This window comes from Streptomyces sp. WG5 (genome assembly GCF_049974565.1).
Lineage (GTDB): Bacteria > Actinomycetota > Actinomycetes > Streptomycetales > Streptomycetaceae > Streptomyces.
This window is the reverse complement of the sequence record NZ_JBNGGC010000022.1, coordinates 56,360-114,030: the sequence shown is the minus strand read 5'-3', so window position 1 is coordinate 114,030 and position 57,671 is coordinate 56,360. Positions and strand designations below refer to the sequence as shown.

The 57,671-nt window shown below is 71.9% G+C and carries 44 protein-coding genes and 2 pseudogenes (2 of these 46 running past the window's edge); 24 read left to right on the top strand and 22 right to left on the bottom strand.

The features are described 5' to 3' along the window. The 10 genes from ACP4IX_RS23410 to ACP4IX_RS23365 form a co-directional block, all read right to left on the bottom strand. Positions 1-3,043: the beginning of an SDR family NAD(P)-dependent oxidoreductase gene (locus ACP4IX_RS23410; protein WP_426556534.1), read on the bottom strand. The gene continues 3,188 nt to the left of window position 1, outside the view; only the first 3,043 of its 6,231 coding nucleotides appear in the window; its start codon is at positions 3,041-3,043; its stop codon lies beyond the left edge, outside the window. Further along, the gene (locus tag ACP4IX_RS23405; protein WP_426556533.1) at positions 3,036-4,361 is read right to left on the bottom strand and encodes an FAD-dependent monooxygenase; all 1,326 of its coding nucleotides are present in this window, start codon (positions 4,359-4,361) and stop codon (positions 3,036-3,038) included. The genes ACP4IX_RS23410 and ACP4IX_RS23405 overlap by 8 nt, the downstream gene beginning before the upstream one ends. Beyond that, a complete protein-coding gene (locus tag ACP4IX_RS23400) occupies positions 4,358-5,122 on the bottom strand; it encodes a 2-oxo acid dehydrogenase subunit E2 (protein WP_426526394.1) in 765 nt (254 codons plus the stop codon). Before ACP4IX_RS23400 ends, ACP4IX_RS23405 begins: the two co-directional genes overlap by 4 nt. Continuing rightward, on the bottom strand, positions 5,119-5,391 hold the full coding sequence (locus ACP4IX_RS23395) for an acyl carrier protein (protein ID WP_426556532.1): 273 nt from the start codon (positions 5,389-5,391) through the stop codon (positions 5,119-5,121). The genes ACP4IX_RS23400 and ACP4IX_RS23395 overlap by 4 nt, the downstream gene beginning before the upstream one ends. Next, positions 5,381-7,276 (bottom strand): HAD-IIIC family phosphatase, encoded by a 1,896-nt coding sequence (locus ACP4IX_RS23390; RefSeq protein ID WP_426556531.1) that lies wholly within the window; start codon positions 7,274-7,276, stop codon positions 5,381-5,383. The genes ACP4IX_RS23395 and ACP4IX_RS23390 overlap by 11 nt, the downstream gene beginning before the upstream one ends. Beyond that, the gene (locus ACP4IX_RS23385) at positions 7,273-8,328 is read right to left on the bottom strand and encodes a 3-oxoacyl-ACP synthase III family protein (RefSeq protein WP_426556530.1); all 1,056 of its coding nucleotides are present in this window, start codon (positions 8,326-8,328) and stop codon (positions 7,273-7,275) included. The genes ACP4IX_RS23390 and ACP4IX_RS23385 overlap by 4 nt, the downstream gene beginning before the upstream one ends. Next, positions 8,325-8,585: an acyl carrier protein gene (locus ACP4IX_RS23380; RefSeq protein WP_398135827.1), complete on the bottom strand. Its 261-nt coding sequence runs from the start codon at positions 8,583-8,585 to the stop codon at positions 8,325-8,327. The genes ACP4IX_RS23385 and ACP4IX_RS23380 overlap by 4 nt, the downstream gene beginning before the upstream one ends. Positions 8,586-9,290: 705 nt before the next feature. Beyond that, positions 9,291-10,187, bottom strand: coding sequence for a 4'-phosphopantetheinyl transferase family protein (locus ACP4IX_RS23375; RefSeq protein ID WP_426523722.1), 897 nt, complete (start codon positions 10,185-10,187; stop codon positions 9,291-9,293). Further along, entirely contained in the window at positions 10,184-11,959 is a 1,776-nt protein-coding gene (locus ACP4IX_RS23370) for an acyl-CoA dehydrogenase (RefSeq protein WP_426556529.1), read from the bottom strand. Before ACP4IX_RS23370 ends, ACP4IX_RS23375 begins: the two co-directional genes overlap by 4 nt. 345 nt (positions 11,960-12,304) lie before the next feature. Beyond that, positions 12,305-12,934, bottom strand: a complete 630-nt coding sequence (locus ACP4IX_RS23365) for an alpha/beta fold hydrolase (protein WP_426523724.1) — start codon at positions 12,932-12,934, stop codon at positions 12,305-12,307. Positions 12,935-13,235: 301 nt separating this feature from the next. On the opposite strand from ACP4IX_RS23365, the gene ACP4IX_RS23360 reads away from it, so the two are divergent. After that, complete coding sequence (locus ACP4IX_RS23360) at positions 13,236-13,682, top strand: DUF6059 family protein (RefSeq protein ID WP_426556528.1); 447 nt, start codon at positions 13,236-13,238, stop codon at positions 13,680-13,682. Between the two features lie 10 nt (positions 13,683-13,692). Here the strand turns inward: ACP4IX_RS23360 and ACP4IX_RS23355 are convergent, their stop codons facing one another. After that, positions 13,693-14,946 (bottom strand): sensor histidine kinase, encoded by a 1,254-nt coding sequence (locus tag ACP4IX_RS23355; protein ID WP_426523726.1) that lies wholly within the window; start codon positions 14,944-14,946, stop codon positions 13,693-13,695. A 583-nt stretch (positions 14,947-15,529) separates the two neighbouring features. On the opposite strand from ACP4IX_RS23355, the gene ACP4IX_RS23350 reads away from it, so the two are divergent. The 6 genes from ACP4IX_RS23350 to ACP4IX_RS23325 all read left to right on the top strand — a co-directional run bounded on the left by ACP4IX_RS23350 (position 15,530) and on the right by ACP4IX_RS23325 (position 22,369). Next, positions 15,530-15,859, top strand: a complete 330-nt coding sequence (locus tag ACP4IX_RS23350) for a hypothetical protein (protein ID WP_426523727.1) — start codon at positions 15,530-15,532, stop codon at positions 15,857-15,859. A 42-nt stretch (positions 15,860-15,901) separates the two neighbouring features. After that, positions 15,902-18,349, top strand: a complete 2,448-nt coding sequence (locus ACP4IX_RS23345; RefSeq protein WP_426556527.1) for a TOMM precursor leader peptide-binding protein — start codon at positions 15,902-15,904, stop codon at positions 18,347-18,349. Positions 18,350-18,522: 173 nt separating this feature from the next. Beyond that, positions 18,523-19,128: a response regulator transcription factor gene (locus ACP4IX_RS23340; protein WP_426523729.1), complete on the top strand. Its 606-nt coding sequence runs from the start codon at positions 18,523-18,525 to the stop codon at positions 19,126-19,128. A 267-nt stretch (positions 19,129-19,395) separates the two neighbouring features. Beyond that, on the top strand, positions 19,396-20,178 hold the full coding sequence (locus ACP4IX_RS23335; RefSeq protein WP_426556526.1) for an AfsR/SARP family transcriptional regulator: 783 nt from the start codon (positions 19,396-19,398) through the stop codon (positions 20,176-20,178). 209 nt (positions 20,179-20,387) lie between these two features. Continuing rightward, positions 20,388-22,073 (top strand): acyl-CoA carboxylase subunit beta, encoded by a 1,686-nt coding sequence (locus tag ACP4IX_RS23330; protein WP_426556525.1) that lies wholly within the window; start codon positions 20,388-20,390, stop codon positions 22,071-22,073. Further along, positions 22,070-22,369: an acyl-CoA carboxylase epsilon subunit gene (locus tag ACP4IX_RS23325; RefSeq protein ID WP_426556524.1), complete on the top strand. Its 300-nt coding sequence runs from the start codon at positions 22,070-22,072 to the stop codon at positions 22,367-22,369. The genes ACP4IX_RS23330 and ACP4IX_RS23325 overlap by 4 nt, the downstream gene beginning before the upstream one ends. Before the next feature lie 282 nt (positions 22,370-22,651). Here the strand turns inward: ACP4IX_RS23325 and ACP4IX_RS23320 are convergent, their stop codons facing one another. After that, entirely contained in the window at positions 22,652-23,716 is a 1,065-nt protein-coding gene (locus tag ACP4IX_RS23320) for an acyltransferase domain-containing protein (protein WP_426523733.1), read from the bottom strand. Positions 23,717-24,224: 508 nt separating this feature from the next. On the opposite strand from ACP4IX_RS23320, the gene ACP4IX_RS23315 reads away from it, so the two are divergent. The 6 genes and pseudogenes from ACP4IX_RS23315 (at position 24,225) to ACP4IX_RS23290 (ending at position 30,902) form a co-directional block, all read left to right on the top strand. Then, positions 24,225-25,454, top strand: a complete 1,230-nt coding sequence (locus tag ACP4IX_RS23315) for a DUF4190 domain-containing protein (RefSeq protein WP_426556523.1) — start codon at positions 24,225-24,227, stop codon at positions 25,452-25,454. A 146-nt stretch (positions 25,455-25,600) separates the two neighbouring features. Next, a complete protein-coding gene (locus tag ACP4IX_RS23310) occupies positions 25,601-26,353 on the top strand; it encodes a GntR family transcriptional regulator (protein ID WP_426523735.1) in 753 nt (250 codons plus the stop codon). Between the two features lie 373 nt (positions 26,354-26,726). Continuing rightward, a complete protein-coding gene (locus ACP4IX_RS23305; RefSeq protein WP_426523736.1) occupies positions 26,727-26,918 on the top strand; it encodes an SPOR domain-containing protein in 192 nt (63 codons plus the stop codon). A gap of 45 nt (positions 26,919-26,963) precedes the next feature. After that, entirely contained in the window at positions 26,964-27,386 is a 423-nt protein-coding gene (locus ACP4IX_RS23300; protein ID WP_426523737.1) for a (deoxy)nucleoside triphosphate pyrophosphohydrolase, read from the top strand. Positions 27,387-27,499: 113 nt separating this feature from the next. Then, a pseudogene (locus ACP4IX_RS23295) lies at positions 27,500-27,978 on the top strand (ATP-binding protein). Between the two features lie 272 nt (positions 27,979-28,250). Beyond that, the gene (locus ACP4IX_RS23290; protein WP_426523739.1) at positions 28,251-30,902 is read left to right on the top strand and encodes a SpoIIE family protein phosphatase; all 2,652 of its coding nucleotides are present in this window, start codon (positions 28,251-28,253) and stop codon (positions 30,900-30,902) included. Positions 30,903-30,915: 13 nt separating this feature from the next. Here ACP4IX_RS23290 and ACP4IX_RS23285 read toward each other — a convergent pair whose 3' ends face one another. After that, entirely contained in the window at positions 30,916-31,131 is a 216-nt protein-coding gene (locus tag ACP4IX_RS23285) for a hypothetical protein (protein WP_426556522.1), read from the bottom strand. Positions 31,132-31,204: 73 nt separating this feature from the next. Here ACP4IX_RS23285 and ACP4IX_RS23280 point away from each other — a divergent pair, with 73 nt between their 5' ends. Further along, positions 31,205-32,503, top strand: coding sequence for a hypothetical protein (locus ACP4IX_RS23280; RefSeq protein WP_426556521.1), 1,299 nt, complete (start codon positions 31,205-31,207; stop codon positions 32,501-32,503). On the opposite strand, the gene ACP4IX_RS23275 is transcribed toward ACP4IX_RS23280, so the two are convergent. Further along, a complete protein-coding gene (locus ACP4IX_RS23275) occupies positions 32,500-33,267 on the bottom strand; it encodes a succinate dehydrogenase/fumarate reductase iron-sulfur subunit (RefSeq protein ID WP_426556520.1) in 768 nt (255 codons plus the stop codon). The genes ACP4IX_RS23280 and ACP4IX_RS23275 overlap by 4 nt on opposite strands. A 155-nt stretch (positions 33,268-33,422) precedes the next feature. Here ACP4IX_RS23275 and ACP4IX_RS23270 point away from each other — a divergent pair. Beyond that, positions 33,423-33,845, top strand: a pseudogene (locus ACP4IX_RS23270) (RNA-guided endonuclease InsQ/TnpB family protein); the annotation flags it as partial. A 40-nt stretch (positions 33,846-33,885) separates the two neighbouring features. Here the strand turns inward: ACP4IX_RS23270 and ACP4IX_RS23265 are convergent. The 3 genes from ACP4IX_RS23265 to ACP4IX_RS23255 are packed head-to-tail and all read right to left on the bottom strand — an operon-like array spanning position 33,886 to position 37,004. Then, positions 33,886-35,829 (bottom strand): fumarate reductase/succinate dehydrogenase flavoprotein subunit, encoded by a 1,944-nt coding sequence (locus ACP4IX_RS23265; RefSeq protein ID WP_426556519.1) that lies wholly within the window; start codon positions 35,827-35,829, stop codon positions 33,886-33,888. After that, entirely contained in the window at positions 35,829-36,665 is an 837-nt protein-coding gene (locus tag ACP4IX_RS23260) for a hypothetical protein (protein WP_426523744.1), read from the bottom strand. Before ACP4IX_RS23260 ends, ACP4IX_RS23265 begins: the two co-directional genes overlap by 1 nt. A gap of 48 nt (positions 36,666-36,713) precedes the next feature. After that, on the bottom strand, positions 36,714-37,004 hold the full coding sequence (locus ACP4IX_RS23255; protein WP_426523745.1) for a hypothetical protein: 291 nt from the start codon (positions 37,002-37,004) through the stop codon (positions 36,714-36,716). Between the two features lie 325 nt (positions 37,005-37,329). On the opposite strand from ACP4IX_RS23255, the gene ACP4IX_RS23250 reads away from it, so the two are divergent. The 7 genes from ACP4IX_RS23250 to ACP4IX_RS23220 all read left to right on the top strand — a co-directional run bounded on the left by ACP4IX_RS23250 (position 37,330) and on the right by ACP4IX_RS23220 (position 48,941). After that, positions 37,330-39,702: an ABC transporter substrate-binding protein gene (locus ACP4IX_RS23250; protein ID WP_426556518.1), complete on the top strand. Its 2,373-nt coding sequence runs from the start codon at positions 37,330-37,332 to the stop codon at positions 39,700-39,702. 307 nt (positions 39,703-40,009) lie between these two features. Beyond that, positions 40,010-41,926, top strand: coding sequence for a translational GTPase TypA (gene typA / locus ACP4IX_RS23245; protein ID WP_426523747.1), 1,917 nt, complete (start codon positions 40,010-40,012; stop codon positions 41,924-41,926). Between the two features lie 724 nt (positions 41,927-42,650). Further along, complete coding sequence (locus ACP4IX_RS23240) at positions 42,651-43,694, top strand: ABC transporter permease (protein ID WP_426523748.1); 1,044 nt, start codon at positions 42,651-42,653, stop codon at positions 43,692-43,694. Between the two features lie 113 nt (positions 43,695-43,807). Further along, entirely contained in the window at positions 43,808-45,604 is a 1,797-nt protein-coding gene (locus ACP4IX_RS23235; RefSeq protein ID WP_426556517.1) for an ABC transporter substrate-binding protein, read from the top strand. A gap of 99 nt (positions 45,605-45,703) precedes the next feature. Continuing rightward, positions 45,704-46,681, top strand: coding sequence for an ABC transporter permease (locus ACP4IX_RS23230; protein WP_426523750.1), 978 nt, complete (start codon positions 45,704-45,706; stop codon positions 46,679-46,681). Between the two features lie 14 nt (positions 46,682-46,695). Next, positions 46,696-47,757: an ABC transporter ATP-binding protein gene (locus tag ACP4IX_RS23225; RefSeq protein ID WP_426523751.1), complete on the top strand. Its 1,062-nt coding sequence runs from the start codon at positions 46,696-46,698 to the stop codon at positions 47,755-47,757. A 62-nt stretch (positions 47,758-47,819) separates the two neighbouring features. After that, positions 47,820-48,941, top strand: coding sequence for an ABC transporter ATP-binding protein (locus ACP4IX_RS23220; RefSeq protein WP_426556516.1), 1,122 nt, complete (start codon positions 47,820-47,822; stop codon positions 48,939-48,941). A 142-nt stretch (positions 48,942-49,083) separates the two neighbouring features. Here the strand turns inward: ACP4IX_RS23220 and ACP4IX_RS23215 are convergent, their stop codons facing one another. From ACP4IX_RS23215 to ACP4IX_RS23195, 5 genes are all read right to left on the bottom strand, one after another. After that, positions 49,084-50,124, bottom strand: coding sequence for an ABC transporter ATP-binding protein (locus tag ACP4IX_RS23215; RefSeq protein ID WP_426523753.1), 1,041 nt, complete (start codon positions 50,122-50,124; stop codon positions 49,084-49,086). Between the two features lie 26 nt (positions 50,125-50,150). Continuing rightward, positions 50,151-51,188: an ABC transporter ATP-binding protein gene (locus tag ACP4IX_RS23210; protein ID WP_426556515.1), complete on the bottom strand. Its 1,038-nt coding sequence runs from the start codon at positions 51,186-51,188 to the stop codon at positions 50,151-50,153. Between the two features lie 73 nt (positions 51,189-51,261). Next, positions 51,262-52,242 carry an ABC transporter permease gene (locus tag ACP4IX_RS23205; RefSeq protein ID WP_426523755.1) on the bottom strand — a complete coding sequence of 327 codons (981 nt, stop codon included), beginning with the start codon at positions 52,240-52,242 and terminating at the stop codon, positions 51,262-51,264. 108 nt (positions 52,243-52,350) lie between these two features. Beyond that, complete coding sequence (locus ACP4IX_RS23200) at positions 52,351-54,114, bottom strand: ABC transporter substrate-binding protein (protein ID WP_426556514.1); 1,764 nt, start codon at positions 54,112-54,114, stop codon at positions 52,351-52,353. Positions 54,115-54,191: 77 nt separating this feature from the next. Next, positions 54,192-55,220: an ABC transporter permease gene (locus ACP4IX_RS23195; protein WP_426523757.1), complete on the bottom strand. Its 1,029-nt coding sequence runs from the start codon at positions 55,218-55,220 to the stop codon at positions 54,192-54,194. 525 nt (positions 55,221-55,745) lie between these two features. On the opposite strand from ACP4IX_RS23195, the gene ACP4IX_RS23190 reads away from it, so the two are divergent. Then, positions 55,746-57,371 (top strand): peptide ABC transporter substrate-binding protein, encoded by a 1,626-nt coding sequence (locus tag ACP4IX_RS23190; protein ID WP_426523758.1) that lies wholly within the window; start codon positions 55,746-55,748, stop codon positions 57,369-57,371. Positions 57,372-57,380: 9 nt separating this feature from the next. Then, on the top strand, positions 57,381-57,671 hold the 5' portion of the coding sequence (locus ACP4IX_RS23185; protein ID WP_426523759.1) for an ABC transporter permease. 633 nt of this gene lie beyond the right edge of the window; 291 of the gene's 924 nt are visible here — the first part of the coding sequence; its start codon is at positions 57,381-57,383; its stop codon lies beyond the right edge, outside the window.

Genomic DNA, 57,671 nt, shown 5'->3' with positions numbered 1-57,671 from the left:
CCGGCAGGTCCTGGCCGCCGGCGCCCGCGCGGGCGGTGGCGTGCCGGGTCCAGGTGTCCGCGCCCTCGGGCAGCGAGGTGAGGGTGAAGCCCGCCGAGTCGGCGCCGTCCTCGCGCCACAGGGCGCCGACGCGGACCGGCTCGTCGGTGAGCGTCAGATCGCTGCGGAACCGTACGGAGTGCAGGGCCTCGGGGTGCTGCCCGGTGCGGGCCCGGGCGGCGGCCACCGCCAGCGCCAGCATCGCCGCGCCGGGCAGCACCACGGCGTCGTACACCCGGTGGTCGCGCAGCCAGGGCAGGTCGTGAAGGGACAGTTCGGTACGGCCCTCGTGGACGTCCTGCTCGGTGGCGGACGGGGTGAACGCGAAGGCCAGGCCACCGCCCGGCGCCGTGCTGCGCCGGGGCACGTCGGGCAGCCAGAAACGGGACCGCTGCCACGGGTACGGCGGCACGGCCGCCCCCGGCCGGGCGGGCAGCGCGCCGAACGGGGCCAGGCCCTCCGTGTAGGCGCGGCCCAGCGCGCGGGTGAAGTCGGTGAGCGCGCCCTCCTCGCGGCGCAGACTGGGCAGCACCGCCACGGGTGTCTCCCGCGCGGCCGCCAGCTGCTCCACGGCCGGCGTCAGCACCGGGTGCGGGCTGATCTCCACGACGTGGGTGACCCCGGCGTCCAGCAGGGCGGACAGGGCGTCCGCGAACATCACCGGCCGGCGCAGGTTGGCGGCCCAGTAGGCGGCGTCCAGTTCCTCGCCGCCGATCTCCCGGCCGACCACCGTGGACATCATCGGCACGGCGCCGTCGCGGGGCCGTACGGGCGCGAGCACCTCGACCAGCTCGTCGGTGAGCTCGTCCATGTGGTGGCAGTGCGAGGCGTAGTCGACGTTGACCAGGCGGCAGAACGTGCCGTCCGCCTCCAGCAGCTCCCGCAGCATCAGCACCGCGTCCGTGTCGCCCGACAGCACGCAGGAGGACGGGCCGTTGTTCACGGCCAGGGACACGCTGTCCTCGAAGCCCTCCAGGGCCTTCTCGGCCTCCGCCACCCCGAGGTCGACGGCGAGCATCCGCCCCCGGCCCGCGGTGCGCTTGGCGAGCCGACTGCGCAGCGCGATGATCCGCGCCCCGTCCTCGTAGGACAGGTGCCCGGCGATGGTCGCGGCCGTCACCTCGCCCTGGCTGTGCCCGACCACGACGTCCGGTGCGACGCCGGCCGCCCGCCACAGCTCGGCGATGCCCAGGGACATCGCCCACAGGGTCGGCTGGAGCATCTCGACGTGCTCCAGCCAGTCGTCGCCCGCCGTGCCGGAGACGATGGCCTCCAGGTCCCACGGGAAGTGCGGGTCCAGCGCCCGGGCGCAGCGCCGGATCACCTGCGCGAACAGCGGGGACTCGGCGTACAGCCGCCGGCCCATGCCGGCCCACTGCGAGCCCTGCCCGGGCAGCACGAAGGCGACCCGGCCGCGCTCCCTGGCCCGGCCGGTGACCACTCCCGGGATCTCCGCGCCGGGGTCGGCGGCGAACAGGCCCAGCCGGTCCCGCAGCTCGGCGGCGTCGGAGGCGGTGACCGCGGCGCGCGCCGGGAAGTGGTCGCGCTCGTTGCCGAGCGTCCCGGCCAGGCGTACGACACCGTCGGCGTCCTCGGGCAGTGCGGCGAGCACGTCCTCGGCGCGGCGGCGCAGCGCGGCGTCGTTGTGCGCGGTCAGCGGCAGCAGCAGCGCGCCGGGCGCGGGCACCGAGGGGGGCTCGTGCACGGGCGGGGTGCGCAGCACCACGTGGGCGTTGGTGCCGCCCCAGCCGAAGGAGTTGACGCCCGCGTACAGGGTGCCGTCGGCCGGCAGGTCGACCGGCTCGGTGGCGACCTTCAGGTTGTGCTCGGCGAACGGGATCTTCGGGTTGGGCTCCTCGGCGTGCAGGCTGCGCGGGATGTGCCGGTGCCGCAGCGCCAGCACGGTCTTGACCAGCCCGGCCAGTCCGGCCGCCGCCTCCAGGTGACCGATGTTGCTCTTGGCGGAGCCGATGAGCAGCGGCCCGGAGCCGGCGGGGCGGGCCCGGCCCAGGGCGCCGCCCAGCGCCTCGGTCTCGATCGGGTCGCCGCGCAGGGTGCCGGTGCCGTGCGCCTCGACGTAGGCGAGCCGGTCCAGGGGGACGCCCGCCCGCTCGTACACCCGGCGCAGGAGGTCCGCCTGCGCCTCGATGTTGGGGGAGACCAGGCTGTGCCCGCCGCCGTCGTTGTTGACGGCGCTGTCCACGATGACGCCGTGGACGCGGTCGCCGTCGGCGATCGCCCGGTCCAGCCGCTTGAGCCAGACCCCGACCGCCCCCTCGCCGCGCACGAACCCGTTGGCCCGGGCGGAGAACGCCCGGCAGTGGCCGTCGGGCGACAGGCCGCCGAAGTGGGTCAGCCCGATGGAGTTGTCGGGCGCCAGGATCAGGTTGACGCCGCCGACGAAGGCGCCGTCGAGGTCGCCGGAGCGCAGCGCGCCCGCGGCCAGGTCCAGCGCGACCAGGCCGGAGGAGCAGCCCGTCTCCACGACCATGCTGGGGCCCCGCAGCCCGAGGAAGTACGAGATGCGGGCCGCGATGATGTCCAGGGCGCTGCCGACGGCGGTGTGCTGGGTGGTCGGGACCCCCCGCTCCTTGCGGTTGGTCTGGTAGTCGTGCCACAGCGCGCCCACGTACACGCCGGTGCGGCTGCCGCGGACGGCGGCGGCCGGCACGCCGGCGTGCTCCAGGGTCAGCCAGCCGATCTCCAGCATCAGCCGCTGCTGCGGATCGAGGTCCTCCGCCTCGCGCGGCGAGATGCCGAAGAACCCCGGGTCGAACTGGTCGATGTCGTCCAGGAGCGCGGCCACCGAGGGGATCTTCCTGGCCGGGTCGAGCTGCGCGGAGGTGTCCCAGCGCTCCGGCGGCACCGGACGCACCGCCTCCGCGCCGTCGGTCAGCAGCCGCCAGTACGCGTCGATGTCCGGTGCGCCCGGGAAACGGCCCGCCATGCCGATCACCGCGATCGGCACCGGCCGGCCTGCGGCGGACGGGGACTCGTCAGTCATGCGTGCTCACCTCGAAGGGGCTCGGGTCGGCGGCGTCGACCGCGCGCGGCCCGCCGGTGCGGGCGAGGGCCAGGTCGGCGTCGTCGATGGCGTGCTGGGCGTTGATGACCTTGTTGAAGACCCGGTACTTGCCGGGGAACGCGTTGAGCAGGCGGAAGCGGAGCCGGCGCAGCCGCACCCCGCGCGGGTCGCCGACCGCGAGCGCGGCCTCCTGCATCCGCTGGAAGCGGGTGACGTGCGTCTTGTGCGCGCGCCGCGCGGCCACGAAGTCGGCCAGCTCGGCCCGGGTGACGACACGCTCCGGGCCGCCGCGGGCGAGGGCGCGGGACAGGACCGGGACCAGCGTGATCGAGTCCTGCATGGCGAGGTTGACCCCCTGGCCGAGGATCGGCGTCGCGGTGTGCGAGGCGTCCCCGATCAGCAGCAGGCCGTCGCGCGCCCACTGCTCCATCTCCGCGGTGAAGATCTCCAGGAAGCCGGTGTCGTCCCAGGACCGCAGGTGCTCGTCGACGAGCGGCGCGAGCTGCGGGGAGATCCGCATGATGCCCTGCTTGAAGGCGTCGAAGCCGGCGGCGCGCAGCTCGCCCAGCCCCCGCTTGGGCAGGTTGTGGCCGACGCGCAGCGTGTCCGGGAAGGTCGGCAGGATCACCAGGTGCTTGTCCCGCTCGACGACGAGCTGGGCGGCGCTGCCCCACTCCGGCGGCCGGGGCAGCTTGAACGACAGGAAGTCGCGGGCCATCGGCTGGATGTCGGCGGCGAGTCCGGACGCCTTGCGGACCTTGGAGAAGCGTCCGTCGGCGCCGATCACGATCCGGGCGCGCACCGGCACCCGCTCCTCGCGCCCCCGGCCCAGGACCGCGCCGCGTATCTCGCCGCTTTTTTCGATGAGCGAGGAGAAGCTCCAGCCCTTCAGGTAGACGTAGCCCTGGAGGTCCTCCGCGGCCCGGTTGAAGATGCGGATCAGGGAGGGCTGCGGAATGTCGATGGGCAGCGGCTGGTCCTTGAACCGGCGGTAGTCGACGTGCAGCACCGGGCGGCCCTCGGCGACGGTGGTGACCGAGGTGGTCTCCAGGAAGCCGTGCGCGCGCAGGGCCGGGCCGAAGCCCAGCCGGTTCAGGGAGGTCACCGACGGCGCGGCGATGGTCTCCCCGCGGAAGCTGCGCTCCAGGTCGGTCTGCTTCTCCACCAGGACGGTACGGATGCCGCGGCGGGCCAGCAGCGTGGCGAGCAGGGAGCCGGCCGGGCCGCCCCCGATGACGAGGACGTCGGTCTCGGCCGGCGCGCGGCCGGCCACGGACGGGTTGGTGTGATCGGTCATGCCGGCTCCCAGTTCTCCAGCCGGCTCTTCACGCCGGCGAGGATTTCGGCGGCCATCGCGCCGTCGATGACGCGGTGGTCGAAGACGAGCGAGAGGGTCAGGACGGGCGCGACGACCACGCTGCCCGCGCGTACGGTGGCGGCGTCGGCGATGTGGCCGACACCGAACCCGAGCGTCCCGGAGATCAGCGGCAGGATCGCCCCGACCGGCTCGTGGCCGATCGAGGTGACCGCGAAGGTGCCCTGCAGCAGGGCCCGCCGCCCCGGGTCGCGGGACATGACCCGGTACAGCAGCCGGAACGCCGGCAGCGGCAGCCGCTGGAGCCGGCGCACCCGGGCGAACGGCCCGTCCGGGTCCTCCACCCGGGCCTTCTTGTAGACGTCGATGGTGCTCTGCACGCCGTGCACGTCCTTGTCCTGGACGTCCGGCACCGTGCCGGAGACCACGCAGCGCTGCCCGTCGACGGTCTTGTCGAACAGCACCTTGGCGTGCACGGACGGCGACACGCTGAGCCGCGGCGCACGGCCGCCGCGGAACACGGCGCGGGCCTCGGGGTACTTGTCGAGGACGTCGGCGGCGGCCTTCACGACGTAACTGACGTAGGAGGCGGGCCGCTCGGCCGCGGCCCGCGCGGCCCGCAGCGCGGTGGCGTCCACGTCCGCCATGAGGTACACGTGCGCGGTGCGGCGCGCCTCCTCCAGGAAGATGTACGTCCCCCGCCGCGCCGCGGGCAGCGGGACGGTGGCCATCGGGGTGCTCACGGCGCCTGCCCCCCGGCGGCGGCCACCACCGCGCCGATGTCGCCCGCGGTCTCGGCCGCGGCGAACCGCTCGTAGTCGAGCGGGGCGCCGGTCTCGCGCTCCAGGGCGACCAGGACGCGCAGCGCGTTGACGGAGTCCCAGCCCTCGACGGCGGACAGCGGGGTGTCCGGGCCGAGCGCGTCCTCGTCGGCGTCCAGCAGCCGGGCGATGGTCTCGACGACCGTCCGCTCGGCCGTGTCCAGGGCGGATGCTGTTCCCTCAGGGGGCATGGAAGGTCCCTTCGCCGGGGCCGATGCGCACCCATGCGGGCAGCTCGGCGAGTTGGGTGAGGTCGTGCCGGAAGTCGCCGCCCTGGCCGGTGAAGCCGAGCGAGGGGTAGAACTCCGCGAACCGCGCGTTCTTCGCCGTCGGTACGTGCCGCCCGCGCACGGCGGGGGCGCCCGCCTCCCGCGCGGCCCGCAGGACGAGCCCGACGACCGCGTCCTCCACGGACCGGGAGAACACCCGGCAGGAGAGCACGAAGTTCTCGATCAGCCAGGCGCCGTCCGGTTCGCGGACCAGGGTCAGCGCGGCGGCCAGGCCGTTGTCGCCGAACGCGTCGGTGACCCGGACGCCGTAGCAGCCGGCCGAGCCGTCCGCCACCGCCCGGGCCAGCTCGTCCGCGCCGTAGCGGATGCCGGTCAGGTTGAACTGGTTGGTCTTGCCGAAGAGCTGGGCGATCCGCGCCGCGTTGAGCGGGCCGTGGGCCTCCACCGTGATCGCGGTGCCCAGCTCGCGCAGGTAGTCCTCGACGTCGGTGACCGTCTCGCGCAGCCGCTCCCGCTCGGCGCGGGCCCGGTACATCGCCCCGCGGTCGCGGTCCTCCTCGGTCAGCCGCAGCTGGTTGAACCGGCCGGAGGCGGCGAGCGCGGAGGCGTAACCGGCCGGGTCGGCCGGCAGGTCCACCACGGTCACCTCGGGCCGCTGCCGGGCCATCAGGCCGCGCTCGGCCGGATTGTCGTCGACGAAGACCATCGCGTCGGTCCCGATGTTCAGCTCGGCGGCGATGTCCGCGACGTTGCCCGGCTTGGGGTCCCAGTTGGCGCGGAACGCGGCGAAGTCCCCGGCGCGCAGCACCATCTCGGGGTGCGTGTCGATCGCCTCGCGGGCCACGGCCTCGTCGTTCTTGGAGCACACGGCGAGCAGCACGCCCTGCCGCGACAGGTCCTTGGCCAGGCGCTGCAGCTCGCTGTGGGCCGACCCGGGGAACGCCCCGCCGATCTTCAGCGCGCCCACGCCGTCGTCACCGACGACGCCGCCCCACAGGGTGTGGTCCAGGTCGAGCACGAGGCACTTGGCGGCCCGGCCCAGCCGGGCCAGCACCACGCGGGCGACCTCACGGGCGTAGGCGTCCAGGAACTGAGGCCCGTAGGCGTGCGAGGCGATGTGCCGCATGCGGTCGGTGGCCGCCCAGCGGGCGCCGGCCCGTTCGGCGAGCGCGTCCGCGGACAGCACCACGGCGCCCGGGCGTCCGGCGAGGTCGAGCACGGCCGCGTTCATGCGCTGCCAGGCTGCTTCGACGCGCGCCCGGGTGGCGTAGTCGACGAACCGGTCGCGCCGGGCGGCGCTCAACGGCACGGTGTTCAGCACCGCGAGGGTACCGAGATGACGCTCGTACGCCTGGAGCCAGGACGCCAGTTCGGCGGGGAACGCGGCACAGCGCGCCACCACCTCGTCGGCGTCCAGCGGGTCGGTGACCTTCTCGAAGACGGCGGTGTCGTCCAGGAGGCAGGCGGTGACGGCCGGCCGGTGCTCCCGCAGCGTCGGCGCCCCGGCCAGGATCTCCATCCGCCACTGGTTGAAGCCGGTGGCCGCCGTGTCCGGCTGGACGCCCTCGGCCAGCAGCGCGGCCGTCAGCAGGGGCGGTACGGGGTCGGCGGTGGAGGAGCCGAGCAGCGCCAGGGGTACGGGGGTGAACGCGCCGGACTCCGCGAGCGCGGTGCGGGCCGCCCGGCCGTCGAGCAGCGCGCCGGCCGCCTCCCGGTCGAGGGGGTCGCCGAGGGCGGCGAGGACCGCGCGCACCCGGTGGGCCGAGCCGCCGAGGTCCCCGGCGCGCTTCAGGGCCCGCAGCTCCGACAGGTCGCCGGCGGCCGGACGGGCGGGGGCCGTGGTCATCGCACGGCTCCGTTCCGGTGGCGCAGGGCCAGGCCCGACAGGATCCACTTGGAGGACTCGACGTTCGCCACCAGCAGCCGGCCGCCGGACCCGAGGCCGGACCGGATGCGCTGCATGGCCCGGTTGAGCTGGACGAAGGGCACGGCGTTGCCGTTGTTGCCGGTGTCCGCCACGCAGTTGACGGCCTGTTCGGGCCGGACGCCCAGACGCTTGCGGATGCCGTCGGTCATCACCCCGTTGAGCTGGGGCAGCAGCACGTGCTCGACCTCGTCCAGCCGCCAGCCGGTCTCGGCCGCCAGCTCCTTGAAGATGGTCTCGGCGTGCTCCGGCACGTGGTGCTCGATGGCCTTGTAGTCCTCCTCGCCCCACGGTTCGCGCACCGGGCCGTCGGGCCCGTCCGTCACCGGCGCGCCCTCGGTGCCGAACCAGCGGGCGACCTGCGCGGGCGAGCGGCCCATGCCGGTGGTGCGCAGGAAGAGGTGCTCGACCAGCAGCCCCGGCCCGTCCTGGTCGGCGTCGACCACGACCGCGCCGGCACCGTCCCCGAACAGGGCGAAGTTGATCAGCTCGGCCGGTGACATGCCGGCGATCTCGCCGCTGGAGGGGAACAGCTTCAGACAGGTGTCGGCGCCGATGACCAGCCCCCGGCGCAGCCCGGAGGCCAGCAGCGCGCGGGCGGTGTAGAGGCCGGTGAGGGCACCGGCGCAGCCCGACATCAGCTGGAAGGTGGGCACGTCGTTGAGGCCGATGCGGTCGGCGACCAGGTTGACGGTGGCCGGCATCAGGTGGTCGGGGGAGGCGGTGGTCAGTACCAGGAAGTCGAGGGACGCCACGTCGGTGCCGGCGTCGGCGAGCGCGGCGGTGGCCGCGGCCACCGCGAGGTCCGAGGTGCTCTTGGGGACGGAGGGCGGGGAGTCCGCCCGGCAGAAGTACCGGGAGCGGTTCCCGGTCATCATGTCCAGCCACTTCTCGTGCAGGCCGAAGCGCTCGGCCATGTCGCGGTTGGTGACCGGCTCGCCGGGGAGGACCTCGCTGAATCCGCTGAGCCTCATGCCGCCACCTCCGCGAGGACGGTGTTGACGAGGTCGAGCAGGGCGCGCGGTGTGTCCGCGGCGGCGATCCGGTCCCGGTCCAGCTCCACGCCGTACTCCCGCTGGATGCGGCCGGTGGTCTGGAGCAGCATCAACGAGTCGCACTCCAGGTCCTCGAAGACGACGTCGAGGGCCCGGGTGTCGATGACGCTCGCGGACCCGTGGTCCTGGAACTCGAGCATGATCGCGCCGAGTTCCCGGAGGGTGAGTTGTGCCATGGTCGGTTACCCCTTCGCAGGCGGCGGTTCGTCCGTTCGGCGTGGTCGGGTCGTGCCGGCGCGGCCCTGTCGTCCGTACCGCTCCTACGGCGGTCCGGTGGGCCCGGCGGGCCCGGTGGTCCGGTGGCCCGGCGGTCCGGTGGGCCCGGCGGGCCCGGTGGCCCGGTGGCCCGGCGGTCCGGTGGGCCCGGCGGCGCGTGGTGCGGTGCGATCGCCGGGTGCCGGGATGCTTCTCGCGGAGCACCTGCGCGCGCGGTGGGAAGTGACGAGTGCGGTCCGGACACGGTCCAGGGGCCGGGACAGCGGGCTTGTGGCCTCTGTCCCGGCCCGGGCGCCTCCGATGGACGCCGCCCCAGGTCCCGAAGCGGTCTCATCGGCGAGTCCACAGTGGCGCTGAGGGCTTGACACGACCTCGAGCCGGGGTGGAAGGGGCGGGGCCGTCGAGCGGGCCGGCCCGACGGTGCGGCTTCCTGCTGCGGAACGGCGCGCGCGGGAGCCACCGGGGCGGGCGGAAGGGCACGCCGGCGGCGTCCCGGGCGGCCGTTGCCGTACGGGAGGCGGCCCCCGCCGGCCCCGTTGCCGACCCCGCCCGGTTCCGTGCCGGGGCCGACGCCGTACGCCCCGGGCCGCGGCGCAGTGCGCACGGAACCGGCCCCGTGACGCCCGCCAGGGCGTCACGGGGCCGTTCGGGGTGCGTGGTGCGGCTCAGCGGTCCAGGGAGCCGATGGCCGCCAGGATCTGCCGGTTCAGGGCCGTGCCGGCGCGGGTGTCCGGCTGGTCCGAGCGCCGGGTGTCCTGCAGGGCGAGGGCCGCGAGATGGCCCGTGGGCAGGTCGAACGTGGCGAACCGCCAGGTGTCGTCGGCGACGGGCGTTCCGTCGGACCGTTCGAGCAGGATCGTTTCGGCTGCGGCGCTCCCGTCGGTCCCCTCGATCCCCGCCGGCCCCGTCCCCTCGTCCGCGTCCCCGCCCGTGCGGAACCCGAACTCGGTGAACGGGAACCTCAGTCCCTGCCCCAGGGCCTTGCTGTACGCCTCCTTCAGCGTCCACAACGACAGCAGCAGCCCGTTGCGCTCCTCGTCCGCCGTCGCGGCCAGCCGCAGCCGTTCCGGGGCCGTGCACATCAGGGTCTCCACGTCCCGCCCGCTCAACCGCCGCTTGAGCGGCTCGGCGTCGATCCCGATCAACCCCAGCGAGGTGATCCCGCACATCAGCAGGTCGCCGGTGTGGCTCAGGCTCACGTCGATCTGGTCGTGACCGCGCAGGTGCACCCGCCCGTTGAGCCCGTAGCTGAGCTCCAGGGAGGTCGCCTCCGTGCCCAGCGCCACCGCCGCGCTGTGCCGGATCAGCAGCCGGGTCGCCAGGAACCGGTCACGCAGCTGCTCGCCGTTCAGCTTGCTGTAGCGCGCCCAGTCCCGACCGAGCAGGAAGCGGCGTTCGGCCTCCGGCGGCAGCAGCGGGCGCCAGTCGGCGAGCGAGGCGTACACCAGGCCCACGCCCGAGGTGTCCAGGTCGTGCAGGAGCCGGGCCCAGGGCCCGGAGGGCCCGTCGACCCGGCTCGGCGGGGGCAGGGGCGGCCGGCGGCCGCCACGCAGCGGGCTCATCCCGCGCACCCGGAGCGCAGCAGGTCCAGGCTGTGCGGGACACGGACCCGCTCCAGCACCTCGTCGCACAACTGGCCCTCGATCGAGCGGGGCAGCGCCGGCACGGACCTGCCCACCCGGCGCAGCAGCCGGTGCAGGGCGAGCGCCGCCCACGCCGGGTCGGTGAGGAAGGCGTCGCCGCCCGCGCCCGCGTTCAGCCACACGCCGACGCAGGCCGCCGCGGCCAGCACCAGCGCGTACCGCTCGCTGAGCGGGAAGCTGTGCGTGTCCAGCAGTAGACCGCCCGCGGAGCCGGTGAGCCTGCCCGCCTCCTCGCGGATCTCGGCCGCCTCGGCGCACAGCCCGGCGACCAGCTCCCGCAGCAGGTCCGCGTGGTCCTGCCCGGTGAGCGCGTCGGGCAGCCGGAGCGCGGCGTGGGCGAGGTAGTCGAGCAGTCCGTCGCCGCCGCCGAACACGGCGAGCCGCTCGCCGTCCATGGGCGGCAGCGGCACCTCGAGCCGGAACAGATCGGCGGGGGTCGGGGCCGCGGCGGGCGCGCCGGGCGCCAGCGCCGGCAGGTAGGGCGCGATCACCGACTGGCAGATGGCGCTGCTGACGTGCCCGAACGTGATCGTGGACAGGTCCCGCAGGTGCTTGCGGAAGACGGCGTTGTGGCCCTGGTCGGCGTGGAACGCGTCGCCCATCACGGCCGACAGGTCGTACAGGGCCTCGCTGACGATCTTGGGCACGATGTACTTGGTGACCGCGGTGAGCACGTCGCACTGGTCGGGCAGCAGATGCACCGAACGGCTCGCCGTCAGCGAGAGGCAGTCGGCGACCAGCAGGTCGACGAAGGTCCCGGCGATCGCCGAACGGGTCGACGCGTCCCCGGCCGGCCCGCCGAACTCCCGTTCCTGTGCGGCCCGTACGGCGGCCCGCAGCGCGGTGTCGGCGAGCCCGACGGTCATGGACGGGAAGACGGCGTGCACGGCGGGGTAGGCGCGCAGGCTCAGCGCGACGCCGTCGCCCCAGGTGCCGACCAGCGACTCGCCCGGCAACGGGCAGTCGACGAACTCCAGGCCGGCCGCCTGCACGCCCCGTACCCCGGTCGTCCGGTGCCGGCCGAGGGCACGTACGCGCGTGGGCGGCACCATGGCCGGGTCGAACATCAGGATCGAGTAGTCGGTGTCCCCGTCGCCGGTGCGCACGAAGCCGATGACGAGCTCCGCCGTGTGCGCGTTGTTGATGGCGTTCTTGCGGCCGTTGAGCCGCAGCATGCCGTCGTCGCTCCAGGCGGCGGTGTACTCCTGGGAGTGGAACGCGCTCTCGTGCTCGAAGCGCTGGCAGGCCACTCCCACCGTGCCGCCCCGCAGGATCACCGAGGCCATCCGGCCGCACTGGCGCGTGTCGCCGTTCAGCCAGACCATCTGGGCGCCCAGGAACGGGGTGAAGCCGTGGCTGAAGGCCAGGGCCGGGTCGCGGCGGAAGACCGGCCGCATCACCAGGCCGAGCAGGTCGGCGCCGGCCATCCGCCCGCCGAGCGACTCGGGTACCAGCTCGGCGGGCAGACCGAGGCTCTGGAACCGCCGGACGCCGACCGCCGAGGTCTGCCCCGACCGGTCCGCCTCCAGGACCGCGTCGAACCCCGTCGGGTTGTCGGGGTGCCACGGATCGCCCAGGCCGTCCTCGATCTCGTCGAGGCGCGCACGGAGCCGGGTCAGCCGGTCGGGCCGCCATTGTGAGTCGCCGCCGGTGACGGCGGCGATGATGTCGTCGTGTTCCTGCATGGTCACCCCAGGGCGGTCGCGTAGGACAGTCCTTCGCACGGTGACCCCATGGGCTGGAGACACCCTCGACCGGGAGTCGAGGCGGTGTTCCGGGCGGGTTGCCGACGGGCATCGGGGGCATCGAGGGCATCGGGGGCTTGGGGGGCATCGGGTGGGGCCGGGGGACGGGGACGCACGGACCCGGGGAGGAGGGCAGGGCAGGACGGGGCCGGAGGGGCCGTGGTGGGGCGGAGGGGCCGTGGTGGTGGGGCGGAGGACCCGGGGCGGGGCGGAAGGACCGAGGTGGGCCGGAGGGGTGGGGCGGGGCCGGAGGGGCTGGGGGAGCCGGGCGGGCAGGGCTGACCGGGGCGGTCAGCGGCGCCAGGCCCGCCGCCGTGGCGGCGTCACCCCGTCCACCAGCCAGCGCCGTACCGCGCGGTCCGACGGCGCGGTGCCGCCCCCGGCCGGGAAGGCGCGGAACTCGCTGTGCGCCAGGGCGAGTCTCAGCAGGGCCAGGTCCTGCGGCGGGGTGAGGGGGTCATCGGCCGTGTAGGCGACGCGCACCAGCCCCTTCAGTGCGTAGAGCGTCTCCGGGCGCAGCGCCAGAGCACCGAGCGCCTCGGGCAGCAGGTCGCGGCGACCGGCCCCGGTCATCCGTACGAGGGAGTCCAGGTCGTCCTTGGGAAGGGACAGCAGCAGCTCCGGTTCGTCGAACAGCCGGGCCACCGGCGCGCCGACGAGCTGGACGACCCGGACCCGGTCGTCCCGGGCGGCGGTGTCCAGCGCGAGCCGCCCGCCGAGGCCGAAGCCGATCACGTGGACGTGCTCGGTCACCGCGTTCCGGGCGCAGTCGTCGATGAGGCGGGAGAGCGACGCCTCGAAGTGGCCCGGGCGCAACGGCGCCGGGGCCGGCGCGGTGGCGACCACGGCGTGTCCGCGGCGCACCAGCCGGGTCAGCAACGGTACGTACCGGTGCGGTCCGCCGAGGCTTCCCGTGATCACGACGACCAAGGGCCTCGGCCGCCGGCGGTCCAGCCCTGCGCTCCACCACACCGGCCTCTCGCCTGCCATCAGACCCCGGCCACGTGACCGGTAACAGGGCTGGTCATCACTTACTCCTCCCACGGCGGCACGACGGCCCGCGGTTCTCGGAAAAACGGCACGAGTGTCCCCGCAGCGGCTCGAGGGCCGCTGAAGCCGGAGGCAGGGGGAGGGCCGCCTCCGCGTCGAGCCCGGTTCGAGCCGGACGTGAGCGCACCGGGGAACGCTCACGGGAGGGGGCGGCCGGCAGAAGGAGACGGGTGTGGGACGCAGACGAGGCGGTGTGGTGGTGCGCCGAGCGGTGAGCGTCGTGACGGCGGTCTACCGGGCGCTGGTCGTCCACGGAGCGTGCTGGGTGCCGCTCCCGGCACAGGAGTTGCGGCGGTTCCTGGACGGCGGGTACGCGGGTGCCGGGGAGGGCCGCCAGGGCGCGGGTGCCGGGGAGGGCGGCCCGTACGCGGGTGCCGGACACGGCGGCCGGTACGCGGATGGCGGGCAGGGCGACGACGACGGCGTACCGTCCGACGGGCACCCGAACCCGCATCCGCACCCGAACCCGCATCCGCACCCGGACCCGCACCGGGACGGGCGGTCCGCGCGCGGTGTGCGGTTGACGGGACCCGGACCCGGGCATCCGGAACGGTTGCGGCGGGACATCCCGCTCACTGCCCTGGAGCGGCGGCTGCGGCGGGAGCTGGACGCGCGTTGAGCGGGGCCGGTCAGACGGTCAGCCGGGAGGAGGCCTCCCGGGGGTCCGCCGTCTCCGCGACCGGCACCGCGTCCGCCGGCACCTGGACGACCAGCCGGAAGACCCCCGCCTCGTCGTCCCTGCCGGGCCCCACGCGCAGCCCGCCCCCGACGGAGGCGACCCGGGCGGCCAGGTTGCCGAGCCCCGTGCCGCTGGACGCGGTGCTCGCCGGCATCGAACTGCCCGCGCCGACACCGTCGTTGACCATCTCCAGCTCGACGAGCGCCTCCTTCTCGTCCGTCGACGTGGTGATCGAGCAGGTGCTGGACTGGCTGTGCCGCAGCATGTTGGTCACGCCCTCGCGCAGCACCGTCGCCAGGATGGTGTTGGCGGTGGACGACAGACCGGTGACGGACACGTCGATACGGGCGTCTATGCCGGCCGCCTTGAGGACCGAGCGGGCCGACTCCGCCTCCACCAGCAGCGACATGTCCCGGTAGCCGCGCGCCACTTCACGCACGTCGGCCAGTGCCTGCCGGGCGATCGTGAGCACCTCGGCGACCTCGTCCCGGGCCCGCTGCGGGTTGTTGTCGATCAGCCGGGCGATCAGCTCGTTCTTCAGCGTGATGGAGGAGAGGCTGTAGCCGAGCAGGTCGTGCAGGTCGCGGGCGAACCTCAGCCGTTCCCGGGCGACCGCCATGCGGGCCAGCTCGTCACGGGACGCGTGGATGGCGGCCGCCAGTGAGGCGAGCCGGGCCACCGCGAACAGGACCAGCCCGGTGAGCGCCGTCGACACCCCCATGTACGCGACGTTCACGGCGCCGAGCGACTGGAGTGCCGAGATCACCACGACGGCGGCCGTGGTCAGGCCGAACAGGGCCCAGCCGGTGCCCCGCGGCAGCAGGAGCAGCAACGACCCGGCGAGGAAACCGGCCATGCCGCCCCACTGCCAGCCGAAGGCGACGAGCGGGGTGAAGGTCAGCACCGCCTGCAGCACGAGGCTCCACGGCAGCACGCGGGTGCGCAGGGCCGCCATGTGCGGGGCGGAGTGGAGGTACTGCAGGGCCGCGAGCACCGGAGGTACTCCCACGCACGTCATGAGTTCCGCGCCGCCGGGAGCGGAGTCCAGCACGTTCACCAACTGCATGAGCAGGTAGCCCGCGAAGACCACGACGACCAGGACCGAGGCGATGGCCGGACTCGGGGCCGCGGAACTGACCGCGGACAGGTCCGGCGCGGCGGAACCGGTCCGGTTCGGCGGAACCCTGCGTCTGCGTTCGGTCATCTGCGACACCAGACCTCCAGTCGTCCTGGACCCCCGAACCGGCGTCCGAATCATAACGGAGGTGTGCATCCTGTGGAGGCTTCAGACAGGGCTTCCGGGGAGATGCCTGCTTTCCGGTAAAAGGTCCTGATCGCCGGCCCGGTTGACACGGGAATATGGCGACCAGTGAAGAATTCACATCCCCACACATGAGCCGCTAACTGGCTCGGGGCCAGCGGGATTGCGTTAACTCATGCCCAGCACAGAGGCGCAGCACCTTCACCGCACCGATCGCACCGCACCGGTCGCACCGCACCGGTCGCACCGCACGATCGCGCAGCACTGATCGCAGCACCGATCGCAAGGACAGTCCGGCGCCCCGCACGGCCCGGCGCGGAGGCGGCAGTTCCGGCCACCGCGTCCAGGGCCCCGCTCCGCGGCGCCGCCCATGCGGTCGTCGGCACTCCGTACGACGCCCTGGCTCACCGGCCCGCGGGACGACCGCGCCGGCGCGCACCAGCCGGGACACCGCGCACAGCACGTCCCATGCAGCCCTGACGACATCCGGCGCCCGTGCGCGCCGTGCGAACCCAAGGGAGTCACCATGAACCAGTCCGTCTTCGCCGACCGGCAGTTCGACTCGTTCCTCGGCACCCCTGACGACGAGCTCCGCTTCGCCGAGCTGATGACCCACGCGTTCCTCGACCCGGAGACCGCCAGCCGCTACGCCACCGCCCCGTCCTCGGTCCTGGCCGAGTTCGGACTCGTGGTCGGTGCCGACACCCGGACGCCGGCCCTGCCGCGGCCCGCCGGGGAGGGCGTCGTGCGCGAGGACTACTCCGGACTGGGGGACGCGGGCGTGTGCCTGCTGACGCTGTGCATCGCCGACACGGAGTACGGCACGGTCGCCGGAACGGCCGCCGCGACCCGCTGAACCCGCTGAACCACACGACGACAGGGGGAGAGAGCATTGCGAGTGGGGTTCAGAAGACACGTACGCGCCGAGGTCGTCCCGGGCGAGGGGACGTACGTCGTGTCCGAACGGGGCATCGTCGCCTTCGAGGACGATCGGGTGGAGGTGGTCGCTCCGCTGCTGGACGGCACGAGGGACTTCCGCACCCTGGTCGCCGACGCGGCACCCCGGTGTTCCGCGCTGGACGTGGCGATGGCCATCGGCAGGCTGAGCGAGGCCGAACTGATCAGCGGCGTTCCCGGACCACCGACGGGCGGACCGGCCTCCGGACCGGCCTCCGGACCGGCCGGCGGGTCCGGCGGGTCCGGCGGGGAGCCGACCGCGGCGGCCACCGGCCCGAGTTCGGGCCCGAGCGTGAAACCCGGCACGAGCACGAGACCCGGCACGAGCACGAGCACGGGCCTGAGACCCGGCACGGGCCTGAGGCCCGGCACGATCCCGATCCCGAGCCCCAGCACGACCCCATCCCCGCCCCCGCACCCCGCCGCGCCCCGCCGGCCGGACCCCGCCGAGCCGGCCCCGGCCGAGGGTGCCGTCGAGGCCTACTGGGAACTGGCGGGAGCGCCCGGACCGTCGAGCTCTCTCGCGGTACGGGTCGAGGCGCTCGGCGACGCCGACGCGCGGGCCGTCGCCCGGGCCTGCGCCGCCTCCGGCCTGACCGTGACCGACGACGTCGCGGACGCCGCTCTGACCCTGGTCGTCTGCGACGACTACCTCGATCCGGCGCTGCGCGCGCTGGACGAGCGGCAGCGTGCGGCAGGCCACCCCTGGCTGCTGGCCAAGCCGCACGGAACCACCCCCTGGGTCGGCCCCGTCTTCCGGCCCGGCGCGTCGGCCTGCTGGCAGTGCCTGGCCCACCGGATGGCCGGGCACCGGGCCACCGAGGCACATCTGCGGGCCCGCCTCGGCCGCTCCGTGCCGCACCCGCCGGCCGAGACCTCCGCGAGCCTCATGATCGGCCACCAGCTGGCCGTGGCCGAGGGCCTGAAGTGGCTGGCCGGCCACCGCTACCCGGGCCAGGACGGCGTGCTGACCTTCGACACCATCGGCTTCACCAGCCGGCTGCACCCGCTGCGCGCACGACCGCAGTGCCCGGGCTGCGGCGACCCCACGCTGGTGGCCCGCCGGGTGCTCCGCCCGGTGACGCCGGTCTCCCGGCCGAAGGCCGAGCGCACCGGCAACGGGCACCGGGCCGTCACCGCGGAACAGACCCTGCGCACCTACGAGCACCTGATCAGCCCGATCACCGGAGTGGTCAAGGCGGTCGAACGCGACCCGCGCGGTCCCGCCGAGTTCAACTCCTTCCGCGCCGGACACAACCACGCACGCGGCGCCCACGGCCTGACCGGCGCCGCCTCCCGGCTGCGCGGCGAGAGCGGCGGCAAGGGGATGACCGAACTCGACGCCCGGGTCAGCGCGCTGTGCGAGTCCCTGGAGCGGCACTCGGGCACCTTCCAGGGCGGGGAACCCGTCGTACGGGCGAGCTGGCACCAGGTGGCGGACCGCGCCGTGCACCCCGCCGACTGCCTGCTCCACCACTCGCGCCAGGGGGTCGCCCCCTTCGACGAGGACGCCCCCGCGGACTGGACGCCCGTGTGGTCCCTGACCCGCGGCGAGCAGCGCCTGCTGCCCACGGCCCTGCTGTACTACGACGCGCCGCGCACCCCCGGGCTCGGCTGTGTGCGGGCGGACTCCAACGGCAACGCGGGCGGCACCAGCCTGGAGGACGCCGTCGTCCAGGGCTTCCTGGAACTCGTGGAGCGCGACGCGGTCGCCCTGTGGTGGTACAACCGCACCCGGCAGCCCGGTGTCGACCTCGACTCCTTCGAGGAGCCCTGGATCGACCGGATCCGTACCGTGCACGCCGCGCTGGGGCGTGAGGTGTGGGCGCTCGACGTCACCTCCGACTTCGGGATCCCCGCCTTCGCGGCGGTCACCCGGCGCGTCGGCGGTGCCACCGAGGACGTCCTGTTCGGCTTCGGCGCCCACTTCGACCCGTCCGTGGCGCTGTGCCGCGCACTGGCGGAGATGAACCAGATGATGCCGGCCGTCGTCGGCGCCGGGCCCGGGGGAACCGGCTACGGGTGCCCGGACGAGCGGCTGACCGCATGGTGGCGCACCGCGACCGTGGCAGGGCACCCCTACCTGCTGCCGGACCCCGCCACCCCGCCCCGCACCCGGGCCGGCTACCGCTACACGCCCCGCGCCGATCTGCTGGACGACGTCACGGCCATCCGCGCGGCCGTCGCCGAGCGGGGCATGGAACTGCTCGTCCTCGACCAGACGCGGCCGGACATCGGCCTCCCGGTGGTCAAGACGATCGTGCCCGGCATGCGGCACTTCTGGGCCAGGTTCGCGCCCGGCCGGCTGTACGACGTCCCCGTCGCGCTCGGCCGGCTCGCCGAGCCGACACCGTACGAGCGGCTCAATCCGGTGCCGATGTTCTTGTAGACGCCGGGAAAATGGCCCGTGTCGCCTGGTATGTCCCGCCACTTGTTCAAAATCGCGGCAATACCGGGAACCCGACTGTTCACGAGCCCCTCTCGTCGTCGGCTCCGGCACGTACTGTGTCTTCCGGCCAACTCGTGCGGGGGCGCGGGCGGCCGGAGGGGGGTCGCGAACTCGTGATCAGGATCCTGATTGCGGAAGACATGCGCATGCTGCGGCGGGCACTGGTGGAACTCATCTCCATGCAGCCCGACATCGAGGTCGTCGCCGAACTGGAGTCGGGCGCGGACATCGTCCGCGAGGCGGAGGCCCGCAAGCCGGACGTGGCCGTCCTGGACATCGAACTCCCGGTCCTGGACGGCCTGTCCGCGGCCCAGGAGATGCACGAACGCGGCCTGGGCACCCAGGTGCTGATCCTCACCAGTCTCGGCCGGCCCAACCACCTGCGCCGGGCCCTGGACGCGAACGTCCGGGGGTTCATGCTCAAGGACGCCGGACCGGACCGGCTCGCCGACGCCATCCGTGCCGTCGCCAGGGGGGACCGGGTCTTCGACCCGCAGCTGACGCTCGCCGCCCTCGACCACGTGGAGTGCCCGCTCACACCGCGCGAGTCGGACGTGCTGCGGCTCGCCGCGTCCGGCGACGACGTCGGCGACATCGCCAAGAGCCTGCACCTGTCCGTGGGAACGGTGCGCAACTACCTGACGACGGTCGTCTACAAGCTCGGCGCCCGCAACCGCGTCGACGCGATCCGCATCGCCCGCTCGTCGGGCTGGCTTTGAATCCTCCCCTCCCCGAAGTCATCCACAAGGGGAGGGGATTCCTGGCTCAGGCTGCCTCCGGGAGCAGCGTTCCAGGAGGTCTTCCGCCCTCGACGCCAGCCGGGTCGAGACCAGCGCAGGAATCAGGTGAAGTCCTCACGGTGCGGCCGTGACGGATTCACCCGTGATCCGGGTTCCGCTCACTGGCCCGCCGTGCGCGCCGCGTGCGACGGTCGGTACGCCAGGGGACCACCGGTCCACGGGGCGACCGTCCAGGGAGGGACACCCTTGAAGCTCACCGTGCTGGGCCCGTTCTCCGCCGCCATCGACGGTGTTCCGATCGTCCCCACGGCGGCCAAACCGCGCCAGCTACTCGCCCTGCTGGCGGTGCAGGCCGGTCAGGTCGTCACCGTCCCCTCCGTCATCGAGGAGGTCTGGGGCGCCGCGGCCTCCCCGAAGGCCCACGTCAGCGTGCAGACGTACGTCCTGCGGCTGCGTACGTTCATCGGCCGCGCCCTGGGGGATCCGGCCGCGGCCCGGGAGGTGCTGGTGACCCGGCCGGGCGGTTACGCGCTGCTGACCGGGCCCGACACGGTGGACGCGCACGTGTACGACCGGCTGTGCGCCGAGGCGCAGACCGCGGTGGAGCGGGGCGACGACGCCCGCGGGGCGCGGCTGTTCCGGACGGCGCTGGAGCTGTGGCACGGCGAGGCCTTCGACGGTGTCCGCACGGGTGCCCTGCTGGGCCTGGAGGCCATGCGGCTGGAACAGAGCCGGACCGGCGTACTGGAACGCCGCATCGCCGCGGAACTGCGGCTCGGCGCCCACGAACGGCTGCTGCCCGAACTCGCCTCACTCACCACCGGCCACCCGCACCACGAGGCGCTGCAGGCGCTGTACATGACGGCGCTGGACCGCTCCGGCCGCCCGGGGGGCGCCCTCGCCGTCTACGACGTCCTGTGCCACCGCCTCGACGAACGGTTCGGCCTGCTGCCCTCGCTGGAACTGCGCCGCCTGGCGGACGACGTACGCGCCCGGGCGACGGCGTCTGCGACGGCCGCCCGCGTATAGGGCGGCCCCCGGGTCCCCCGGGTCCCCCGGGGTGTGTCTCCAGCCCGCCCCTAACGTCCCTCCAGCGGCCCCCTGTGTGCTGAGTGCCGCCGGTCCCGCGCGGTCGGAGAGCTCGGCCCCGTGCACGCGCCACACCCCACCGGGAGACCGGCCGGTGCAGGACCGCGGACGACCCGCGGAGAACCGCCGACAGGAAGGTGAGCGGGGACATGAGCGTCTACGAGGTGGACCGGCCCACGACCGTTCCGGCCACGGTGCCGGTGTCCACGACCGGCCCGGCCACGGTACCGGCGGCCGCGCACGGTCCGGCCCGGGCGGCGGCCGCCGGCGCCGGGCAGGGACCGCCCGACCTGCGCGAACTGACCGGTCGGCTCGCCGCGTTGAAGGCCCTCGCCGCCGCCGGGCCGGGAGAGGCGGCCACCCAGGCCCAGTACCGGCGCGGCAGACTGACCGTCAGGGAGCGACTGGACCTGCTCTTCGACGAGGGCACGTTCCGCGAGATCGAGGCCCTGCGCCGGCACCGGGCCACGGGGTTCGGACTGGAGGACCGCAGGCCCCACACCGACGGCGTGGTGACCGGCTGGGGCCTGGTGGAGGGACGGCGGGTCTTCGCGTACGCCCATGACTTCCGGATCTTCGGCGGTGCCCTCGGCGAGGCCCACGCGCAGAAGATCCACAAGGTGATGGACCTGGCCGAGACGGCGGGCGCACCCCTGGTCAGCCTCAACGACGGCGCCGGCGCCCGCATCCAGGAGGGCATCTCCGCCCTCGCCGGGTACGGCGGGATCTTCCAGCGCAACGTCCGCTCCTCCGGCGTCGTCCCGCAGATCAGCGTCATGCTCGGCCCGTGCGCCGGCGGAGCCGCCTACTCGCCCTCGCTCACCGACTTCGTGTTCATGGTGCGTTCCACCTCGCAGATGTTCGTGACCGGCCCGGACGTGGTGCGGGCCGTGACCGGGGAGGACGTGACCCACGAGGAACTGGGCGGCGCCGAGGTGCACGCGGCCCGCTCCGGCGTCGCCGCGTTCGTCCACGACGACGAGGAGAGCTGCCTCGCCGAGGTACGCCACCTGCTGTCGCTGCTGCCGTCCAACAACCGCGAACTCCCCCCGGAGACGGAGCCCGACGACCCCGTGGACCGGCGCTGTGAGGCACTGCTGGACCAGGTGCCCGCGGAACCCCGCCGCAGCTACGACATCCGCCCGGTCGTCGCGGAGATCGTCGACGACGGCGACTTCACCGAGGTGCACGAGTTGTGGGCGCCCAACGTGGTCTGCGCACTGGCCCGCCTCGGAGGCCAGACCGTGGGCGTCGTGGCGAACCAGCCGTCGGTGTCGGCCGGCGTGCTCGACATCGACGCCTCCCAGAAGGCCGCCCGGTTCGTGCAGTTCTGCGACGCGTTCAACATCCCGCTGGTGACCCTCGTCGACGTGCCCGGGTTCCTGCCGGGCGTGGGCCAGGAGCACGACGGCATCATCCGGCACGGCGCGAAGCTGCTGTACGCCTACTGCAACGCCACCGTGCCCCGCCTCCAGGTGATCCTCCGCAAGGCGTACGGCGGCGCGTACATCGTGCTCGACTCCCGCTCCATCGGCTGCGACCTGTCCTTCGCCTGGCCCGGCAACGAGATCGCCGTCATGGGCGCCGAAGGTGCCGCGGGCGTGGTCTTCCGCAAGCGGATAGCCGCCGCCGACGATCCGGAGGCGACCCGGGCGCGGCTCATCGAGGAGTACCGCGCCGAACTCATGCACCCCTACTACGCCGCCGAACGCGGCCTCGTGGACGACGTCATCGACCCCGCCGACACCCGCAGGGTGCTCATCGACGCGCTCGCCATGCTGCGCGCGAAGCACCGTGCAGGTCCGGCCCGCAAGCATGGGAACCAGCCGCAATGACCTCACGGACGACCACTTCCACGCCCACGCCGACGTCCCCGCGGACCGCCCCGGCGCCCTTCCCGCTCCCCCCGGCCGTCGAGGCCGCCGACGCCTCGGCCGCCGCGCAGCCCCCGAAGCCGCTGCTGGTCTTCCGGGGGGACCCGACCCCGGACGAGATCGCCGCGGTCACCACCGCCATCCTGGCGGTCCTGCCCCGCCGCGCCCCCACGGCCCCGGGTGCGGCCCCCCGCGCCCGCCGGGCCCGCTGGACCCCGTCCGAGGCACCGACGGCGTCCTGGCAACGGGCGGGCTAGAAGCCGGCCCCGGGCCGTACGCCCCCTCAGAACCCGTGCCCCGGTCGACATCCCCCGCGACCGGGGCACGACTGTGCCGGCGCGAGCCCGCCGTGCCGGTGCCCAGGAGCCCAGGTGTCCGGGCGCCCAGGTGTCCGGGTGTCCGGGTGTCCGGGTGTCCGGGCGCCCAGGTACCCGGGTGCCCGGCTGTCCGGGGCGAGGCGAAGGACCGGGCCGCGCCCCGGAGGCGTCGCGCCCGTGCCGGGCGGACCGCGTTCACGGCGGCATCCGGGCGGGCCCGGGTCAGCTCGCGGCGTGGCCGGCCCCGGCACGGGGGACGGCGGGGACCCGGGCGGGGGCGGCGGCCGGCAGGAGCCGGCGGGCGGCCTCGGCCAGCTGGGCGCGGTCGCGTTCCGCACCGGCCCGCGCCGCGGAGAGCGGCACCACCGCGGCACCGCCCCGGGTGACGGCGGGGTGGCGACGGGCGATCGCCGACAGCCCCTGCCCGGGTCCGGCCTCCACCAGCAGGAACGGTCCGGGCCCCAGCGGGCCGCCCGTACCGAGGAGATGACCGAGCGCCGCACCGAAGTGCACCGGCCGGGAGGGCTGCATGGCCCAGAACCGCGGGTCGCGCACGAGGGGTTCGCCCAGCTCCCGCCCGGTGTACCCGGACACCAGCGGGGTGTGCGGCGGGCGCAGGGAGATCCGCCGGTAGGCCGGTACGGTCGCCGCGCAGGCGTCCGCCACCGAGGGGCTGTGGAACCCGGTGGTGGCCTTGGCCGGCATCCAGGGCGTGCCGTCCTCGGTGAGCCGGGCGGTGACCTCGCCCAGGTCCGGGTCGGGGCCGGCCAGCATGACCTGGGTGGGCGCGTTCACGGCGGCCACCACGACCCGGGGGGTGAGCCGCCCGGCGACCTGGGCCGCGCTCGCCGCCACCGCGACCATGCCGCCGGGCGGCGCCCCGGCCAGGGACTCCACCCGCGCGGCGAGTACGTCCACGGCGTCGTCCAGGCTCATGATCCCGGCGAGCACGGCGGCCGCGTACTCACCGGCGCTGTGCCCCAGGTACGCGGCCGGCCGCACTCCCCACGAGGCGAGCAGCGTGCCCAGCGCCACGTCCAGGCCGAACAGCAGGGGCTGTGCGCGCCGCACGTCGTCCAGGGGGACGGCCGGCGAGTCGCCGAGCCAGTCCGCCCTGACCCGGGCACCCTCCTCGCCGAGCCGCCCGAAGACCTCGTCCAGCACCCGTGTGAACACCGGCTCGGTCCCGTACAGCCCGCGCAGCATGCCCGGGTACTGCGAGCCCTGGCCCGGCAGCAGCACGACCACCGGCGGGCCGGCGGACTCCCGTTCCGTGACGGCGCTCACCGGACCTCGCCCCCGCGGGTCTCCACGGTTGCCGGTGTCGCTGCATCGGTGGCTGTCATCGCCATGGGTCCTCTCTCCCTGCGGAGTGCGCGGTGCGGAGCGCGCCGACGACGGAGCGCTCCGCACCGGAGGGTCGCGGCAGCGGATAGCGCTGGGGTGGAGAAGCCCTGGACCGTCACCGCGGCGGCACCGCCCGCCCGCCCGGCGGGCACGCCCACCGCGTCCGCCGGCTCCGCCCGGGCCGTGCCCGCCGCGCCGTCCGCGAGGAGGGCGAGCGGGGCCACACGGGCACCGCCGAGAACACCGTGCCGCCTCTCGTGGTGGCCGCCCAGCGGGAGGTGAGCCCGTTCACCGCCCGGACCGAAGCGTCCGTCACCCGCATACCGCCCCCGTCCGGAATGCGCTTAGCATGCGCTCTGTGACCGGCCGGCAGCCCGTCGGGCCCGGCCCCGAACCCCCCGTCCCGCGGCGCCTTCGCGTCATCGCCCGAAACAGGAGCACGGTACACGTGTCCATACCGCCGCCGCCCGACCCCCAAGGTCCCTATTCCCAGGGCGGGTTCGCGCCGGGGCAGCACCCGCAGGGGCCGTACCCGCCGCAAGGGCCGTACCAAGGGCCGTACCCGCCACAGGGGCCGTACCCCCCGCACCAGCCCCACCTGGGCGCCTGGGGGCAGCCCTTCGGGACCCACCCCCGGCAGCCACCCGTCAACGGTCTCGCCATAGCCGCCTTCGTGCTGGGCGTGTTCTGCCTCGTGCCGGCGGTCGGGCTCGTGCTGGGGCTGGTCGCGCTGGCCCGGATCAGGAAGCGGGGCGAGCGGGGCAAGGGGTTCGCCGTGGCCGGCTCCGTGCTGTCCTCCGTGGGCCTGGTCCTGTGGGTGGTGTTCCTCTCCACGGGCGCCGCCGGCGACTTCTGGGACGGCTTGCGGGGCGCCGCGAGGGGCGAGGGCACGGCGCACGCGCTCTCGACGGGCCAGTGCTTCACCACCCCCAGCGGCTCCCTGCAGGGGGTGACGTACGACGTCGACGAGGTGCCCTGCGCGGAGGAGCACGACGGCGAGGTGTTCGCCTCCTTCGCGCTGCCGGGCGGAGCCTTCCCCGGCGACGCGGAGATCACGCGCGCCGCCGACGAGCGGTGCTACGCGCTCCAGGACACCTACGCCATGGACCGGTGGGCCCTGCCGGCCGACGTCGACGTGTACCACCTGACACCGACCTCGCAGAGCTGGCGCACGGGCGACCGGGAGATCACCTGCCTGTTCGGGAACACGGACGAGCGGGGCACGCTGACCGGTTCGCTGCGCAACGACGCCACGCGGCTCGACCCGGACCAGCACGCCTACCTGACGGCGGAGCTCCAGCTCAACCTGGCCATGGACGGGATGCCCGTGGCGGAGACCGTCGAGGAGGACCTCGCGGGATACCGGTCCTGGGCGGAGCGGATGTCGACGGCGCTCGGCCGGGAGACCGGGATGCTGCGCGGGCACAGCTGGCCCGCCGCCGCCCAGCGGCCGGTCGCCGTCCTGGTCGCGGATCTGGAGGCGGCACGGCGGGAATGGGACCTGGCGGCCGAGGCCGCCGACGCCGGCACGTACTACGAGCACCTCGACAACGGCTTCGGGCTCGTCGAGGCCGAGTCGACGGTCACCGCCCGCAAGGCCCTGGGGCTGGACACGACCCCGCCGGTGTACGAGGAGGACGGCGGCGACGCCGGGGAGGTGCCCGGCAGGGAGGTGTGACGACGGCTGTGGCGGGGAGAAAACGCCTGCGTAAAGCCTTCCCGAGCATAAGTCATCACATTGAGTGATTCTTTGGCCTTTGCTTGCCTGGCGCAACCTGCGGTTGCCACGCTGTCGCTGTCTGTACAACCTGATGGGAGCGGCCAGTGACTTTCGGTGAGCAGCCGGCTTATCTGCGCGTCGCGGGCGATCTCCGCAAGAAGATCACCGACGGCCTGCTGCCGCCCCACACCCGCCTCCCGTCCCAGGCGCGGATCCGCGAGGAGTACGGCGTCTCGGACACCGTCGCCCTGGAGGCGCGCAAAGTGCTGATGGCCGAGGGGCTGGTCGAGGGCCGCTCCGGTTCCGGGACGTACGTCCGCGAGCGGCCCGTGCCCCGGCGCATCGCCCGCTCCGGCTTCCGGCCGGCCGGCGGAGCCACCCCCTTCCGGCAGGAGCAGGCCGACGGCGAGGTGCGCGGCACGTGGGAGTCGCGCAGTGAGCAGGCCGAGGCGAGCGGTGCCGTCGCCGAGCGGCTCGGGATCGAGCCCGGGGACCGTGTGATGTGCACGCGGTACGTCTTCCGGGAGGGCGGCGAGGCCATGATGCTCTCCACCTCCTGGGAGCCGCTGGACCTCACCGGCCGCACACCGGTGATGCTGCCCGAGGAGGGGCCGCTCGGCGGCATGGGCGTCGTGGAGCGGATGGCCGCCATCGACGTCGTCGTCGACAACGTCACCGAGGAGGTCGGCGCCCGCCCCGGCCTCGCCGAGGAGCTGCTCGCCCTGGGCGGCGTCCCGGGGCACGTGGTCCTGGACATCCAGCGCACGTTCTACGCCTCGGGGCGGGCGGTCGAGACGGCCGACGTGGTCGTCCCGGCCGACCGGTACCGGGCGGCGTACCACCTGCCCGTCAAGTAGCGGTGCCGCCGGGGGAGTTCATGCCTCCCCGGTGGTGTGAGATGGCGCACGCCCTCAGTGCGCCTCCTGCGCCCCTTTCTCGTGCTCACCCTGAGGTCCGCTCCCCGCGCCGTCGTGCGCGCGGGCATCGGAATCCGGTCGTTCCCGCAGGTCGCCCCCGCGTTCCCGGCATGCCTCCGACCAGAAGCACCGGCCTGCGGAGGCGGCGCGTTCCGCATCGTGCGCCCCTGCCGTTCTGGCTGGTTGCGTACCTCTTTGTGTAAAGCCGTGTTCGCTGCGTAAAGGTTAGGCGTAGGCTCCGGCATATGCGGACTGGGGTTTCCTTGGCGGGCGGGGCACGGCGCAGGCCGTGGACGGGAAGTGGAGGGGCGCGATGAACGACGGCACGGTCACTCTTCCCTGGCTGGTCTTCCGGCAGGACGACAACGGCAATCGCTACCGAGTGGGCCGGTACGCGACCCGGGCCGAGGCCCAGCGGATCGCGGACACCCTCGACGGACGCGGCCACAAGCAGCTCTACTGGATCGAGAAGCTCGGCTCCAACGGAACCGGCGCGGCGGACTGACCGCGCCGGGGGACCGGCCGGCGCCACCCGCGTAGGCTCCGGCCCATGACGGAACGGATCGTGGTGGGTGCCGCACTGGTCGACGGCGGGCGCCTGCTCGCCGCGCGCCGCAGCGCACCGGCCGAGCTGGCCGGACGGTGGGAGCTGCCCGGCGGCAAGGTGGAGGCGGGCGAGGCGCCCGAGGCGGCCCTCGTGCGCGAACTGCGCGAGGAGCTGGGCGTGACGGCCGAACCCGGTGAGCGCGTCCCGGGGCAGTGGCCGCTGAGGACCCCGTTCGTCCTGCACGTGTGGACCGCACGTCTGCTCCCCGGCTCCGCCGCCCCCGAACCCCTCGAGGACCACGACGCCCTGCGCTGGCTCGCTCCCGGCGAGATCTGGGACGTGCCCTGGCTCGACCAGGACGTGCCGGCCGTCGAGCGGGCGCTCGCCCACCTGGGACTGGAGGCGACGGACGCACGGGGCGCCTGAGCAGGCCGGCGCGAGCGCCCCGTACGCCGTTGGTGCCACAGTGCGCCCTCCCCGGCGATACCCCGGACCCCATATCGGGTATGGGCCCATTAACCCCATGAAAAAGGACATGGGTGGGGGCGTTGGCCGGGGAAGTGATCGGCGTGATCGACAGCGAAGGCGGCTGTGCCGAATGGGTCTTCCCCGCGGCGCCGGACGCCGTGCGGACCGCCCGCCTCCTGGTCCGCCGCACGCTGTGCGGATGGGGCCTCGACAGCGTCGGCGACATCGCCGCCCTGCTGGTCAGCGAGGCGGCGACATCGCCGCCCTGCTGGTCAGCGAGTTGGTCACCAACGCCCTCCGGCACGCGACCGGCCCCATCGGCGTCCGCCTGGTGCGCCGCCCCGCCGGGCCGGACGGCGTCCTGCTGGTCGAGGTCTCCGACCCGCTTCCGGACCCGCCGCGCGAGCGCGTCGCCGGCCCCGGTGACGAGAGCGGCCGGGGCCTGCACCTGGTGGCCTCCTCCGCGAGCCGCTGGGGGACCCGGCCCGGAGCGGTGGGCAAGACGGTGTGGTTCGAACTCGCGGTGCCGGAAGGACCGGGTGGCTGGTGACACAGCGCTCCCGCCGTACCGAAATGTCCTGACATCGGGCCCCGTCCCGCCGGTCAACCGGTTCAGGCCAGTGGCAGTTGTCGAACTACGTGATTCGATGCCGTGTCCGCTGGTTAGAAGACTGGAAGTGTTGTCACGGTCCGGACCGAAAACCATCGGGGCCGTGCTGTGATCGTGAACACCGTGTCGTGCGGCGCCGTAGTGCTGGATACTGCGGGCAGCCGCTCCCGGTGACCGGTGCCGGACGCGGTGAGCTGGAGGGGACGGTTCGCGTGAGCGAGATACCAGCGAGGGCCTCGGGGCCCGAGGGCCCGCCGGACGGTGCGTCGGACGGCGCGCCGTTCGGTGACGCGGTGTGGCAGAGCAGCCCGCCCGGCTCCATCTACGACTACATCAAGGTCGCGTCCTTCTCCATCGGCCCCGACGGGCTCGTCGACCAGTGGAGCCTGCGCGCGGAGCAGCTGCTCGGCATCCGGACCGAACACGCCGTGGGCACCGACCCCATCGAGGCCTTCATCGACCCGGACCTGCGCGAGCGGGGCCAGCGCAAGATGGCCGAGATCCTCGACGGACGGGAATGGACCGGCGTGGTCCCCTTCCGCGTGCCGGACGACGGCGCCGAAGGCGGACACCACCGGCGCGCGAAGCGCGGGCTCGCCGAGGTCTACGTCATGCCGACCCGCACGGAGGACGGGGAGAAGGCCGCCGTCTGCATCGTCGTCGACGTCCGCGTCCTGCGCAGCATCGAGACCGACCTCGCCGCCTCGCAGGCCATATTCGGCCAGTCTCCGTTCGGTTTCCTGCTCATCGACCCCGAGCTGCGGGTGCGCCGCGCCAACCAGCGGTTCGCCTCCGTCTTCGGCGGCACGCCCGACGACCACCGCGGCAGGGGCGTCCACGACTACCTGCCGCGTGCCGAGGCCGACCGGGTCTCCGCGACCCTGCGCCGGGTGCTGGAGACCGGCGAATCCATCACCGACATGCACGTCACCGGCTTCGCACCGGGCACCGAGGAACGCCGCCACTGGTCCGTCAACCTCTACCGCGTGCACAGCGGTTCCGGCCGCCCCATCGGCGTCTCCTGGCTCGGCACCGACATCACCGCCCGCCGCGAGGCCGCCCGCGAGGCCGCCGCCGCCCGGCGCAACCTCGCCCTCCTCAACGAGGCGGGCGCCCGCATCGGCAACTCCCTCGACCTGGAGACCACCGCCCGCGAACTCCTCGACGTCGTCGTCCCCGGCTTCTGCGACCTGGCCACCGTCGACCTCTACCAGGGCCTTCTGGTGGGCGACGAGACCCCGCCGGGCCTCGCCGACGGCAGCGCGGAGCTGCGCCGCGTCGCCTTCTCCAGCGCCGTCTCCGACGTGCCGTTCCACGGCACCGGCGAGCGGGTCAAGCTCGGCGCCGTCCACCACTACCCGTTCAACTCGCCCTGCGCCGACGCCCTGCGCACCGCCCGCCCGCGCACCGTCCCCGCCGAGGACGGCGGCCTCGTGCAGTCCACGCTCGCCGTGCCGATGGTCGCCCACGACACGGTCGTCGGACTCGCGCAGTTCGCCCGGACCAAGGGCAGCGAACCGTTCGGGGACCGCGACCGCGACCTCGCCGTGGAACTGGCCGCGCGGGCCGCCGTCTGCATCGACAACGCCCGCCTCTACCGGCGCGAGCACGAGCGCGCACTGATACTGCAGCGCTCCCTGCTCCCGCCCGGCGACCCCGAGGCCTCCGGCCTCGACATCGCCTGCCGCTACCTGCCCGGCAACGCGGCCACCGGCCGGCCCAGCGAGGTGGGCGGCGACTGGTTCGACGTCATCCAGTTGCCCGGACACCGCACCGCGCTGGTCGTCGGCGACGTCATGGGCCGCGGCCTGCGCGCCGCCGTCGCGATGGGCGAGCTCCGCACGGCCGTCCGCACCCTGGCCGGGCTCGACATCGAACCGGCCGAGGTGCTCTCCCAGCTGGACGAGATCGCCCGCGGCCTCGGCGCCCCCGGAGGCGTCCAGCAGGCGACCCGGGCCGCCCGCCGCCCCCGCGAGGCGGACCTCTCCGAGGTCTACCTGGCGACCTGCGTCTACGCCGTCTACGACGCGGTGACCAGGCGCTGCACCTTCGCCAACGCGGGCCACCTGCCCCCCGTCCTGGTCGAGCCCGGCGAGCCCGCGCTGATGCTGGACGTGCCGCCGGGCCTGCCGCTCGGCGTAGGAGGGGAGCCCTTCGAGGAGGTGGAGGTCGAGCTGCCCGAAGGCTCCCTGCTCGCCCTCTACACGGACGGCCTGGTCGAGAGCCGCGACCACCCCCTCGACGAGGGCCTCCAGGCCTTCGTGGGGGCGCTCACCGACCCGCCCGAGCCGTCGCCCGGCCGCCGCCCGGCGGCGACGGAACCGCGCGCCGGCACCCACCGGGACCTGGAGGACGTCTGCGACCAGGTCCTCAGCACCCTCGACAGCCACCACGCCGAGGACGACATCGCCCTGCTGATGGCTCGCGTCCAGGGCCTGCCCGGCGAGTCCGTCGGCGACTGGACCCTGCCGCGCGAGCCGCGCAGCGTCGGCCGGGCCCGCGAGCTGGCCCGCGCCCGGCTGCTCGACTGGGACCTGGAACCGCTGGTCGACACGACGGAACTCCTCGTCAGCGAACTGGTCACCAACGCCCTGAGGTACGGCGAGGGCGAGATCAGACTCCGCCTCCTGCTCGACCGCACCCTGGTCTGCGAGGTCTGGGACTCCGGTCTGGTGCAGCCCCGTCGGCGCCGCGCCCGCGACACCGACGAGGGCGGCCGCGGCCTGCAACTGGTGGGCCTGCTCAGCGCTGCCTGGGGCTCGCGCCGTACACCGCGCGGCAAGACGGTCTGGTTCGAATTGCCCCTGCCGGGCGCCGACACCCAGCTGACGGACCCCGCCGAGGCCCTGCTCAGCCTGTTCTGACGGCGCCCCGGCGTCACCTTCCGGCGCGGCCCGGTGTCGTACGGGTCCGGGTGCGCCGGACACGGCGCACCCGGCCGTATCCGGCCAGCAGCAGGGCCGCCCCCGCGGTGACCAGGGGCGGCACCAGATCGGCGGACATCACGGCGCCGCGCTCCCGACCGCAACCGGAACACCGGTTCGCGTCGTCCACGTCGGCAACACCGGCCACGCCCGGTCCCGGCTGACGCATGGCATCACCTTCGGAGCCTACGAGCACGAACGAGCCACCGCGACCGGGGACGGTCGACAGGGAGGGGAACGCCGTGGACCACACGGAGCCGCATACGGACCCGCCAACCACGGACCTGACGTCCACGGACCTGACGTCCACGGACCTGACATCCACGGATCCGACATCCACGGATCCGACATCCACGGATCCGACATCCACGGACCCGCCGACCACCGGCCCGCCGGCCGACGACGGCGAGGAGAGCCCACCGGGACGTCCCGCGCCCGACGGCGAAGGCCGTACGGACGGCGGGAGCGGGAGCCCGGACGCCGAAGGCGGGGCCGAGGCCGCCGCCGGACACACCCGCCGGCGCCGTCGGATCCGCCGCGTCCGCCGGACGGTCCTCGCCGTCCTCGCCGTCCTGCTCCTCCCCCTCCTCACCGCCGAGACCGCCCTCCGCGTCAACTACATCGGCGACCCCGCCGACGGCACCCGCACCAGGAACCGCGACGCCATGTGGCTCGGCCACGCCTGGGTCGACGGCCGGAAGGACGACGCCGACCTGGCCGCCTTCGTCCGCCGCGTCGAGACCACCGGCATCCGCGACCTGTACGTCCACACCGGGCCGATGGAGCACGACGGCACCCTGCCCGAGTCCCTGTACCCCAAGGCCCGCTGGCTGATCGACGCCGTCCACCGCGAGCTGCCCGGCGTCCGCGTCCAGGCCTTCCTCGGTGACGTCCTCGCCACCGAGAACGCCGACGGCATGCTCCTGGAACGGGCCGCCACCCGCGCCGCCGTCGTCCGCAGCGCCGGCCAGGTCCTGGACGTGGGCTACGACGGCGTCCACCTCGACCTGGAGCCCCTGCGCTCCGGCGACCGGAACTACCTCTCCCTCCTGGACGACCTGCGCGGGACGACCCGCTCACGGGACGCGCAACTGTCCGTGGCCGCCCACCAGATCGACCCGCTCCCGGCCCTCCACTCGGTCTTCGGCGTCTTCACCGAGAACCCCAAGTGGTGGTCGCAGGAGTTCTTCGGCCAGGTCGCCCGCCGCGTCGACCAGATCGCCGTGATGACGTACGACACCGCGCAGCCGCTGGAGGGCACCTACGGCGGCTACGTCGCCCAGCAGACCTCGCTGGCCCTGGAGGTCACCCCGCCCACCACCCATCTGCTGATGGGCCTGCCCTTCTACTACGAGAGCAACTTCGACCACTGGGGTCACGCCGAGACCGTCGCCGCCGCCGTCCGCGGCGTCCGCCTCGGCCTCTCCCGGACGGACGCCGACCGGGAGCTCTTCGGCGTCGCCCCGTACATCGACTTCGCGGCGACGGAGACGAACTGGAAGGAGTACCGGGAGGGCTGGGTGCGCCAGGACGCGAACTAGGACCGGCGCCGGATCTTCGACCCCAGCCACACCAGCGGGTCGTACTTGCGGTCCACGGCCCGTTCCTTCAGCGGGATCAGTGCGTTGTCCGTGATCCTGATGCCTTCGGGGCAGACCTCCGTGCAGCACTTGGTGATGTTGCAGTAACCGAGGCCGTGCTCGTCCTGGGCCGTGCGACCGCGGTCCAGGCCGGTGTCCCCGGCCGCGTCCAGCGGGTGCATGTCCAGTTCGGCGACGCGCATCAGGAAGCGCGGGCCCGCGAAGACCGGCTTGTTCTCCTCGTGGTCACGGACGACATGGCAGGTGTCCTGACACAGGAAGCACTCGATGCACTTGCGGAACTCCTGCGAGCGGTCGACGTCCTCCTGCGTCATCCGGTACTCGCCGGGGCCGAGGTCGGGGGGCGGCACGAACGCCGGGATCTCGCGCGCCTTGGTGTAGTTGAAGCCGACGTCCGTGACCAGGTCGCGGATGACCGGGAAGGCCCGCAGGGGTGTGACGGTGATCGTCTCCTCGCGGGCGAAGACGGACATCCGGGTCATGCACAGCAGTCGCGGACGCCCGTTGATCTCCGCCGAGCACGAACCGCACTTGCCCGCCTTGCAGTTCCAGCGCACGGCGAGATCGGGCGCCTGGGTGGCCTGGAGGCGGTGGATGATGTCGAGGACCACCTCGCCGTCGTTCACCTCGACCGTGAAGTCCTCCAGCCCACCGCCCTCCACGTCGCCCCGCCACACCTTGAATCGGGCCTCGTAGCCGCTCATCGGGTACCTCCGAGGAAATCCCGGCCTTCGGGCCGGGGAGGAATCGGACTCCGGCGAAGCAGCGCGGCGGGCGGGGTTTCGCCGTCAGGGCGAAAGGCCGCGCCCTGACCGGCAGGTTCGGTCCTCACCTGTAGCCAGTTCAGTGTGTGAGCACCGAGGCCCGGCGGCGCGTCGCCAGGGTGCCCGCCCGGATCGCAGACCGGCGCCGGGACCACCTGCACAAGCTGACCACTCGACTCGTGCGTGAGAACCGAACGCTCGTGATCGAGGACCTGACCGTCCGCAACATGGTCAGGAACCACACGCTCGCCCGCGCCATCAGCGACGCGAGCCGGGCCGAGTTCCGGTCCATGCTGGAATACGAAGCAGCCTGGTACGGGCGGGACGCGGTCGTCGTCGACCGCTTCTTCCCCTCCTCCACACTGTGCCCGGCCTGCGGCACGACCCATGACCGGGACGTGAGTGCCGCGAGGAATCTGAAGGCCGCCGGACTGGCGGTGTCGGCCTGTGGAGCCGGTGTAAGACCTCAACGGAGCACTCCGGGCGGGCAGTCGGCAACGAAGCAGGAAACCCAGCGGGCGACCGCTGGAATCCCCCGCCTTCGAGCGGAGGAGGAAGTCAATCGGACAGCTCCTCTTCCGCGAGGTACTTGGCCAGCTCGTCCTTCTCGAAGAGGGCGAGCAGGTCGGGACGGACGGGCTCGGTCCGCTCACGGGTGAGCGCGATCCGGCCGCGCACCGGGTCGGTGGCCGCGAGGCCTCCCGTCGGGTCGGTCAGGTCGCACAGCAGGTTGACGTCGCGCCAGGCGCGGTCCATCGCCGCGTGGTCCTCGCGGGTGTGGCCGCCGCGCGACTCGGTGCGCTCCAGGGCCGCCCGCGCCACGCACTCGCTGACCAGCAGCATGTTGCGCAGGTCCAGGGCGAGGTGCCAGCCCGGGTTGAACTGCCGGTGCCCCTCCACGCCGGCCCGGCGGGCCCGTAGCCGCAGCTCCGCGAGCTTCTCCAGGGCCTGTTTCATCTCCGGCTCGCGGCGGATGATGCCGACCAGGTCGTTCATCGTCTGCTGGAGCTCCTGGTGGAGGGTGTACGGGTTCTCCGGCGGGCCGTCGGCGGGCTGCCCGTGCTCCGCCTCGGCGGAGAACGGCCGCAACGCCTCCGCGGCGGCGGCGTCGACCTGTGCGTGGTCCACCCGGGGCCGTGCTCCGGACGCCCGCTCCGCCGCGTACTCGGCGGCGTGCCAGCCCGCCCGCCGGCCGAACACCAGCAGGTCGGACAGCGAGTTGCCGCCGAGCCGGTTGGAGCCGTGCATGCCCCCGGCCACCTCACCGGCCGCGAACAGGCCCGGCACCCGCCGCGCGGCGGCCGTGTCGGAGTCGACGGCGATGCCGCCCATCACGTAGTGGCAGGTGGGCCCGACCTCCATCGGCTCGGCCGTGATGTCGACGTCGGCCAGCTCCTTGAACTGGTGGTACATGGAGGGCAGCCGGCGTTTGATCACGTCGGCGGGCATCCGGGTCGAGACGTCGAGGAAGACCCCGCCGTGCGGGGAACCCCGGCCCTCCTTCACCTCGGCGTTGATCGCGCGCGCGACCTCGTCGCGGGGGAGGAGCTCGGGCGGCCGCCGGTTCTGGTCCGGGTCGTCGTACCAGCGGTCGGCCTCCTCCTCCGTCACCGCGTACTTGTCCTTGAAGACGTCGGGGACGTAGTCGAACATGAACCGCTTGCCCTCGGAGTTCCTGAGCACCCCGCCGTCGCCGCGCACCGACTCGGTGACGAGGATGCCCTTCACCGACGGCGGCCAGACCATCCCCGTCGGGTGGAACTGCACGAACTCCATGTTCAGCAGCGGAGCCCCGGCCAGCAGCGCCAGCGCGTGGCCGTCCCCGGTGTACTCCCAGGAGTTCGACGTCACCTTGAAGGACTTGCCGATGCCACCGGTGGCGATCACCACCGCTGGCGCCTCCAGCACGAAGAAGCGGCCGGTCTCCCGCTCGTAGCCGAAGACGCCCGAGACCCGGCCGTCCGTCTTGAGCACCCGGGTGACCGTGCACTCCTGGAAGACCCTGAGGCGGGACTCGTAGTCGCCGGTCTCCGCGAAGTCCTCCTGCTGGAGCGCGACGACCTTCTGCTGGAGGGTGCGGATCAGCTCCAGGCCCGTACGGTCGCCGACGTGCGCGAGGCGCGGGTACTCGTGGCCGCCGAAGTTGCGCTGCGAGATCCGGCCGTCCTGCGTGCGGTCGAACAGCGCCCCCCAGGTCTCCAGCTCCCACACCCGCTGCGGGGCCTCCTGGGCGTGCAGCTCGGCCATCCGCCACTGGTTGAGGAACTTCCCGCCGCGCATGGTGTCGCGGAAGTGGACCTGCCAGGTGTCGCCGGAGTTGGCGTTGCCCATGGCGGCCGCGATGCCGCCCTCCGCCATCACGGTGTGCGCCTTGCCGAACAGCGACTTGCAGATCACGGCCGTACGGGCGCCCCGCTCACGGGCCTCGATCGCGGCGCGCAGCCCGGCGCCGCCCGCGCCCACCACGACGACGTCCCATTCCTGCCGGTCGACCACGGACATCAGAAGAACCTCGGATCGTCGAAGGCACCGGAAGCGACGAGGTACACGTAGAAGTCGGCGAGCGCCACGCTCACCAGCGACGCCCAGGCGAGCTGCATGTGCCGGGCGTTGAGCCTGCCGGCCAGCTGCCACATCCGGTAGCGCACGGGGTGCCGGGAGAAGTGCTTGAGCTTGCCGCCGACGATGTGCCGACAGGAGTGGCAGGAGAGGGTGTACGCCCAGATCAGCGCGATGTTGGCGAGGAAGACCAGGGTGCCGAGCCCCATGTGGCCCCACCCGTAGTCCTCGTCGCGGAAGGCGAGCACGGTGTCGTAGGTGAGGACGAGCGCGACCAGGAGCGCGGCGTAGAAGAAGTACCGGTGGAGGTTCTGCAGGACGAGCGGGAAGCGGGTCTCGCCGGTGTACTTCTTGTGCGGCTCGGCCACCGCGCAGGCCGGCGGGGACGCCCAGAAGCCCCGGTAGTAGGCCTTGCGGTAGTAGTAGCAGGTCAGGCGGAAGCCGAGCGGGAAGATCAGGATGATGATCGCGGGGGAGATGCCCCACCAGCTGCCGAACAGCTCCCAGTTCGGGCCGCCGCGCATCGGCTCGCAGTTCTCCGCCAGGCAGGGGGAGTAGAAGGGCGAGACGTAGGGGGCCGCGTAGTAGTCCGTGTCGGCGAAGGCCCGCCAGGTCGAGTAGACGACGAAGGCCAGCAGGCCGGCGGCGGTGGCGGCCGGTGCCAGCCACCAGCGGTCGGTGCGCAGGTGCGGGGCGCGGATGGCGGCGCGCGTCGGGGTGTGGACGCCGGCGCCCCGGGGGTGGGGTTCGGCGGCTGGTTGTTCCGTACCAGTGGCCACTGGGCGACTCCGGTCGGTCGGGTCGGGTGGAGGGCCTGTTCCGGGGCCTCAGGGGGCGCGGCGGTCGCGGGCGCCCAGGCCCTCGTCGTCCGAGTCCGTCCACAGGGAGCCGTCGTACGGCGTGTCGGGGATTGTGACGAGGTCCGGACGTGCGGGCGCGTCGGGTATGGCCGCCGCTGCCCGCAGCAGCGCGACGCTCTCGCGCAGATGGCCGGCGTCGGTGCGGATACGGCGGATCTCCAGGCCGCCGCTGCCCAGGTGCTGCTCCAGCCGGGCCACCGACCGGGACAGGTCGTCGAGACTGCGTTGGATCGATGCCAGGTCGTCGTGCACGGACATGACGTGTCCTCACTTCCGCCGGACACGGGACGCGACCGGCCTTGGGCGGCGACGTTCATGCGCCTGAGAGTGTCGCGCGTCACACCTGCCGCTGGGAAGGGATGTGCGGCGATTGGCCGGGGCGTGTCGGTGCACCACGGGTGGCATTGGGCCGCACGGGTGGGCTTGCGGACCGTCGCCGCCGTGTCTCCCGGCGTCGCCGAACCGTTTCCCCTTCAGTGGGCCGCATACTCGTCCACATACTAATGATCAACTCCAATAACGTATATAAGGCATAACCATCCAAAGCGACCATCACGCCCGCGGCCTTCCGGAGGTAGCAGAGATGTCCCACGTCGGCGTCGGACCGCGCGCGGTCATGCGCTCGGTCGCCTTCCTCACCGCGGGCGTGCTCGCGGTCCCCGCGCTGGCCGGCTGCAGCTCCGAGGACCCGTCGGGCAAGCCGCTCGCCGAGCAGGACATCGCCTCCGCGGCCCGCGCCCGGATCTCCGACGGCGGCACCCTGCGCTGGGCCGTGGACTCCCTGCCGGACACGCTGAACACCTTCCAGTCCGACGCCGACGCCACCACGGCCCGCGTCGCGCAGGCCGTGCTGCCCTCGATGTACCGGATGGACGAGACCGGCCGCCCGGTGCGCGACCCGGACTACCTGGAGTCGGCGAAGGTCGTCGAGACCGAGCCCAAGCAGGTCGTCGTCTACAAGCTCAACCAGCAGGCCGTCTGGAGCGACGGCCGGGAGATCGGCGCCGCCGACTTCGCCGCCCAGTGGCGCGCCCTGTCGGGCAAGGACAGCGCCTACTGGACCGCCCGCAACGCCGGCTACGACCGCATCGAGAAGATCGAGCGCGGCGCCGGGGACCTGGAGGTCCAGGTCACCTTCAGCCGGCCCTACGCCGACTGGCAGTCCCTGTTCACGCCGCTGTACCCGAAGAGCGTCACGGGCACCCCCGACGCCTTCAACGACGGTGCGCGGCGCAAGCTGGAGATCACCGCCGGCCCCTTCGTCCCGGCCGAGGTCGACACGCAGGACGACGAGATCGTCCTCACCCGCAATCCTCGCTGGTGGGGCGACCCGCCCAAACTGAACCGGATCGTCCTGCGCGCCGTGCCGCGTGACAAGCGGATCGCCGAGCTGGTCGCCGGCAAGCTCGACCTGGCCGAGATCGACCCGGACACGGCCGAGCAGGTCGCCCTGGCCGCCGCGCCCCGCGACGCCGGCACCGGCACCCCGCTCATGGGCCCGGAGGGCAGCCCGGCCGCGGGGCCGGGCGGCTCGCCGTTCCGGGCCCCGCGGGCCGGGTCCGCCGCTGAGGCGCTGCGGTCCTGGGCGGTCGCCCACGGCTCCGACGAGGAGGCCGCCGAGGAGGAGACCCTCGCCCGGGAGAAGCGGCGCGAGGCCCTGGCGAAGTTCGAACGCCGGCGGAAGGCCCTCAGCGGCTACGAGGTCCGCAAGTCACTGGAGCCCGCCTACACCCAGCTCGCCCTGAACGGCTCCGACGGCCCTCTCGCCGACGAACGCGTCCGCCGTGCCGTGGCCCGCGCCCTGGACCGCGAGAAGCTGGCGGAGGCGGTGCTGAAGCCCCTGGGCCTGCCCGCCGAGCCGGTGGGCAGCCATCTGGCGCTGCCCGGTCAGGCCGTCTACGCCGACGGCAGCGGCGCGCTCGGCGACCAGGACGTCAAGGAGGCCCGGGCCCTCCTCGCGGACGCCGGGTGGGTGCCCGGCGGGCCGGTGAAGAAGCCGGAGGACGGCGAGGAGGCGGCCGGGGCCGAGAAGTCCGAGGACGGCGAGGGCGGCGAGGACGAGCAGCCGTCCGAGGGCGGTGACGAAGGAACGTACATCGTCGGCGAGGACAACGACGGCAACGAGGACGGCAAGGACGGCAAGGACAGCAAGGACAGCAAGGACGGGAAGGACGGGAAGGACGGCGCGGAGGACAACGAGGACAGCAAGGAGGACGGCGGGGACGGCAAGAACGCGGACGGCGGGGAGGACGGGACGGACCGCGGCACCGGCCGGGAGAGCGGCGAGAAGGACAGCAGCGGCAAGAACACCGCCCGGGGCGGTGCCTCCGGCGCCTACGCCCCCAAGGGCACCGCCGCCCCGGCCGGTCCGGCGGCGGCCCCGGTCGCGAAGGACGGCAAGGCGCTCACCCTGAACTTCGTACTCCCCTCGGGCCCCGGCTCCGAGGCCCTGCGCACCGTGGCCGACCGCGTCTCGGACATGCTGGAGGAGATCGGTATCGGCACCGACATCACCAAGGTGCCGGACAAGAGCTACTTCAAGGACCACATCGCCTCCGGCGAGTACGACCTGGCGCTCTACTCCTGGCCCGCCACCGCCTTCCCCGCCACCGACGCCCGCCCCATCTACGCCAAGCCCGTCCCGGCCGCCGACGGCTCGCTGAACGTCGCGCAGAACTACACCCGGGTCGGCACCGACCAGGTCGACCAGCTCTTCGACCAGGCCATGGCCACGCTGGACCAGAAGGAGGCCCGGGGCCTGCTGCGCAAGGCGGACTCGCGGATCTGGGCGGCGGCCGGCTCCGTCCCCCTCTACCAGCGCCCCCAGCTCACGGTGGCCCGGAAGAACCTCGCCAACGCGGGCGCCTTCGGTTTCGAGACCCCGGTCCACGAGGACATGGGCTTCCTGGAGAAGGGCGCCCGGGGCTCGCGCCCGTCGACGGCTCCCTCGCCCTGACCGGTGTCCCGGACCGCCTGCCCGGTGTCCCGGAGCGTCCTGCCCGGTGTTCCGGCTGTCCTGAGCGCTGACCCGGACCGTTCCGACCGGCGTCCCGGAGCGTCCTGACCGGCGTCCCGCACCGTTGTGACCGGCGTCCCGCACCGTCCTGGCCGGCCTCCCCGGTCCGCGCGCACAGCACCTGGCAAGCCCCAGCCCCCGGGGCCCCGTACCATTGGGTGAGGCCGTGGCATGTACCGCCCGGCGGGCCCGCGTGACAAGGACGTACGCGAGGGCCGACCTCACACCCTCCGGGAGTACGCCTCATATGGCTGCGTCTACAACGCGTCACGACATCCGCAACGTCGCCATCGTCGCCCACGTCGACCACGGCAAGACCACCATCGTCGACGGAATGCTGAAGCAGGCCGGTGCCTTCGCCGCCCACCAGCTCGAAGGCGTCGACGACCGCATGATGGACTCGAACGACCTGGAGCGTGAGAAGGGCATCACGATCCTCGCCAAGAACACCGCGGTGAAGTACCACCCGAAGGCCGGCGGGGACCCGATCACGATCAACATCATCGACACCCCCGGCCACGCCGACTTCGGTGGCGAGGTCGAGCGCGGTCTGTCGATGGTCGACGGCGTCGTCCTGCTCGTGGACGCCTCCGAGGGCCCGCTGCCGCAGACCCGCTTCGTGCTGCGCAAGGCGCTCAGCCAGCGGCTGCCGATCATCCTCTGCATCAACAAGACGGACCGCCCGGACGCCCGGATCGACGAGGTCGTCAACGAGACGTACGACCTCTTCCTCGACCTGGACGCCGACGAGGAGCAGATCGAGTTCCCGATCGTCTACGCGTGCGGCCGGGACGGCGTCGCCTCCCTCACCAAGCCCGACGACGGCACGGTCCCGTCCGACTCCACGAGCCTGGAGCCGTTCTTCTCGACGATCCTGGACTACATCCCGGCCCCGACCTACGACGAGGACGCCCCGCTCCAGGCGCACGTGACCAACCTGGACGCGGACAACTTCCTCGGCCGCATCGCCCTGCTCCGCGTCCACCAGGGCGAGCTGAAGAAGGGGCAGACGGTCGCCTGGATGAAGCGCGACGGGTCCGTGCAGAACGTGCGGATCTCCGAGCTGATGATGACCGAGGCGCTCACCCGCAAGCCCGCGGAGAAGGCCGGCCCCGGTGACATCTGCGCCGTCGCCGGTATCCCGGACATCATGATCGGCGAGACCCTGGCCGACCAGGAGAACCCGGTCCCGCTGCCGCTGATCACGGTGGACGAGCCCGCGATCTCCATGACCATCGGCACCAACACCTCCCCGCTGGTCGGCCGCGGCGCCACCGGCAAGGGCGCGGACAACAAGGCGGTCGTCAAGGACCGCAAGGTCACCGCCCGCCAGGTCAAGGACCGCCTGGACCGCGAGCTGATCGGCAACGTCTCGCTCCGCGTCCTGGACACCGAGCGTCCGGACGCCTGGGAGGTGCAGGGCCGCGGTGAGCTGGCGCTGGCCATCCTGGTCGAGCAGATGCGCCGCGAGGGCTTCGAGCTGACCATCGGCAAGCCGCAGGTCGTCACCAAGCAGGTCGAGGGCAAGACGTACGAGCCCGTCGAGCGCATGACGATCGACGTGCCCGAGGAGCACATGGGCGCGGTCACGCAGCTCATGGGCGTGCGCAAGGGCCGGATGGACAACATGTCCAACCACGGCTCGGGCTGGGTCCGCATGGAGTTCGTGGTTCCGTCCCGCGGTCTGATCGGCTTCCGCACGGAGTTCCTGACCCAGACCCGCGGCACCGGCATCGCCCACTCCATCCACGAGGGCCACGAGCCCTGGTTCGGCACCCTCACGACCCGTAACAACGGCTCGCTGGTCGCCGACCGCTCCGGTGCCGTCACCGCGTTCGCGATGACGAACCTCCAGGAGCGCGGCGTGCTCTTCACGGAGCCCGGCACCGAGGTGTACGAGGGCATGATCGTCGGCGAGAACTCCCGCGCCGACGACATGGACGTGAACATCACCAAGGAGAAGAAGCTCACCAACATGCGGTCGTCGTCGGCCGACTCGTTCGAGGCGATCGTCCCGCCGCGCAAGCTCTCGCTGGAGCAGTCGCTGGAGTTCTGCCGCGACGACGAGTGCGTCGAGGTGACCCCGGAGGCCGTTCGCATCCGCAAGGTGAACCTGGACGCCCGCGAGCGCGCCCGCGCCGCGAGCCGCGCCAAGCACGGCTGATCCACCGGCCGCCTGAGCGCGGTCCAACGCACAACGGAGCCCGGGTGCCCCCGATCATGGGGGCACCCGGGCTTTTTTCAACTGGTTTTCCGGGACCCGGACAGCCGTCCGAAGCCTTCCGCGGGCCCCCGGGAGCCCTCCGAGGGCCCTCCGGTGTCCGAAACACGGAGATCGACGCCCGATAGCCATGTAACACGTCCGTTTCGCGGCCTTCTCGTCCCGAACAGTTTGTCCAGATTTTGGAAGATCTTCCTTTCAGCTGTGACTGAATTGAGATTTAAAGACGGTGGTCGGTCCTTCTGGTCATGGCAGATAGTTAGCCGCGTAGCGCTCGGGTCAATGGGTCTCGCGCTGTGGGGACAGCGCCCGACTCACGAGCACCACGGGGGTGTCTGACCTTCCGTCAGGGGTGTCGGAAGGCAGATGTGCGCCCCCTCCTGTCGGTGAACACGTGGAGTCATGAGGAGGAGCCCCATGCGCGGTGTCACGCACACCAGGTGGGTCACACGGTCCGTCGCCCCCAACTTCGCCCCGTCGGACGGCGATCGACTCTGAGGAGCGGACCGGGCCGCTGACGTCCGGGCATCCGGCTACGCGCGTCCGGCTGCGGGTTTCCCGCGTTCCCCGGGCTTTCCCGACGCTTCTTCATGATCCGTTCCGCGATCGCGCACACCCTGCGCCGGTCGCCGGTTCGGCACACCCACACCTGTGAAATGGGCGAACTGTGACAAGTCCAATCGACATTGAGGGCGGCGGAACACCGGCTGTCGTCGACGGCGCACCGGAGCCGGCCCGGAAGAGCGGGACCAGCGGTCTCGAGGGCCGTTCCCCCGGGCAGTTGATGTGGCTGCGCTTCAAGCGCGACCGGACCGGAGTCGTCTGCGCCTGGATCGTGGTCTGCTACTTCCTGATCGCCGCGCTGGCGCCGGTGATCGCCAAGCTGTACGGGAAGAACCCGTACACCCTGTACGGGCAGGATCCCGAGTACGCGACCGACACCCCCGTCCTCGACGAGTTCGGGCTGCCGCTCGGCTACTTCGGCGGCGTCTCCGGGGACCACTGGTTCGGCGTGGAACCGCAGTTCGGCCGCGACGTCTTCACCATGCTGCTGTACGGCATGCGCACCTCGCTGTACATGGCGCTGGGCGTCACCACGCTGCTGATGCTGACCGGTGTCCTCATCGGCCTGGTCGGCGGCTACTTCGGAGGCCGGACCGACTACTTCCTCGGCCGGTTCACCGACTTCTTCCTCTCCTTCCCGCAGCAGCTCTTCTTCATCGCCTTCATGCCGGTGGTGACCTCGTTCTTCGTGGACCCGCGGGACGAGACGCCCACCTACTTCCGGGCACTGGCCATCCTGATCGTGCTGTGGCTGCTCGGCTGGATGGGCATGGCCCGGCTGGTGCGGTCCACCGTGCTGTCCCTGCGGGAGCGGGAGTTCGTCGAGGCCGCCAGGGTCGCCGGCGCCTCGCCCTGGCGGATCATCCGCAAGGAGATCCTGCCGAACGTGGTCTCGCCGATCCTGATCCAGTTCACGTACCTGCTCCCCAGCACGATCCTCGGCATCGCGTTCCTCTCCTTCGCCGGTGTCGGCTTCGTCGAACCGACCCCCGACTGGGGGCGGATGTTCGCCACCGGCGCCAAGGTCGCCGAACAGGACCCGGCGTTCATGTTCTTCCCGGGCGTCGCGCTGGTCGTCTTCGTCCTGTGTTTCAACCTCCTCGGAGACTCCGTGCGGGACGCCCTCGACCCCAAGTCAGGACGGTAGGAGGGGGTCCATCGGTGGGGGGACTGCCGCCCCCGCGCCGGCCCACCGGCCGCGTCAGGCAGTGCACAGCAGTGCTCAGTGGACAACAACCCGACAGGCAGGTGCATCACCTCATGAAGTCGTTCAACTCTCGCACTGCGCGCGCCGTCATGGTCGCGCTCGCGGCGGGCTCGCTGGTCCTCACCGGATGCTCGGAGAACAAGGGCGGTGGCACCTCCGGCAAGGACTCGAAGAAGGACCAGAAGGAAGCCAAGGTCCAGTCCAACGCGGTCACCTATGCCGACGCCGCCGCGTCCACCGGGCCGGCCAAGGACGTCCCCGGCGCCAGGCCCGGCGGCACCATCATGGTCTACCAGGAGCAGGGCCTGTCCCACCTGGACCCCGGGCAGATCTACGTCTCCGACGCCGGCCAGGTCGCCAACCTGCTCTTCCGCGGCCTGACCAACTTCCAGGAGGACGGCAAGGGCAACGTCTCCGTCGTCGGCGACCTCGCCACCGACTCCGGCACGTCCTCGGACGGCGGCAAGACCTGGACGTTCACGCTCAAGGACGGCGTCAAGGACCAGAACGGCAACCCGATCACGTCCGCCGACATACGGCACACCGTCGAGCGCCAGTACGCGAAGTTCATCTTCGACGGCCCGACCTACCTGCAGACCTGGCTGAGCGGCCCGAAGTACCGCGACGCCCTGCCCGACGGCGGCTACGGCGACAAGCACCTGCCGGACTCCGTCCTGGAGACGCCGGACGAGAAGACCGTCGTCTTCCACTTCGACACCCCGCGCCCCGACCTGCCGCAGACGCTGGCCATGCCGGGCTACACGGTCGTGCCCGAGGAGACCGACACCAAGGAGAAGTACGACAAGGCCCCGGTCGCCTCCGGCCCGTACAAGATCGCGGAGTACAAGGTCGGCAAGTCCCTGAAGCTCGTCAAGAACGAGAACTGGGACCCCAAGACCGACGCGGTGCGCCACCAGTACCTGGACGGCTACGACTTCGACTTCGGCGTCACGGAGTCGACCCAGACCAAGCGCCTGATCGCCGACCAGGGCGAGGCCAAGAACGCCATCCAGCTGACCGGCGGTGTCGAGGCCACCCAGATCCAGGACGTCGTCGGCGACCCGGCCGTCAACAAGCGCACGATCAAGGGCTACCAGCCCTACGTCATGACGCTGACGTTCAACCTGGACCGGATCAAGAACAAGGCGGTCCGCGACGCCATCACCCACGCCATCAACTCCAAGTCGCTCATCGCCGGCGAGGGCGGCGCGTACGGCGGCGACGTCGCGCCCAACCTCTTCGCCCCGACCCTGCCGGGCTACGAGGCCGACTACGACCCGTACGGCCGGCTGAAGACACCGTCCGGCAACATCGAGAAGGCCAAGGAACTCCTCAAGGACGTCCCCGCCGCGGAGAAGAAGCTCGTCTTCGCCTACCGCAACAGCGAGGCGGGGCAGAAGCGCAAGGTCGCCGTCGAAGACGCGCTGAGCAAGGTCGGCCTGGAGGTCGTCTCCAAGGAGGTCGACGCGGCGAGCTTCTACGAGCAGATCGGCAAGCTCAAGAACCCGTACGACATGTACATCACCGGCTGGGGCCAGGACTGGCCGTCCCCGGGCACGGTCGTCACGCCGATCTACGACGGTGACCAGGTCGCCGACGGTGCGCCGAACTACTCGCACATGAACGACCCCAAGGTCCAGGACCTGATCAAGAAGGCGCTCACCCAGGAGCCGACCGAGGCCGCGGCGACCTGGAAGGAAGCCCACCGCTACATCCTGGAGGAGATCAACCCGTCCGCTCCGCTCTGGTACACGAAGACGTTCCAGCTCTACGGCTCGAACATCGGCGGCGCGCGCTACAGCACCGAGGCCAGCTACATCGACGTCAACGGCCTGTTCCTCAAGTCGTAACTCTCTACGGCTGACTGCGGGGGTGCGCACCAGGCGGAGCGCACCCCCAGGGTTCCGTGAAAATCCCCGACCACCTCCGCAGAGAGCAGCCATCCCGCCATGCTTCAGTTCATCATCCGACGCGCGGTCGGTGCCCTCGTCACCCTGTTCCTGATCGGTGCCGCGACGTTCTTCCTCTTCGTCGCCGCCCCGTCCGACTACGCCTCGCTGGCCTGCGGCAAGGACTGCTCGGCCACGAGACTGGAAGACATCCGCGAGGCCCTGGGCCTCAACCTGCCGATCGCCCAGCAGTTCTGGGACTTCATGTCCGGCATCGTCACGGGCCGGGACTTCCCCGAGGGCCACTGCGCCGCCCCGTGCCTCGGGCAGTCCTTCTACTCGGGGGAAATGGTCTGGACCGTCATCAAGGACCGCTTCCCGCTCACCCTGTCGCTGACCGTCGGCGCCGCGATCGTCTTCCTGATCGTCGGTCTCGGCACGGGCATGCTCGCCGCCTTCCGGCGCGGCTCGCACATCGACAAGGTGGCCACCGGCGCCTCCATGGTCCTCAGCTCCTTCCAGATCTACTTCCTCGGCCCGATCGCCCTGGCGATCCTCGTCTACGGCACGGGCGTGATGGAGGACCCCAAGTACGTCCCCATCACCGAGGACCCGGTCGGCTGGCTCGTCGGCCTGTCCATCCCGATGGTCGTGATGGCCACCATCTTCACCGCCCAGTACACCCGTATGTCGCGCTCCTCGCTGGTCGAGCAGCTGGCGGAGGACCATGTGCGCACCGCCCGGGCCAAGGGCATGTCGCAGAAGTACGTCTTCTTCCGCTACGCCTGGCGCGGCTCGCTCATCCCCATCGTCACCATCCTCGGCATCGACCTCAGCAGCCTGCTCGGCGGCGCCGTCGTCACCGAGCTGACCTTCTCCCTGCAGGGCATCGGCCGGCTCGCCGTGGACGGCGCGGTCAACAAGGACCTGCCGCTGACCATGGGCGTCATGCTGGTCGGCGCCTTCATGATCCTGATGCTGAACATCCTCGTCGACATCGCGTACGCCTGGATCGACCCGCGCGTCCGGCTTTCCTAGGAAGAGGGCATCGAGTGACCACACTGACCAAGACCGAGGGCGCGCCACCGCCCACGGGGCCCGAGGGCTTCCTGTCGGTCCGGGACCTGAGCGTGCGGTTCGCCACGGAGGACGGTGTCGTCAAGGCGGTCGACGGTCTCTCCTTCGACGTCGAGCGGGGCCGGACCCTGGGCATCGTGGGCGAGTCCGGGTCCGGCAAGTCCGTGACCAACCTGACGATCCTGGGCCTGCACAACCCGCGGACGACCACGGTCGACGGCGAGATCGTTTTCGACGGCAAGGAGCTCGTCACCGCCACCGAGCGGGAACTGGAACAGCTGCGCGGCAACCGGATCGCCATGATCTTCCAGGACCCGCTGACGGCCATGTCCCCGTACTACACGGTGGGCCGGCAGATCGCCGAGCCGTACCGCAAGCACACCGGCTCCTCCAAGCAGGAGGCCTGGAACCGGGCGGTGGAGATGCTGGGCAAGGTCGGCATCCCCAACCCGGCCCAGCGCGCCAAGGACTACCCGCACCAGTTCTCCGGCGGTATGCGCCAGCGCGCGATGATCGCCATGGCGCTGGTCTGCGACCCCGACCTGCTCATCGCCGACGAGCCGACGACCGCGCTGGACGTGACGGTGCAGGCGCAGATCCTCGACCTGCTCAAGGACCTCCAGCAGGAGTTCGGCTCGGCGATCGTCTTCATCACCCACGACCTCGGTGTCATCGCCGACGTGGCCGACGACATCATGGTGATGTACGCGGGCAGCGCGGTGGAGCGGGGCAGCACCGACCAGGTGCTCAGGGCGCCCCGGCACCCGTACACCTGGGGCCTGCTGAACTCGATGCCCCGCCTGGACTCCGACCTCAGCGCCGCGCTCGCGCCGATCCCCGGCACCCCGCCGTCGCTGCTCACCCCGCCGTCCGGCTGCCGTTTCCACCCCCGCTGCACCTTCCAGGACCGGGTCGGCGGCAACCGCTGTGTCACCGAGCGGCCGCTGCTGGGCGCGGACCGGTCCTCGGCGTGCCATCTGACGGCGGAGCAGAAGCAGACCATCTTCGTCGACGAGATCAAGCCCCGGCTGGGGTAGGGGAGGACCGGCCGACGGGCCGGGACGCCCACTAGGAGGACCTGCCGCATGAAAGAGGAATCATGAAAGAAGACCTCGTCCTCCCCGCCCCGCGCGAGGCCGCGGCCGGCGGGTCGGGGGAGCCGCTGCTGGTGGCGGAGGGCCTGACCAAGCACTTCCCGGTCAAGGGCGGCTTCCCCATCCGGCGGACCGTCGGCCAGGTCCAGGCGGTCGACGGCATCGACCTGACCGTGCACTCCGGCGAGAGCTTCGGCCTGGTGGGGGAGTCCGGGTGCGGCAAGTCGACGACCGGCCGGCTGATCACCCGCCTGCTGGAGCCGACCGCCGGGAAGATCACGTACCGGGGCCGGGACATCTCCCACGCGGGGCGCAAGGGGCTGGCGCCGATCCGGTCCGAGATCCAGATGATCTTCCAGGACCCGTACTCCTCGCTGAACCCCCGGCAGACGGTCGGCAAGATCATCTCCGGTCCGATGGAGATCAACGGCATCGACCCGGCGGGCGGCCGGGAGAAGCGCGTCCGCGAGCTGCTGGAGATCGTGGGTCTCAACCCCGAGCACTTCAACCGCTTCCCGCACGAGTTCTCCGGCGGTCAGCGCCAGCGCATCGGTGTGGCACGGGCGCTGGCCCTGGAGCCCAAGCTGATCGTGGCCGACGAGCCGGTCTCCGCGCTCGACGTCTCCATCCAGGCCCAGGTGGTGAACCTGCTCCAGAAGGTGCAGAGGGAACTGGGCATCGCGTTCCTGTTCATCGCCCACGACCTGGCCGTCGTACGGCACTTCTCGCAGCGCGTCGCGGTCATGTACCTCGGCAAGGTGATCGAGGTCGGCGACCGGGACTCCATCTACACCCGGCCCCGGCACCCCTACACCCACGCCCTGCTGTCCGCCGTGCCCGAGGTGAACCTGACGGACGGCGACGGCGACCGGCGCGAACGCATCCGCCTGGCCGGCGACGTACCGTCCCCGATCAACCCGCCGTCGGGCTGCCGCTTCCGCACCCGGTGCTGGAAGGCGCAGGACAGGTGCGCGAGCGAGGCCCCGCCGCTGGTCCGGATCGACGGCAACCGCGACGGCCACCTCACGGCCTGCCACTTCCCGGAGGAGCCGACGATCGCCGCCCGCGGGGAGGACATCGTCCTGGACCCGGCGCTGGCCGCGCTGGAGGAGCCGGACGAGGGCTGACCCGGCCCCGCGGCGAACAGACCGAGGGCCCGTGCCTGGGGAGGCGCGGGCCCTCGGTTTCCCTGGAGCGGACGTTCCGGGCTCGGGTCAATGGGCCGAGGAGGTCCGTTCCGCGGGCGGTGCCGACAGAAAAGGGGTGTTGTCAGGCGGCCGCCCGGGGGCTCTTGGTGAGACGGGGCGAGGGTACGTCATCCGTCTCGGGGTAGTGGCACGCGGTCAGGTGTCCGGCCTTGTTGCCCTCCACCTGCACCAGCGGCGGTGCCTCGGACGCGCACTTGTCCGTCGCCTTCCAGCACCGGGTGCGGAAGGGGCAGCCCGAGGGCGGGTTGATGGGCGAGGGCACGTCGCCGACGAGCCGGATGCGCTCGCGGGGCGTGTCCTCCACCGTGGCCTCGGGCACGGCGGACAGCAGGGCGCGCGTGTAGGGGTGACGCGGGTTGCCGTACAGGTCGTCGCGGTCGGCGATCTCCATGATCTTACCGAGGTACATGACCGCGACGCGCTGTGAGAAGTGCCGCACGACGGCCAGGTCGTGGGCGATGAAGACGAAGGCGATGCCCAGTTCCTTCTGGACCTTCTGGAGCAGGTTCACCACCTGGGCCTGGATGGACACGTCGAGCGCGGAGACCGGCTCGTCGGCCACGATCAGCTTGGGCTCCAGGGCCAGCGCCCGTGCCACGCCGATGCGCTGGCGCTGACCGCCGGAGAACTCGTGCGGGAACCGGTTGAAGTGCTCGGGGTTGAGACCCACGATCTCCAGGAGTTCCCGGACGCGCTTCTCCCGGCCGCCGGCCGGGTCGATGCCGTTGATCTCCATCGGACCGGAGACGATCTTGCCGACCGTCTGCCGGGGGTTCAGGGACGCGTACGGGTCCTGGAAGATCATCTGGATCTCGGACCGGATCGGCGCGAGCGCCTTCCGCTTGGCGTGCGTGATGTCCTGGCCCCGGTACGTGATCCTGCCGCCGGTCGGCTCCAGCAGGCGGGTGATCAGCCGGCCGGTCGTCGACTTGCCGCACCCGGACTCGCCGACCAGGCCCAGGCTCTCGCCCTCGCGCACCTGGAAGTCCAGGCCGTCCACCGCCCGCACGGCCCCGACCGTACGCGCGATCGGGAAGCCGCCCTTGATCGGGAAGTGCTTGGTCAGACCGCTGACGTCCAGGAGCGTTTCCGCGTTGCTCATGATGGTGAAGTCCTGTCTCTTGTACGTCAGTTGTGCCGGGATCCGGCGAAGTCGGCGAACAGCTCGCTGCGCTGCTCAGGGGGAAGGTGGCAGGCGGAGCCCCGGCCCTTCACCACGTCCAGCGGGGGCTGCTCCGAGGAGCACAGTCCCCCGCCGACCTTCTCGACGAAGGCGCACCGCGGGTGGAACCGGCAGCCGGTGGGCGGGTTGAGCAGCGAGGGCGGCGAGCCCGGGATCGGCGCCAGCGGCACGTCGACCGGTCCGTCCAGGCTGGGCATGGAACTCATCAGGCCCAGCGTGTACGGGTGCTGCGGATCGCGCAGCACCTCCTCCTTGGTACCGCGCTCCACGCACCGGCCGCCGTACATCACCAGCACGTCGTCCGCGATGTCCGCGATGACACCGAGGTCGTGGGTGATGAAGACGATGGCCGTGCCGAACTCCTGCTGGAGGTCCTTGAGCAGGTCCATGATCTGCGCCTGGACCGTCACGTCGAGCGCGGTGGTCGGCTCGTCCGCGATGAGCAGCTCGGGGTCGCAGACCAGCGCCATGGCGATCATCGCGCGCTGGCGCATACCGCCGGAGAACTGGTGCGGGTAGTCGTCCACCCGGGTCTCCGGCTGCGGGATGCCCACCCGGCGCAGCATCTCGATCGCCCGCTCCCGGGCCTCCTTCCTGGAGGCGCCGGTGTGCTTGCGGTACGTCTCGCCGATCTGCTTGCCGATGGTGTGGTACGGCGACAGCGAGGCCAGCGCGTCCTGGAAGATCATTGCCATCTTGTTGCCGCGCAGCCGCTCCAGCTCCCGCTCGGAGGCGGTGAGCAGGTCCTTGCCGTCGAGGAGGATCTCGCCCTCGATCGCGGTGCGGTCCCGGTCGTGCAGGCCCAGGATCGTCAGGTTGGTGACCGACTTGCCGGAGCCCGACTCGCCCACGATGCCGAGCGTCTTGCCCTTGGCGAGGTCGAAGGAGAGCCCGTCGACGGCCTTGACGGTGCCGTCCTCGGTGGAGAAGTGGACCTTCAGGTCCCTGACGGAGAGGAAGGGCTGCTGTTCGGTGCTCGTCACGGGGACGCTCCAGGAGGTGATGCGGGGGGTAGCCGGGTGGGGCGGTGGGAGGGGCGACTACTACGGACGGAGGTCAGGCGAGCCGGATCCGCGGGTCGATGAGGGCGTAGACCGCGTCGACGACGATGTTGAAGACCACGATCGCGCCGGCCGCCAGCACGGTGACACCGAGCAGCATGGGCAGGTCGCTCTGGTTCACGGACTGGACCGCGAGCCGGCCGATGCCCTGGAGGCTGAAGGTCGTCTCGGTGATGATGGCGCCGCCGATCAGCACACCGAGGTCGATGCCGAAGAGGGTGACGATCGGTCCCATCGCACCGCGCCAGGCGAACCGGAAGAAGACGTTGCGCTTGGACAGGCCCTTGGCCCGCGCGGTGCGTACGTAGTCCTCGTTGAGTTGCTCCACCATCTGGGAGCGCGTCATACGGGTGTAGTTGGCGGTGAAGATGATCGACAGCACGAGCCAGGGCAGCAGCAGGCCGGACACCCAGGCGGCCGGATCGTCGGTCAGCGGCGTGTACGACGGCTGGCTGAGGACTCCGAGCTCCGAGACCAGGAAGAACATGGCGATGTAGCCGACGAAGTAGATCTGCAGCGAGGAGCCGAGCAGCGACACGGAACTGGCGAACTTGTCCAGGAACTTGCCCTGCTTCAGCGCGGCGAGCATGCCGGCGCCGACACCGATGATCACGAAGACGACGGCCGCGCCGAAGGCGAGCGAGAGGGTCAGCGGCAGTCGGTCCATGATCGTGCCGAAGACGGGCTCGCGGTTGGCGAAGGAGTAGCCGAGGCACGGCGCGTCGCAGTAGCCGTAACCGCCGTAGTCCCGGCCGGCGAAGATGCCGACGAGCCAGTGCCAGTACTGCATCAGGATCGACTCGTCGATGCCCAGGTTCTCCCGGATCTGCGCCAGGTTCTCCGGTGTGCAGTTCTTGCCGCAGGACATCATGGCGGGGTCACGCGGAACGGCATAGAAGAGCCAGAAGGTGATGGCGCTGATGATCAGCAGTATGACCATCGCGCCGGAGACTCGGCGGACTAGGAAGCGGAGCATGGGGCGTGACTTTCCGGACGGGGCGCCGTCGCCGGGGGTGGAGGGGGGTGGACCGGCCCGAGGGGGCGGCCGTGTGGGTGGTGGCCGCCCCCGGGGGATGGTGCGCGCTTACTTCTTGACGTACAGCTTGCAGAGCGCGACGCAGTTGTTGCCGGCGTCGTACACGACGTTGCCGATCTTGGACCCGTACATCCAGTTGCGGACGGGGTGGTAGTCGGGCACGGCGCCGGCCAGCTCCATGACCTGGCGGTCGATGGCGCCCCAGGCCTTCTTGGCCTCCTCCGGGTTCGTGATCGCGGAGGCCGCGTCGATCGCCTTGTTGAGGCCGGCGTCGTTCATCTGGGCGTAGTTCGGCTGGCCGTCACCGATGTTCTTGCCGTGCCAGCAGGGGAAGAACACCGAGTAGCCGCCCGGCCAGTCGGGGCTCCAGCCGGCGGCGAACAGGTCGTAGTCGTTGTCGATCTTGCCGATCTGGGTGTAGAAGGTCGACTTGTCGACCTGCTTGTTGACGACCGTGAAGCCGGCCGCCTCCAGCGCGTTCTTGATCGCGACGGCCTGCTTTACGGCGTTGTCCCCCTGCTGGTAGGCGATGACCAGCTTCTGGCCGACCTTGCCGGCCTCCTTCAGCAGCGCCTTGGCCTTCTCCGGGTCGCCGCCGGGCTTCTTGGTCTTGCCGTACACGTCGAACTGCTCGTAGCCGGGGGTGACCGGGCTGAGGATCGTGGTGGCCACCTCGGTCACCGAGGCACCGCCGCGGATCGTCTGCAGCTGCTGCAGGGGCCAGGCGTGGTTGATGGCCTGGCGGACCTTGACGTCCGTGATGCGGGTCATGTTGATCGGCCAGTAGTAGGTGGCCACGTCGACCGCGGTGAGGACGCGCTTCTTCAGTTCGGCGTTGGTGAGCACCTGGGCGACGCGCTCGGCGGCGACCTCGTTGAAGATCACCATGGCCTGCTTGTCGTTGCCCTGGTCCGCGATGAAGCGGTCCGTGGCGGCCAGCGGCTGGAAGCCGAACTGGAACTGGAACTTGTCCGGGTACGCGTTGCGCATCGCGTCCGTCTTCGGGTCCCAGTGCTCGTTGCGCACGTACGTCATCGACTTGCCGATGCTGCGGCTCTCGATCTTGTACGGGCCGCAGGAGAACGGACGCTTGTCGTACTTCTCCTTGGTGTCGTGCTCCTTCGACACCAGGGCGTAACCACGCATGGCGACCGTGAAGTTGAAGTCACCGCGCGCCTCCTTGAGGCGGAAGGTGATGGTCTTGCCGTCGACCTCGATCGAGTCGAGGTGCTTGCCCTCGTACGGACCCTCGTACTTGTCGCCGCCCTGCAGCCACTTCTTGATGTAGGTCGGGCCCTCGGTGATGAACGACGCGAAACCGCGCTCGAAGGTGTGGCGGACGTCGTCCGCGGTGACCTCCGACCCGTCCTCCCACTTCAGGCCGTCCTTCAGGGTGAAGGACCAGGTCTTGCCGCCGTCCTTCATGGTGCCGGCGTCGGTGGCGGCGTCGCCGACCAGGATGGCGCCGCCCTTGTCGTCGACCTTGTAGCCGGTCAGACCGCGCAGGATCGGCACGGTGATGGCGGCCTCGGTGTTGGAGTAGATCTGCGCCGGGTCCAGGTGGTCCATGTCCTGCTGGTCGAGCGAGTAGGCGATCCCGCCCTTCACCGCGCCCTTGACCTCGGGGGCCGGGCCGGTCGAGTCGGCCTTCGTACCGACCGGGATGTCCACGGTCTTGCTGCCGCTGACCTTGGGGCCGTTGTTCTTGGCCGAGCCGCCCTTGTCGTCACCGCCGCCGCAGGCGGTCAGGACCGACGACGAGGCCGCGACGACACCGGTCGCTATGAGGAAGTTTCTGCGGGAGAAAGCCATGATGCACCCCAAGGATGGTCATACGGGACGGAGAAGGCCGGCCGGACTCCTGTGTACGGACCGGAGGGAGGGACGGGTCAGCGCTTGGACTTCGGGTCGAGCGCGTCGCGCACCGAGTCGCCGAGCAGGTTGAAGGCGAGGACGAAGATCACCATCGAGAGGCCCGGGAAGAGCATGAAGGTGATGTCCTCGGTGTAGAACTGGGCACCCCGCTGGATCATGACGCCCCAGTCCGGAGTCGGGTCGATCATGCCGACACCGAGGAAGGCCAGACCCGCCTCGGCGGTCACGAAGGCCGGGAGCATCAGCGTGGACTGGATGATGATCGGCGTCCACAGGTTGGGCAGCAGCTCCTTGAAGACGATCCGCATCGGCGAGGCGCCCGTGACCTTCGCGGCCTCCACGAACTCCCGCTCGCGCAGGCCGAGTACCTGGCCGCGCAGCAGCCGGGCGAGGGAGGCCCAGCCGAAGCCGGACAGCACGATGATCAGGGAGACGGCTCGCAGCCAGGTCGGGATGTTCTCGTCGGGGGCGACGAAGAGGCCGTAGATGACCGGCATGAAGGCGATGAAGAACAGCGTGGACGGGAACGACAGCAGGATGTCGATCACCCGGCCGACGAGGTAGTCCGTCTTGCCGCCGAGGTAGCCCGCCGTGGTGCCGATCACGATGCCGAGCAGGGCGGTGACCAGCGTGGTGGCCACCGCGATGCCCAGCGACGTCCGGATGCCGTAGAGCAGGAAGGTGAAGACGTCCCGGCCGAGCTGCGGCTCGATGCCGAACCAGAACTCCGAGCTCATACCGCCGTTGGGGCCGGCCGGGTACGAGAAGGCGTCGAGCAGTTCGGGGCGCTGGCTGGCGTACGTGGTGTACGGGTCCTTGCCGTACAGCTTGGCGATGAGCGGCGCGGCGAGCGCGATCACGAAGAAGAAGATCACGATGCACGCGGATATGACGCCCGCGCGGTCGCGCTTGAAGCGCTTCCAGGCCAGGCGGCCCGGAGAGCGGCTCTCGCTGCCCTGAGGGGTGGTGGGCGTGGGCGACTTGGCGACGCTGTCGTCGGTCACCTCGAGCGGGGCAGCCGCTGCTGGAGTTGGGGGGGTCATGGTGCTCCTGGCCCAAGGGAGGGTCTGATGACTCCGCAGGGCGTCCCCCTACGGGCTACGCCGGACTTTTTCAACGCAATTCGTTCAAGGTCAATAAAAACCGGAGCGGCTTGGCTTTCTCTTTACCTTCTTTACCTTCTCTTGGGTGAACCGTAGTTACGCGTGTAGCGTGCTGTGATCGATCCGTGCCCTGGGCCGGGCCAATCGGACCAAACAGGCAAGGCGTTCGTTATGCGGACTCCAGGTCGTCGAAATGTGTACACCCAGGGTTCGGAATGGAACGGTTCGGCATCGGATCGCGAAGATCCGTTGCGTCCAAATTCAAGATCCTTTAGCGGAGGGCCGGAGCCTTCGCCCCGACGGACCGTCAGGCGCCGGCAGCGGGATGTTGGGTTCCTCCAAAGGGGGGCCTGCGTGTGCGATGTGCGCCTTTTGCCCCGATGCTGGCCGGTAATGGATCAGTGGACGAGTCAGTGGACGAGTCAGCGAACGAGCCGGACGCGGCTGGGCACGAGGAGGCACCCCATGGGCGGAGCCAGGCACGCCAGGTGGGCGGCATGCGTGGCGGCGGCAGCCCTCGCGGCGACCGCCTGCGGAGGCGGGGGCGGCAGCGGCGGAGACACGAGCGCGGTCCTCAGCTCCTCCTGGGGCGACCCGCAGAACCCGCTGGAGCCGGCCAACACCAACGAGGTGCAGGGCGGCAAGGTCCTCGACATGATCTTCCGGGGGCTGAAGAAGTACGACCCCGAGACCGGCGAGGCCGAGAACATGCTCGCCGAGAAGATCGAGACCTCCGACTCGCGGAACTTCACGATCACCGTCAAGGACGGCTGGACCTTCAGCAACGGCGAGAAGGTCACCGCCCGGTCCTTCGTGGACGCCTGGAACTACGGCGCGAGCCTGAGGAACAACCAGCGCAACGCCTACTTCTTCGCGTACATCGACGGCTACGACCGGACCCACCCGGAGAGCGGTGAGCAGAGCGCCGACACGCTCTCCGGGCTGAAGGTGACCGGGCCCCGCACCTTCACCGTCGAGCTGAGCCAGACGTTCTCGACGTTCCCCGACACCCTCGGCTACCCCGCCTTCGCGCCGCTGCCCCGGGCCTTCTTCGACGACCACGACGCCTGGCTGAAGAAACCGGTCGGCAACGGCCCGTACCTGGTGGACAACTACACCCGCGGCGCCCAGATGTCCCTGCGCAAGTGGGAGGAGTACCCGGGACCGGACAAGGCGCGGAACGGCGGCGTCGACCTCAAGGTCTACACCGACAACAACACCGCCTACACCGACCTGATGGCCGGCAACCTCGACCTCGTCGACGACGTTCCCGCCGCCCAGCTCAAGAACGTGAAGAAGGACCTCGGCGACCGGTACATCAACACCCCGGCCGGCATCATCCAGACACTCGCGTTCCCGTTCTACGACGACGACTGGAGCAAGCCCGGCTCCGAGAAGGTCCGCAAGGGCCTGTCCATGGCGATCGACCGCAAGCAGATCACGGACACGATCTTCCAGCAGACCCGCACCCCGGCCACCGACTGGACCTCACCCGTCCTCGGCGCCGACGGCGGCTACCGAGCGGGCCTCTGCGGCGAGGCCTGCGAGTACCGGCCCGACGAGGCCAAGAAGCTGATCAGGGAAGGCGGCGGCCTCCCCGGCGGACAGGTCAGGATCACGTACAACGCCGACACCGGATCCCACGGGCAGTGGGTCGACGCGGTCTGCAACTCCATCAACAACGCCCTGGACAACGACCGCGCCTGCGCGGGCAACCCGGTCGGCACCTTCGCGGACTTCCGCAACCAGATCACCGACCGCAAGATGAGCGGCCCCTTCCGCGCCGGCTGGCAGATGGACTACCCCCTCATCCAGAACTTCCTCCAGCCGCTCTACTACACCAACGCCTCCTCCAACGACGGCAAGTGGTCCGACGAGAAGTTCGACGACCTCGTCGACAAGGCGAACGCCGAGACCGACACCGCCAAGGCCATCGGCTTCTTCCAGCAGGCCGAGGAGGTCCTGCGGGACGAGATGGGAGCCATCCCGCTCTGGTACCAGAACGGCAGCGCGGGCTACTCGCAGCGGCTGTCCGACGTGGAGCTCAACCCGTTCAGCGTCCCCGTCTACAACGAGATCAAGGTCGGCTGAGGGGGCGCCATGGGACGCTACGTCGTCCGGCGGCTGCTCCAGATGATCCCGGTCTTCGTCGGGGCCACGCTGCTGATCTTCCTGATGGTCAACGTGATGGGCGACCCCGTCGCGGGACTCTGCGGCGACCGGGAGTGCGACCCGGCGACCGCCGCGCGGCTGCGGCACGAGTTCGGCCTCGACCAGCCCGTGTGGCAGCAGTACGTCACCTACATGGGCAACGTCTTCACCGGCGACTTCGGCACCGCCTTCAACGGGCAGCCGGTCACCGAGCTGATGGGCACGGCGTTCCCGGTCACC

Coding starts and splice junctions, on each gene's coding strand:
- typA (WP_426523747.1), top strand. CDS start 40,010: ATGGCTGCGTCTACAACGCGTCACGACATCCGCAACGTCGCCATCGTC.
- ACP4IX_RS23350 (WP_426523727.1), top strand. CDS start 15,530: ATGAACCAGTCCGTCTTCGCCGACCGGCAGTTCGACTCGTTCCTCGGC.
- ACP4IX_RS23395 (WP_426556532.1), bottom strand. CDS start 5,391: ATGCCCCCTGAGGGAACAGCATCCGCCCTGGACACGGCCGAGCGGACG.
- ACP4IX_RS23230 (WP_426523750.1), top strand. CDS start 45,704: ATGCTTCAGTTCATCATCCGACGCGCGGTCGGTGCCCTCGTCACCCTG.
- ACP4IX_RS23305 (WP_426523736.1), top strand. CDS start 26,727: ATGAACGACGGCACGGTCACTCTTCCCTGGCTGGTCTTCCGGCAGGAC.
- ACP4IX_RS23190 (WP_426523758.1), top strand. CDS start 55,746: ATGGGCGGAGCCAGGCACGCCAGGTGGGCGGCATGCGTGGCGGCGGCA.
- ACP4IX_RS23250 (WP_426556518.1), top strand. CDS start 37,330: ATGTCCCACGTCGGCGTCGGACCGCGCGCGGTCATGCGCTCGGTCGCC.
- ACP4IX_RS23355 (WP_426523726.1), bottom strand. CDS start 14,946: ATGACCGAACGCAGACGCAGGGTTCCGCCGAACCGGACCGGTTCCGCC.
- ACP4IX_RS23325 (WP_426556524.1), top strand. CDS start 22,070: ATGACCTCACGGACGACCACTTCCACGCCCACGCCGACGTCCCCGCGG.
- ACP4IX_RS23300 (WP_426523737.1), top strand. CDS start 26,964: ATGACGGAACGGATCGTGGTGGGTGCCGCACTGGTCGACGGCGGGCGC.
- ACP4IX_RS23330 (WP_426556525.1), top strand. CDS start 20,388: ATGAGCGTCTACGAGGTGGACCGGCCCACGACCGTTCCGGCCACGGTG.
- ACP4IX_RS23265 (WP_426556519.1), bottom strand. CDS start 35,829: ATGTCCGTGGTCGACCGGCAGGAATGGGACGTCGTCGTGGTGGGCGCG.
- ACP4IX_RS23285 (WP_426556522.1), bottom strand. CDS start 31,131: ATGCGTCAGCCGGGACCGGGCGTGGCCGGTGTTGCCGACGTGGACGAC.
- ACP4IX_RS23380 (WP_398135827.1), bottom strand. CDS start 8,585: ATGGCACAACTCACCCTCCGGGAACTCGGCGCGATCATGCTCGAGTTC.
- ACP4IX_RS23200 (WP_426556514.1), bottom strand. CDS start 54,114: ATGGCTTTCTCCCGCAGAAACTTCCTCATAGCGACCGGTGTCGTCGCG.
- ACP4IX_RS23375 (WP_426523722.1), bottom strand. CDS start 10,187: ATGAGCCCGCTGCGTGGCGGCCGCCGGCCGCCCCTGCCCCCGCCGAGC.
- ACP4IX_RS23195 (WP_426523757.1), bottom strand. CDS start 55,220: ATGACCCCCCCAACTCCAGCAGCGGCTGCCCCGCTCGAGGTGACCGAC.
- ACP4IX_RS23390 (WP_426556531.1), bottom strand. CDS start 7,276: ATGACCACGGCCCCCGCCCGTCCGGCCGCCGGCGACCTGTCGGAGCTG.
- ACP4IX_RS23255 (WP_426523745.1), bottom strand. CDS start 37,004: ATGTCCGTGCACGACGACCTGGCATCGATCCAACGCAGTCTCGACGAC.
- ACP4IX_RS23205 (WP_426523755.1), bottom strand. CDS start 52,242: ATGCTCCGCTTCCTAGTCCGCCGAGTCTCCGGCGCGATGGTCATACTG.
- ACP4IX_RS23275 (WP_426556520.1), bottom strand. CDS start 33,267: ATGAGCGGCTACGAGGCCCGATTCAAGGTGTGGCGGGGCGACGTGGAG.
- ACP4IX_RS23235 (WP_426556517.1), top strand. CDS start 43,808: ATGAAGTCGTTCAACTCTCGCACTGCGCGCGCCGTCATGGTCGCGCTC.
- ACP4IX_RS23220 (WP_426556516.1), top strand. CDS start 47,820: ATGAAAGAAGACCTCGTCCTCCCCGCCCCGCGCGAGGCCGCGGCCGGC.
- ACP4IX_RS23385 (WP_426556530.1), bottom strand. CDS start 8,328: ATGAGGCTCAGCGGATTCAGCGAGGTCCTCCCCGGCGAGCCGGTCACC.
- ACP4IX_RS23215 (WP_426523753.1), bottom strand. CDS start 50,124: ATGAGCAACGCGGAAACGCTCCTGGACGTCAGCGGTCTGACCAAGCAC.
- ACP4IX_RS23405 (WP_426556533.1), bottom strand. CDS start 4,361: ATGACCGATCACACCAACCCGTCCGTGGCCGGCCGCGCGCCGGCCGAG.